The sequence below is a fragment of the Ferrimonas balearica DSM 9799 genome, assembly GCF_000148645.1.
Lineage (GTDB): Bacteria > Pseudomonadota > Gammaproteobacteria > Enterobacterales > Shewanellaceae > Ferrimonas > Ferrimonas balearica.
On record NC_014541.1, the window covers coordinates 3,661,417 to 3,719,087 of the forward strand.

At 57.6% G+C, this 57,671-nt stretch carries 49 protein-coding genes, 1 tRNA gene and 1 pseudogene (2 of these 51 only partly in view); 18 read left to right on the forward strand and 33 right to left on the reverse strand.

Annotation, left to right across the window (positions count from 1 at the left end; all coding sequences use genetic code 11):
* From dpdJ to queE, 9 genes are all read right to left on the reverse strand, one after another.
* Positions 1–2, reverse strand: a 2-nt sliver of a protein-coding gene (dpdJ, locus tag FBAL_RS16570) for a protein DpdJ (protein WP_013346744.1). 4,546 nt of this gene lie to the left of the window's left edge; only 2 of the gene's 4,548 nt are visible here; the start codon is cut by the window's left edge — 2 of its three bases fall inside, at positions 1–2; the stop codon falls past the left edge of the window.
* Positions 3–800, reverse strand: a complete 798-nt coding sequence (locus FBAL_RS19710) for a hypothetical protein (protein WP_013346745.1) — start codon at positions 798–800, stop codon at positions 3–5.
* The gene (gene dpdH / locus FBAL_RS16580; RefSeq protein ID WP_148226770.1) at positions 800–3,889 is read right to left on the reverse strand and encodes a protein DpdH; all 3,090 of its coding nucleotides are present in this window, start codon (positions 3,887–3,889) and stop codon (positions 800–802) included. The genes FBAL_RS19710 and dpdH overlap by 1 nt, the downstream gene beginning before the upstream one ends.
* Positions 3,886–4,779, reverse strand: coding sequence for a protein DpdG (gene dpdG / locus FBAL_RS16585; protein ID WP_013346747.1), 894 nt, complete (start codon positions 4,777–4,779; stop codon positions 3,886–3,888). Before dpdG ends, dpdH begins: the two co-directional genes overlap by 4 nt.
* A 362-nt stretch (positions 4,780–5,141) precedes the next feature.
* Complete coding sequence (gene dpdF, locus FBAL_RS16590; protein ID WP_083771240.1) at positions 5,142–7,763, reverse strand: protein DpdF; 2,622 nt, start codon at positions 7,761–7,763, stop codon at positions 5,142–5,144.
* Positions 7,744–10,923, reverse strand: a complete 3,180-nt coding sequence (gene dpdE, locus FBAL_RS16595; RefSeq protein ID WP_013346749.1) for a protein DpdE — start codon at positions 10,921–10,923, stop codon at positions 7,744–7,746. Before dpdE ends, dpdF begins: the two co-directional genes overlap by 20 nt.
* Before the next feature lie 607 nt (positions 10,924–11,530).
* Entirely contained in the window at positions 11,531–12,193 is a 663-nt protein-coding gene (gene queC, locus FBAL_RS16600) for a 7-cyano-7-deazaguanine synthase QueC (RefSeq protein WP_013346750.1), read from the reverse strand.
* A gap of 79 nt (positions 12,194–12,272) precedes the next feature.
* Positions 12,273–13,154 (reverse strand): 6-carboxytetrahydropterin synthase, encoded by an 882-nt coding sequence (locus FBAL_RS16605; protein WP_013346751.1) that lies wholly within the window; start codon positions 13,152–13,154, stop codon positions 12,273–12,275.
* Between the two features lie 6 nt (positions 13,155–13,160).
* Entirely contained in the window at positions 13,161–13,835 is a 675-nt protein-coding gene (gene queE, locus FBAL_RS16610) for a 7-carboxy-7-deazaguanine synthase QueE (protein ID WP_013346752.1), read from the reverse strand.
* A gap of 168 nt (positions 13,836–14,003) precedes the next feature.
* Here queE and FBAL_RS20015 point away from each other — a divergent pair.
* A pseudogene (locus tag FBAL_RS20015) lies at positions 14,004–15,146 on the forward strand (IS3 family transposase).
* Positions 15,143–15,490, forward strand: a complete 348-nt coding sequence (locus tag FBAL_RS16615) for a hypothetical protein (RefSeq protein ID WP_083771241.1) — start codon at positions 15,143–15,145, stop codon at positions 15,488–15,490. Before FBAL_RS20015 ends, FBAL_RS16615 begins: the two are co-directional and overlap by 4 nt.
* Positions 15,491–15,598: 108 nt before the next feature.
* Here the strand turns inward: FBAL_RS16615 and FBAL_RS16620 are convergent, their stop codons facing one another.
* A complete protein-coding gene (locus FBAL_RS16620; RefSeq protein ID WP_148226772.1) occupies positions 15,599–17,179 on the reverse strand; it encodes a hypothetical protein in 1,581 nt (526 codons plus the stop codon).
* A gap of 523 nt (positions 17,180–17,702) precedes the next feature.
* On the opposite strand from FBAL_RS16620, the gene FBAL_RS16630 reads away from it, so the two are divergent.
* Both FBAL_RS16630 and FBAL_RS16635 read left to right on the forward strand, forming a co-directional pair.
* Positions 17,703–17,942, forward strand: a complete 240-nt coding sequence (locus FBAL_RS16630) for a helix-turn-helix transcriptional regulator (protein WP_013346754.1) — start codon at positions 17,703–17,705, stop codon at positions 17,940–17,942.
* Positions 17,939–19,582, forward strand: coding sequence for a replication endonuclease (locus FBAL_RS16635; protein ID WP_013346755.1), 1,644 nt, complete (start codon positions 17,939–17,941; stop codon positions 19,580–19,582). The genes FBAL_RS16630 and FBAL_RS16635 overlap by 4 nt, the downstream gene beginning before the upstream one ends.
* A gap of 159 nt (positions 19,583–19,741) precedes the next feature.
* Here FBAL_RS16635 and FBAL_RS16640 read toward each other — a convergent pair whose 3' ends face one another.
* Together FBAL_RS16640 and FBAL_RS16645 are read right to left on the reverse strand one after the other, a co-directional pair.
* Complete coding sequence (locus FBAL_RS16640) at positions 19,742–21,178, reverse strand: hypothetical protein (RefSeq protein ID WP_013346756.1); 1,437 nt, start codon at positions 21,176–21,178, stop codon at positions 19,742–19,744.
* Between the two features lie 722 nt (positions 21,179–21,900).
* Positions 21,901–21,977: transfer RNA gene (locus FBAL_RS16645), tRNA-Ile, on the reverse strand.
* Between the two features lie 186 nt (positions 21,978–22,163).
* Here FBAL_RS16645 and FBAL_RS16650 point away from each other — a divergent pair.
* The 3 genes from FBAL_RS16650 (at position 22,164) to FBAL_RS16660 (ending at position 24,320) form a co-directional block, all read left to right on the forward strand.
* A complete protein-coding gene (locus tag FBAL_RS16650) occupies positions 22,164–22,790 on the forward strand; it encodes a peroxiredoxin-like family protein (RefSeq protein WP_013346757.1) in 627 nt (208 codons plus the stop codon).
* 40 nt (positions 22,791–22,830) lie between these two features.
* The gene (locus tag FBAL_RS16655; protein WP_013346758.1) at positions 22,831–23,256 is read left to right on the forward strand and encodes a VOC family protein; all 426 of its coding nucleotides are present in this window, start codon (positions 22,831–22,833) and stop codon (positions 23,254–23,256) included.
* Positions 23,257–23,357: 101 nt separating this feature from the next.
* Complete coding sequence (locus FBAL_RS16660) at positions 23,358–24,320, forward strand: nucleoside hydrolase (protein WP_013346759.1); 963 nt, start codon at positions 23,358–23,360, stop codon at positions 24,318–24,320.
* Positions 24,321–24,572: 252 nt separating this feature from the next.
* Here the strand turns inward: FBAL_RS16660 and FBAL_RS16665 are convergent, their stop codons facing one another.
* The 4 genes from FBAL_RS16665 to pepA form a co-directional block, all read right to left on the reverse strand.
* A complete protein-coding gene (locus FBAL_RS16665; protein ID WP_013346760.1) occupies positions 24,573–25,217 on the reverse strand; it encodes a hypothetical protein in 645 nt (214 codons plus the stop codon).
* A gap of 346 nt (positions 25,218–25,563) precedes the next feature.
* The gene (locus tag FBAL_RS16670) at positions 25,564–28,410 is read right to left on the reverse strand and encodes a valine--tRNA ligase (protein ID WP_013346761.1); all 2,847 of its coding nucleotides are present in this window, start codon (positions 28,408–28,410) and stop codon (positions 25,564–25,566) included.
* A gap of 23 nt (positions 28,411–28,433) precedes the next feature.
* Positions 28,434–28,895, reverse strand: coding sequence for a DNA polymerase III subunit chi (locus tag FBAL_RS16675; RefSeq protein WP_013346762.1), 462 nt, complete (start codon positions 28,893–28,895; stop codon positions 28,434–28,436).
* A 73-nt stretch (positions 28,896–28,968) separates the two neighbouring features.
* Positions 28,969–30,477 (reverse strand): leucyl aminopeptidase, encoded by a 1,509-nt coding sequence (pepA, locus tag FBAL_RS16680; protein ID WP_013346763.1) that lies wholly within the window; start codon positions 30,475–30,477, stop codon positions 28,969–28,971.
* Between the two features lie 234 nt (positions 30,478–30,711).
* On the opposite strand from pepA, the gene lptF reads away from it, so the two are divergent.
* Both lptF and lptG read left to right on the forward strand, forming a co-directional pair.
* Complete coding sequence (gene lptF / locus FBAL_RS16685; protein ID WP_013346764.1) at positions 30,712–31,830, forward strand: LPS export ABC transporter permease LptF; 1,119 nt, start codon at positions 30,712–30,714, stop codon at positions 31,828–31,830.
* The gene (gene lptG / locus FBAL_RS16690) at positions 31,830–32,891 is read left to right on the forward strand and encodes an LPS export ABC transporter permease LptG (RefSeq protein WP_041251852.1); all 1,062 of its coding nucleotides are present in this window, start codon (positions 31,830–31,832) and stop codon (positions 32,889–32,891) included. Before lptF ends, lptG begins: the two co-directional genes overlap by 1 nt.
* Positions 32,892–32,954: 63 nt before the next feature.
* Here the strand turns inward: lptG and FBAL_RS19715 are convergent, their stop codons facing one another.
* Both FBAL_RS19715 and FBAL_RS16700 read right to left on the reverse strand, forming a co-directional pair.
* Positions 32,955–33,767, reverse strand: a complete 813-nt coding sequence (locus FBAL_RS19715; protein WP_013346766.1) for a general secretion pathway protein GspB — start codon at positions 33,765–33,767, stop codon at positions 32,955–32,957.
* The gene (locus FBAL_RS16700) at positions 33,767–35,305 is read right to left on the reverse strand and encodes an ExeA family protein (RefSeq protein WP_013346767.1); all 1,539 of its coding nucleotides are present in this window, start codon (positions 35,303–35,305) and stop codon (positions 33,767–33,769) included. The genes FBAL_RS19715 and FBAL_RS16700 overlap by 1 nt, the downstream gene beginning before the upstream one ends.
* A 107-nt stretch (positions 35,306–35,412) precedes the next feature.
* Here FBAL_RS16700 and FBAL_RS16705 point away from each other — a divergent pair, with 107 nt between their 5' ends.
* Positions 35,413–36,636: a multifunctional CCA addition/repair protein gene (locus FBAL_RS16705; protein WP_013346768.1), complete on the forward strand. Its 1,224-nt coding sequence runs from the start codon at positions 35,413–35,415 to the stop codon at positions 36,634–36,636.
* A 60-nt stretch (positions 36,637–36,696) separates the two neighbouring features.
* On the opposite strand, the gene FBAL_RS16710 is transcribed toward FBAL_RS16705, so the two are convergent.
* Genes FBAL_RS16710 through folB form a run of 3 tightly spaced genes read right to left on the reverse strand, consistent with a single transcriptional unit; the run spans position 36,697 to position 38,369 of the window.
* Positions 36,697–37,491 (reverse strand): undecaprenyl-diphosphate phosphatase, encoded by a 795-nt coding sequence (locus tag FBAL_RS16710; protein ID WP_013346769.1) that lies wholly within the window; start codon positions 37,489–37,491, stop codon positions 36,697–36,699.
* A gap of 25 nt (positions 37,492–37,516) precedes the next feature.
* Complete coding sequence (gene folK / locus FBAL_RS16715; RefSeq protein WP_013346770.1) at positions 37,517–38,011, reverse strand: 2-amino-4-hydroxy-6-hydroxymethyldihydropteridine diphosphokinase; 495 nt, start codon at positions 38,009–38,011, stop codon at positions 37,517–37,519.
* A 1-nt stretch (position 38,012) separates the two neighbouring features.
* On the reverse strand, positions 38,013–38,369 hold the full coding sequence (gene folB / locus FBAL_RS16720; protein WP_013346771.1) for a dihydroneopterin aldolase: 357 nt from the start codon (positions 38,367–38,369) through the stop codon (positions 38,013–38,015).
* A 119-nt stretch (positions 38,370–38,488) separates the two neighbouring features.
* Between folB and plsY the strand changes: the two genes are divergently transcribed.
* The gene (gene plsY / locus FBAL_RS16725) at positions 38,489–39,091 is read left to right on the forward strand and encodes a glycerol-3-phosphate 1-O-acyltransferase PlsY (protein ID WP_013346772.1); all 603 of its coding nucleotides are present in this window, start codon (positions 38,489–38,491) and stop codon (positions 39,089–39,091) included.
* A 31-nt stretch (positions 39,092–39,122) separates the two neighbouring features.
* Here plsY and tsaD read toward each other — a convergent pair whose 3' ends face one another.
* Positions 39,123–40,139 (reverse strand): tRNA (adenosine(37)-N6)-threonylcarbamoyltransferase complex transferase subunit TsaD, encoded by a 1,017-nt coding sequence (gene tsaD, locus FBAL_RS16730; RefSeq protein ID WP_013346773.1) that lies wholly within the window; start codon positions 40,137–40,139, stop codon positions 39,123–39,125.
* 232 nt (positions 40,140–40,371) lie between these two features.
* Here tsaD and rpsU point away from each other — a divergent pair, with 232 nt between their 5' ends.
* From rpsU to rpoD, 4 genes are all read left to right on the forward strand, one after another.
* Positions 40,372–40,587, forward strand: coding sequence for a 30S ribosomal protein S21 (gene rpsU, locus FBAL_RS16735; protein ID WP_013346774.1), 216 nt, complete (start codon positions 40,372–40,374; stop codon positions 40,585–40,587).
* Positions 40,588–40,589: 2 nt separating this feature from the next.
* Positions 40,590–41,033 carry a GatB/YqeY domain-containing protein gene (locus FBAL_RS16740; protein ID WP_013346775.1) on the forward strand — a complete coding sequence of 148 codons (444 nt, stop codon included), beginning with the start codon at positions 40,590–40,592 and terminating at the stop codon, positions 41,031–41,033.
* A 99-nt stretch (positions 41,034–41,132) separates the two neighbouring features.
* Positions 41,133–42,920, forward strand: a complete 1,788-nt coding sequence (dnaG, locus tag FBAL_RS16745; RefSeq protein WP_013346776.1) for a DNA primase — start codon at positions 41,133–41,135, stop codon at positions 42,918–42,920.
* A 76-nt stretch (positions 42,921–42,996) separates the two neighbouring features.
* The gene (gene rpoD / locus FBAL_RS16750) at positions 42,997–44,829 is read left to right on the forward strand and encodes an RNA polymerase sigma factor RpoD (RefSeq protein ID WP_013346777.1); all 1,833 of its coding nucleotides are present in this window, start codon (positions 42,997–42,999) and stop codon (positions 44,827–44,829) included.
* Positions 44,830–44,881: 52 nt separating this feature from the next.
* On the opposite strand, the gene FBAL_RS16755 is transcribed toward rpoD, so the two are convergent.
* Positions 44,882–45,679: a crotonase/enoyl-CoA hydratase family protein gene (locus FBAL_RS16755; protein WP_013346778.1), complete on the reverse strand. Its 798-nt coding sequence runs from the start codon at positions 45,677–45,679 to the stop codon at positions 44,882–44,884.
* 116 nt (positions 45,680–45,795) lie between these two features.
* On the opposite strand from FBAL_RS16755, the gene FBAL_RS16760 reads away from it, so the two are divergent.
* Genes FBAL_RS16760 through FBAL_RS16770 form a run of 3 tightly spaced genes read left to right on the forward strand, consistent with a single transcriptional unit; the run spans position 45,796 to position 48,202 of the window.
* On the forward strand, positions 45,796–46,758 hold the full coding sequence (locus tag FBAL_RS16760) for a response regulator (RefSeq protein WP_013346779.1): 963 nt from the start codon (positions 45,796–45,798) through the stop codon (positions 46,756–46,758).
* Between the two features lie 2 nt (positions 46,759–46,760).
* Entirely contained in the window at positions 46,761–47,705 is a 945-nt protein-coding gene (locus FBAL_RS16765; RefSeq protein ID WP_013346780.1) for a sensor domain-containing diguanylate cyclase, read from the forward strand.
* Positions 47,705–48,202: a GNAT family N-acetyltransferase gene (locus FBAL_RS16770; RefSeq protein WP_013346781.1), complete on the forward strand. Its 498-nt coding sequence runs from the start codon at positions 47,705–47,707 to the stop codon at positions 48,200–48,202. Before FBAL_RS16765 ends, FBAL_RS16770 begins: the two co-directional genes overlap by 1 nt.
* Positions 48,203–48,433: 231 nt before the next feature.
* Here the strand turns inward: FBAL_RS16770 and rraB are convergent, their stop codons facing one another.
* The 10 genes from rraB to FBAL_RS16820 all read right to left on the reverse strand — a co-directional run.
* Positions 48,434–48,805, reverse strand: coding sequence for a ribonuclease E inhibitor RraB (gene rraB, locus FBAL_RS16775; RefSeq protein WP_013346782.1), 372 nt, complete (start codon positions 48,803–48,805; stop codon positions 48,434–48,436).
* Positions 48,806–48,836: 31 nt separating this feature from the next.
* Positions 48,837–49,571 carry a 1-acylglycerol-3-phosphate O-acyltransferase gene (locus tag FBAL_RS16780; protein ID WP_013346783.1) on the reverse strand — a complete coding sequence of 245 codons (735 nt, stop codon included), beginning with the start codon at positions 49,569–49,571 and terminating at the stop codon, positions 48,837–48,839.
* Positions 49,572–49,661: 90 nt separating this feature from the next.
* Complete coding sequence (locus FBAL_RS19720) at positions 49,662–50,309, reverse strand: CatA-like O-acetyltransferase (protein WP_013346784.1); 648 nt, start codon at positions 50,307–50,309, stop codon at positions 49,662–49,664.
* A 103-nt stretch (positions 50,310–50,412) separates the two neighbouring features.
* Positions 50,413–52,677 (reverse strand): DNA topoisomerase IV subunit A, encoded by a 2,265-nt coding sequence (parC, locus tag FBAL_RS16790; protein ID WP_013346785.1) that lies wholly within the window; start codon positions 52,675–52,677, stop codon positions 50,413–50,415.
* 5 nt (positions 52,678–52,682) lie between these two features.
* Positions 52,683–53,795: a PQQ-dependent sugar dehydrogenase gene (locus FBAL_RS16795; RefSeq protein ID WP_013346786.1), complete on the reverse strand. Its 1,113-nt coding sequence runs from the start codon at positions 53,793–53,795 to the stop codon at positions 52,683–52,685.
* A gap of 12 nt (positions 53,796–53,807) precedes the next feature.
* Positions 53,808–55,700 carry a DNA topoisomerase IV subunit B gene (gene parE, locus FBAL_RS16800; protein ID WP_013346787.1) on the reverse strand — a complete coding sequence of 631 codons (1,893 nt, stop codon included), beginning with the start codon at positions 55,698–55,700 and terminating at the stop codon, positions 53,808–53,810.
* Positions 55,701–55,755: 55 nt separating this feature from the next.
* Positions 55,756–56,352, reverse strand: coding sequence for a YqiA/YcfP family alpha/beta fold hydrolase (locus tag FBAL_RS16805; protein WP_013346788.1), 597 nt, complete (start codon positions 56,350–56,352; stop codon positions 55,756–55,758).
* A gap of 27 nt (positions 56,353–56,379) precedes the next feature.
* The gene (gene cpdA, locus FBAL_RS16810; protein WP_083771243.1) at positions 56,380–57,246 is read right to left on the reverse strand and encodes a 3',5'-cyclic-AMP phosphodiesterase; all 867 of its coding nucleotides are present in this window, start codon (positions 57,244–57,246) and stop codon (positions 56,380–56,382) included.
* Positions 57,204–57,659 carry a DUF1249 domain-containing protein gene (locus FBAL_RS16815; RefSeq protein WP_013346790.1) on the reverse strand — a complete coding sequence of 152 codons (456 nt, stop codon included), beginning with the start codon at positions 57,657–57,659 and terminating at the stop codon, positions 57,204–57,206. The genes cpdA and FBAL_RS16815 overlap by 43 nt, the downstream gene beginning before the upstream one ends.
* Positions 57,659–57,671, reverse strand: partial view of an NUDIX domain-containing protein gene (locus FBAL_RS16820; protein ID WP_013346791.1) — the 3' portion only. It continues 620 nt past the right edge of the window; the window shows 13 of its 633 coding nt (coding positions 621–633); its start codon lies beyond the right edge, outside the window; its stop codon occupies positions 57,659–57,661. The genes FBAL_RS16815 and FBAL_RS16820 overlap by 1 nt, the downstream gene beginning before the upstream one ends.

Here is a 57,671-nt window from a genome sequence, read left to right on the forward strand (position 1 = left end):
ATTCAGTTCCCTTGGTGTCGCGTGATCCGGTAGCGGGTAATGTCATCGTTTGTTTCTAACCAGGCCAAGACCTCTTCAGTTAGCAGATCCAATGACGCTCCACGACGGCCAGATGCCATCAGAAAGCGGTTTACCGCCGGCGGAACATCCAAATCCATTTTACTGCGCAAGGTTTCCAAGCGCTGCTGCAACTGGTGAACCGCATCCAGTTCGGCCTGCGACCCTGGGGCCTGGCGCACAGCGTCGATAAACCGAGCACGTTCCACCTGGTACGCATCGAAAACCTGCTTGCGTTCTTTGATCAACATCTGTCCGTGCAGCAGGCTCTCATCAACCTGCCAACCGCGACGCAGGTCTTCGATGTAAGAAGACCACACCGGTTCGATATGCTGCTGCAACTCCTTGGTAAGCGACGCCATGCCATCGAGTAGGTTCGGCCACTCCTGCTGTTCGGACTGAGGCACGTTTTCTTTTTGCTCGACAAAAGCCTGGCGAAACTGCCCAAGAAGTGAACGAACCCGGCTAACCGACTTACTGTCCATCGCATGCAAAATCGCGCCGTCTCCGTCTAGCCGTTGAATTTGCAACAGCAGCATATAGCTGGCCGTTTGCTGGTGCAGCCTTTCGCCGACTTTGCGCAGCTTGCTGGCTATATCAATGTAGGTATCGCGGATCAGCGTCTTACGCTGCAACTGGTCATAGCCCTCGAGCAGGTCTTTTAACGCCGTACAGCGTTTTGCCATCCCGCTATCAATCGGAGCCTGGGTCTCATCAGGTGAGGTGATTACGACGTCATTCATCAGTTCAACTCCTCCAGTTGCTGTAGTTGGCTACCAATTTCGTCCAACTGGGCAAACACGTCCTGCTGGGCCTGTTCAATTTCGCCGCCACCCTGCTGTTTAATCTTGTTTTTCAGGTGTAAAGAGGTGGCCGATTCAAAATTGCTAAACTGGAGCAGGAACTCCCTGATGACCTCGAATTGCGCTGCATCAACGGTGACCAGTTCCTGCATCAGGCGTACTGGGTTGTCTTCCGGCAGTTGTAACCGGCTCAACTGCTTGACAACTTCGACTCGCTCGTCGCTTTCCCAACGCCTGAGCGTACTCTTTAGCGTCTTCGTCATATCGAACGGCCGTACGACGTCGGCTTTCACCGCCAATGCAAGCACGTCTTTGATCTGCGCGCTGGCCTCGGCAATCGCTGTTCTATCACCGGCAAAAAGGTCATGCAACTCGCTGGCTACAGGCTGGAGTTCGTTCCTGATAGCGGGCAGTTCCTTCAGTACCTTGTCCATCACATCCGGCTCTGCCGCTGCTGGTTGCTTAAGGGCTTCGGCTACCAGAGTACCGTCAATGGCGTAAGGCTCAGCGCCTGTTTTTTTCGCTGCAGTAAGGCGTAGCAACTCACCGCGCAACGACTTACGTCGTTCAATCACCTGCTCCCAACGGCTATCAAGTTCGCCCAGTAACTCGTGCTCCGGTTTTTCCTGGGCCTCAAACAACAGCGCATTAAGCCGCTTTAAACGGATGCTGGAGTTAGCTCCTTCAGCGCCGAGGAACCCTGCCCCCTGCAACAGTTTTGACGCTACCGCTCCAAGTTCCTCACGCTCTAGGGCAATCAAATGGTCCACTACCTGCGGGGAAACACTGTCGAAGAAGTTGTGATAATACAGGTAGTCGTTAGCCCCCCCTGGAAAGTCCCAGCTTTTTCCATAGTGGTGGTATGTAGCCATGGCATAAAACGCGTTCACCCATTGCTCACCGTACTTTGCAAAAGCCCCAGAAACGGTCAAATCAAGTACGGGAGCCCCCGTATTACCGGTCTTAACTGGAAGGTGGATCCGGCCTGCCGGAAGTTTGCTACTCCCCAACGGCTTTGGACGGCAAAGGTGATGCCCCCAATCGATAACTGCGTTGAGACCATCACATATCCATTTGCGCAGTTGAGCAGCATCTTGCTGCTGCAAGCCTGCTGTTCCCTGATACCAGTTATCCAGCTTGGAACGCCAACTAATAAGCTCTACTGGAACTTCAGGAGCCTGCTCTTCATTGGTTACAGTCTCGATTTCGGTTTTAACCTTTTCCTTGGTTTCGGGATTGGGTTGTTCTTTGATTTCGGCTTGCCCTTTGCCCCCAGTTGTAACTGTTGGCTGTGGAGCATCACCCAAAACCTGGCACATCTCAGCCAGGCCAAACTCTTCACAGACGCCAAGCGACAACGCCTCTGTCAGCGCAGCCATTGAGCTGGGATTCCCTCCCCAGACCGCAGCTAGTTTCTTGGCACGTCCCTGCTCACTAAGTACATTCAACTGCGAAGCAATCGCTGGATTACAAATTGGGCCGTCCCATTTTTCCGGTGGGAACTGTCCATCCAGGTATGCGCCATATCCCTCTTTAAGTGGTGTACGTAGCAAGTAGTGCAAAATAGATCGCGGGTGAAAGATCAACTGGCCGTGGGCAACACAGTGCTGTCGCGCCAATTGCTCCAAGGCCAACCTATTAAAAGGGAACAGCGGATAGCGCTGACGACTGTAACCAAAAGCATCCAGGCGAGAGCGAAATTCGCTTTCCTGCACTTCACCGTCGTGCCAAATGGCCAGACCGCTATGCTCCATACCTGCACCACCAAAGTTACTCTCCAATTGCTGTGCACCGTGGCGCGCTGCGTTAAGGTAACGACCACAGAAATCGAAGATCCGCTCCAGGGTCTCGGACTCATTTTGACTGGCCGACTCGATCAGCCATTCATAGCCTGTACGGCCCAAGATACCGTCACGTACATGCAGGTAGCCGGCAAAACCCTCGGTCACAGCAATAACCGACTTTAGAGGGCACAGACGTTGTTCACCATGGTATTCCTCCTCTTCCAAAAGGCACTCGATAAATTCCTTCTGAATCGCCGAAGTTGTCGTGAAGTCTTCGATCAAGATCACCAAGGTGTTGTCTTTATCATCAGCCAGCAGTTGCTGTCGGATACTGCGTACCACCTGCTGTACGCTAGTCGGGCTGATCCTCAGCAGTTCCTCGATAGTCTTGCCGCACGCTTTATACAACACTTGGTTAATAGTCCAAGCGGCTTTTTCCCGCGCATCTGGTTCGGTCAGCAGTTGCTCATTCTGAATGTATGTCTGCGCATCATGTGCCGCTGCCGCCACTTCCATTTGGATCTCAAAATCGTGAGCGAACATCTGGTAGTCCTGCTCAAAGCCCTGATCATCCTTTACCCCCAGGTAAAGACGCTCGGCAATATTGTAAAGACAGGCACCAGGACGGGTGAAGTGCTTGGTCAAGTGGCTGTCTTGCAACAATGCCTGCAGCCCTTGAGCATGTTGATAAACACACTCGAAGCGATGCACATCTTCCGGTTTGACCTCTCTGCCAGATTCAATATCTGCACAAACCTGCTCGAACTCTTCTCCCAAGGCGAGGCGTAGCTTGAGTGCCAGGTGCTCGGCAATATGTTGTACATCGATGGTCTGGCTTATCCCGTCTATCGAACGGCGGATCTCGTCATAGACCTCGCCTTCGAGGCCTTCCGTAATCAACTCCAGCACACGGGCAATCGAAGAGCTCTTGGGTATGTAGATGGTCTTGAATTTATCGGCGTTGTGCAGGCGTTTTAACTTCGCCCCCAGCCAACGAATAATATGGGATTTGCCCACACCCGCCGCCCCCGTAATAGGAATCGGTCGGTTGTGTGCCATCAGAAACTCAAATAACGCTTGCTCGTCTGTCCGAGCCTCTTTGCCAGTGGTGTGTTGACGCTTGATCAAGCGCATCGGCTCATGCACGGCCATCAGCAAGCTACCCGAAAGCGACTCTGCCTCGGTCATGATGCAGGTATCGACCCGCTTATTGTCAGGCCAGTAACTGGTTAATGCTGTCATCATTGTTCTCCGCGTACCGTTACATGTGTCACTGCCATCAAGACTTCGCGGTTAGGGCCTATTAAGTTGCGCAGCCCGGCATCAGACAGTTTCTGCAATTGAAGTTGACCGCTATGATGCAGTCGCAGCAGTGCCCGGGAAAGCGACGTCGACAGATCCGTTTCTTTGGGCTGAGACCAGCTAGGGCCCTCGATACGCTGCTCTACCTGTTTGCGATAGTTGCCACCGTCAAGAACGGGCAGAAGCGTCGCCAACTGCTGAACAAAGTTGCCGATCGGAAGTTGCTCCCCAGGTTTGAACTTTGAAGGATGAGCGGAAATTTCTTCTTTGATAGCCGAGGTGGGGTCAATGCAATAGACCCCATTGCCAGTGCGCGTCATGAAACCGAGCCAATGCGCGTAAGATGGTACAATAGGCGTTTCGTTGGTGTTGATGCGGAAGTCTGTCAAATAACGATCGACGATATTAGCGAGGTTGTTGGATTGGACTGCTGGATAACGATAGACATCCAGTGCCAAGAGCATGCAAAGTAAGACTGTCAAATCAACGGCACGCTGATCCCTTGAACTGAGGTCTTTATTGTTTTCTGCGGCGAGCAGACAGCGCCGGGCACCGGTTGACAATTGCTGCTGAGGGTCAGTGAAATAGCACGGTCTGAGCCTGAAACCGCCACCTACTGTTTCTAGTAACCCCAGTTCGGTCCAGGCACTCAGTTCTTTACCCAATTTGCTACGCGCGCTCGTTTTGCCTTCAGCCAACAGGGCATCCGGGCGACACCAGGCAATCAACTCATTCTGCTCCATGGGATTGCCTTTATTCCCCTTGAGCACATTGTGAATAACAGTCAACACTTCAAACTGACTGCCCCCGTGGTCATTATTGATAATCGGCACTGTTAATCATCTCCTCTACGCAGCTAAAGTCCCTATCCAGTGCCGTTCGAGCATTAAATATGGCTCAGGGCAGACTGGATTAACTGGCGCACTACCGAGTCAGATTTCCTGCTCAGGTTGCTGGTATTAAAGAGATAAATGTTAATGCTTGCTCTGGCTGGGGGAAACAAGGCCAGTAACTATAAGGAGGGAGACTGACGCGGACTGCGCCGATTTGACACTATCGATATTACGCTCGGGAAGGCTGACATGCAACACAGAGTTTGCAAAAAGGGGAATCAATACATATTGAGTGCGCCACAAATAAACCGGGGCCCCTGACAACAACAGTAAGCCCCGCATCGAAGTTGTCGTTCCGAGCACTAGCGCTTCCCTAGCGCCTGCATAAGGGTATCGCGTCGCACCCAGTTGTTGTTATCCAGTTTAACGAACAGTTCACCGGCAACATGTTTCGGATCCACCATATCTTCCGGCACTAGGGCCAGTTGCAGAGGGCCGCCGAATAGCCTTAGTGGCCGCGGAATCACATAGCCACTTTTGTACTCGGCGTTCGAAGGAATCAACAACTCTGGCCAGGGTACGGCAGGCTTCTCCGTCGACTGTTCACTGAATCGGGTCAGCAGCTCTGGCTTGATACCGCCAGTTCGCTTAAAAACACTTTGCAGCATTGCGAAATCACTATCCGCCGAGATACGAACAGAGCTGATCACCCCAGCATGGGCCAAGGCTTTGATCAGTTGCACGGTGGACCTGGCCCATTCGCGCTGTGACTTGGTGCTGCCGTCAGGGCGCGGATACATGATAAAACACCGCGAGCCCTCCAGGCCGGTCAACGCGCGCCAGCGAGAATGCGAAGTTTGTACGGCAAATTCCCGGTTGAGTTTGGCCTCGGGCATCACATAGCTAAACAATGACGCCGAACGCTGACGGCATGCCGGACAGCCACCACACGCCTTGCTGGCATAGGCGTCGGACAGTGTATAAAGCGAGGTCAGAGTCTGGCACAACGGCAACTCAACTGGCGTTGCCAGCCAGCTTTTCAATGCTGCCAGATTTGAACTCGCTGACATAGCGATAACTTGGCGCACCGGTTCCAAGTGTGACTGCCAGAATGACAGTTGCGTATGGTCAGCCGCCAAGGGGCGTACCACCAGCGAGTCACGGTATTTTTTCATCGTGTCCTGGACGGCACGCTCATAATCCGCATCGGACTGCGTTGCCTGTTGCTGTGGTATCTGCTGCCTGACCGCATCCAACTGGATCACGCCAGCGCGCACCATCAGCAAAATAGTCCTGAGGTTCCAACTCTTGTTTTGTTTCGACAGACGGTGCAGTCTCGGCACCAGGTTGGCCAGGTTGATCCGGTAGTGTCCGTCAGACAAGGACTCAGCCCGTTGCCACATGCTGCACCAGCGCTCATAGCCAAGGTCGACACTGATAACGGTTTCCCCACCAATGCGCTCGGCGAACTTCATATCATCGTTGGTATAGATCAGTAGCGACGTCGCGGCCAGGCCGTCGCGACCTGCGCGGCCAACTTCCTGATAATAACGGTCCATGTTTTCCGGCACTGTGGCATGTATCACGCAGCGTACGTCGTTCTTGTCCATGCCGACACCGAACGCCGAGGTGGCCACCATGATATCCAGGTGGTTTTCACGCCACTGTTCCAGTAATTCGATGCGCCTTTCGGTCTTGGTCAAGCCGGTAAAGACCCCGAGGCGGCCATACCCGGACTCGAGCAGCAGGTGCTGCCATTGCCTCGCTTCTGCCGGGCGGGTGCAATAGAGGATCAGCGGCCTTGGCGCATGGGCCAGTGCTTCCATCACCCATTGCTGCTTCATAGCGTGGGTTTCTGCCCTGGCACACCAGTAAGCCGGCTCGGGCCGCAGGTGACAGGCATGAATCTCGGTCATTAGTGTGCCAAAGGTGTCGCGCAGTCCCTGGCGAGTATCCTCGGTCAGCGTGGCTGTCATCAAGACCGTGATACAGGGAGTAACACCCTGCTGTTTACTGGCCGTGCGCAGGCCTCGCACTAGCCCACCAAGTTGTTGGAACTCGGGGCGAAAGCCAGCCCCCCACTGGATCACCAGGTGTGCCTCATCGACAATCAGGTGGCGAAGGCCACCGTTTTCGGCGGCATCAAACAGCACCGGCGTTAATGAACTGCAGACGGCTTCAGGCGAGGTCACGACCAGGCGCTGGGTGCCCTGGCGGATCCGGCTGCGCACCTCACGCCGCTGTTCGACATCCAGACTGGCGTGCCAGGCAACGACGTCTTCGGCCTTACCGCCCTGCTTACAAATTTCCTCTCGGTAGCGCTCGGCCTGCTCCAGAGCCAGGGCGACGGTCGGTACGATGACCACGCTCAGGGCATTCTCACGGGGGGCTGCCATCGCCATCACCTGGCCAACCAAGGTCTTGCCGGTACCGGTTGGCAGATTTACCAGTAGGGTGCTGCCGGGCTCACTTAGCAGCGCCGCCCTGACTGCTTCGCGCTGGCCGGGCGCCTGGTATTGGTTATAACCTTTCCCCATCAGGTTGCTCACTCCAGCATCCATCGGCACCCGACTGAATTTGCGCCTTGGTTCCTGGGCCAGCGTCGCGCCAAACACCGGATGTTGCGCCCCCTGCAGCCAGTCAGGCTGCCAAGGCCTGCCGGCTTGGAGAAGGTAATGTTGCCCCAACTGCTGACATTGAAGACCTGCTTGTCGCCACTGGACGCTCGTCGGCCAGGATTCTGCAATCGGGACCCGGATCTCGAGCCTGGTATCGAACTGTGACTGCTGCATGAGCCAGTGGTAAACCGCACTGCGTCGATCCAGCGGCCTGGCCTGTGCTCCGAGGCACTGCCACAACCGGCTTTCTGAGCCAGTCATCTCCTGCGGTTGATCCAGTCCAGCATGACTGCCGTTAGCCAGCGCGTGTAATAGAACCTGTTGCATATATTGTTGTCTGCCTCGCCTAGATGTTCTTGATTGCATTGCAAACGTCTGGCGAAGCAAGGAACACCGCCCGCGAGGCCAGGCACTTGTAATTCGGGCGCTCGAACGCCTTCCTCAGACCTGCGCGATATGTTTCAGGTAACTGTGCACCGGAAGCCAGATAATTAGCCAGGTTATCCATGCCTTGCTGGTGAGTAGTCTGGTATTCAGCGGCCACCAAATGCTCAGCTTGCTCTCCAACACCTTGGCAAACATCTTTCCACTGTGCCTTGCTGAACAGCGCTTCGATAGCCGACCAGCGCTTGGCTAGATTAATATCGCTGCCACCTTTCTCATAACTTACATACTGGGGCTCGAGGATTTTCAGGATCGCAGGGTTGATGATTCTCTCGCCCTTCTGGTTAAGCCAGACCGTGCACTGCTTTGGCGGCATCAGGCGATCAGCCAATCGACGCAAGGCGCCGACATTTTCGGAGTTCTCGTCAATGCATGCCGAAACCAAGTAATCCAAGCGGAAAAACACGGGCATGTCATCGTTTCCGAGGACACTAATTTTGCGCACCATGGCACTGGCCATGCCGCGCAGTTCATAAGACAGCATTGAGGACATCGCATCATGGAATGGCTCGCCCAGTCGTGCCACACGTTGATGGCGGTTCTGAGCGGATGCGCGACGATAACTCATTTCATAAGTCACCGGGGCATCACAGTGGCCATGCTCGAAGTCAAAGCCGAGCAGGCAATGCCTGATCAGCATTTTCAGACTGACCATGGTGCCCCGGGCGGCACCACCATGATTAAACCGGTAACGGATCACGCCTGGGCTTTCTGCCTGGTTGACTACAAAGCCTAGTTGCTTGTTAATCCAACAGGACGCCGCCTGTTCGAACTCCAGTTCTAGCTCATCGATTTGTTGCAATTTGCGAACGAAATTTCCGGCTTCAATCACGTCTGCGTCAACCGACATCAAGGCCTCAAGATTGCGGATTCTATCCAGCTCTGTCTCGAGCACTTTCTGCTCACCAACCAGGCGCTCATTCAGGGCAAGCAACGCATCCAGCCCATCCAGGTACAAGCAGTTATCGACCTGCGACATCTGATCGTCGATGACAAACTGCAAGCCAGCAATAGAGCGGTCGAACACTTCGAACGAACGGTCAAGAATATTGATCCAGTGGTTGGCCAGCGACTGCTCATCGTTGGACAGGATGACGAAGTTGCGCACGGCCATCGCGTGGTGATCGGCAAAGTAGCGGTTCAAGCGCCCATTTCGCTGCTCCATGCGGTTGGGTGAAAACAGCACATCGTAATGGATAGCCACTCGATGGCTGCCGTGCAAGTTGATCCCCTCCTCCGCACGGCGGTCACAGATCAACACTCGGCATTTGGTGTCCTGGCCAAAGCGTAGCGTCTGGCTTGGGTTATGCCGCTGGATCTGTCCCGAGTAATTGAGGCCGATATCCGAAAACAACTGATCGGCAGACCACGGGTGGTCGCAGAAAATTACCACTCCAAGCGCCGACTCTCGCAGCAACTGCCCCAGCAAGCTATTCAGTTGCCGTTGATATCCAGACTGCTCATTTCGCGCGCGTTCGATCAACTCGCGAAGCCATTCGCCCTCACCTGGTACCAACGGGCCGCACAGATCCTGACATTGCTGCGGCGACAGGATAAAGCCGTCCGGATTCAAGCGACGTTGCTCAAGGCGAGCGCTCGCCAACTCGGCCAGCACCAGGGGGGCGCCCAGACTGGCTTCGACAAACAGGCGATACACCGATGCAAACCTGGTGCTGTGTGCGTCAGTCAGCATCATGTGATCACGCCAGGCGGACAGGCTTTCGCCAACGCCGGCACCTTGGTAATACCGGCGTTCTAGCCCGGCCAGGCCTGGCAGCAAATTGCCGACCTGTGGCATTGAGCGACGGTTTCGCAGTAAGCGATGGTGAACACCATGGCGATTGGCAATATGATGGCGAACCTGCTGGACCAGTTGATTAGCTTCTTCCGGGCGCTCTTTGCTAAACAGATTTGCCGCGAGATAGGGCAAGAGCGCTTTGCCCAGCACCTGTAGGTGGTCATCCATTGGGAACGTCTGCAGGAGCTTATTCAAACTGTTTCGCAATTGCAGGTTACCGTTGCTGGTGCGAAACGACTGTATGATACCGCCCAGTTGTTCACGAATTTCGATCCGCTGACGAAACTCAACCACGCCGTCTTCGGTCAATTGGTAGCTCTGCGGATCGAGCAGGTGCAACATAGCCAAGAAGTTTCGCTCATTTCCCACCAGCGGCGTTGCCGAAAGCAACAGCAACTTGTCGCTGGCATGAACCAACTCGGCAAGCGCCTGGTAGCGCGGGCTACTCCGTGTCGACCAGGCCCATTCACCTACCTGGTGGGCTTCGTCGATGACCACCAGGTTGGCCTGATCAAGCTCAATATCATCTGCGGCAAACTGCTCGAATGACCGGATCCGGATGCTGATATCCATAAGCTCGGCTAAGTGAAAACGCTCGGTGAGTTCAGCGTGCCACTGCGCCAGCAATACCTCCGGGACGAGGATCAGGACCTGGTGCTGCTGCGGGTTTTCCAGCACATGCTGGCGCAGGATCAAGCCAGCCTCAATGGTCTTACCCAGGCCCACTTCGTCCGCCAGTAGGTAGCGCTGAATGGGATCAGACAACACCCTGCGTACGACGGCCAACTGGTGCGGCTCCAGCGCAATCGACGAAGAGAGAGCAGCGGTAACCCCTGCACAGGCCTCACGCTGTTCGAGCATGTGGTTTTGAAACGCCATGCGCGAGTCTTGAAAAAACGGCGTGTAGGTTTGCTGGTTGGCCAACCACTCGACGGCATCCTGGATGGGTTTATCCCAGCGCACGTAGATCTCGGCCTGGGCTAGGTCACGCAGCACATCGTTTGGAAACTGGATCCGGTAATCCGCCGGCGCCGGCGCCGGGCCCACGACCCGCCCAACTTCCCACTGATTCGTTTCAGCATTGAAATAATGAACAAGTTCTTCTTGGTTCAGGTTTACCGCTTTGACGTCACTGAGGGCCATGGTTACGCGGTGGGCATCAGGAGACATCGGCGAATCAAAGTAACCGATAGTTACCGTACCTGCGTTAACATCTATAGCTTTTCCAATCCCTAGCCCATTATTCGAATAAACTAGGTCGTCAAGAGTTACGGTAACTTCCATTTACTTTAGTCCCCAAAACAAAGATCAAGTCAAATCCAGTAAAGTAAAATTAAAACTTATGACGGCTATTAGAGAACATCCAATCATTCATCCAGAATTTGCAGAGTAAATCACAAAATCAAAAAACAACCTTTTCAGCCATTATCCAGTCGCGATTAAGACAAGCATGTTATGTAGCAAAAGAACAAAACTATAAACAAAAAAATAAAGACAGGGTTAAAGTTAGCTCAAAAATATAATAACCCATGGACTTATTTCATTAACAATGCGCGCCACCACCTGCAATAATGTAAAAATACACAATGTCATTTCACAACTAAAGTCGAACCTCGCAAGCAACACGTTAGAGGAGATAAGTGATAGTAAATTCCATTTATGCTAGGAAACTTTACAGAAGCGCCCCTGGCCACAATTCCTCAACACACCTATATCTATTAAATATAGGCAGTACTGGTAGCATTCCTTTACGATCATCTCTGCTTCACTTTCCGGTGAAGTTCTAGCGTAGATTGACCTTGCGAGTGTGTAAGAGTCGAAATCCCCCACAGAATGTTCGACTACCTCTCTAATTATATTTTCATCTATACACTTGTTCACTGGTGTCACCTTACTCATATAAGAGAGGGTCGCTTACGCCATTCATCTCGAAAGATTCAAGTCGTTCTACACAACTACCGCACCTTCCACATGCTTTCTCTCTACCATTATAGCAAGTCCAGGTTTTGCCATAGTCTAGGCCCATCTCAAGCCCATCTTTCAAGATTTCTATTTTGCTTTGATATAGATAGGGACTAACTACTTCAATAGGCTCATAGTTAGCAATCATTGTCGCTGCATTGATTTTCTCTACGAATTCAGGACGACAATCAGGGTAAATAGCGTGGTCACCTGAGTGAGCTCCATAGAAGACTTTGCCAGCACCTATTGAAGCAGCATATCCAGTTGCCAATGAAATCAGAATCATATTGCGGTTTGGCACAACAGTGGACTTCATGTTGTCTTCGGCGTAGTGGCCTTCTGGAATATCTGATTCACTATCTCTTGTAAGTGATGATCCTGAGATCAACTGATTGATTGCTGTAATATCAATGATCTTGTGGTTAATTCCTAACTCGGAGCAAACCACTTTGGCGTACTCAACCTCCTTGTCATGACGTTGGCCATAATCAAAAGTAATTGCATAAGGTGTATAACCCTCAGTAATCACCTTGTGTAGTACGGTAAAGGAGTCCATTCCACCGGAATAAATGACAACAGCTTTCTTTTCCATAACAACCTCTTGTCGGTAGCCTTCCACATTGGGTGACTCTGAGTCTGCCTATAGAGCCAATCTAACATCGACTCTACCATCAAACTATCAGAATTTGCTCAGCGATAGCTCCCTTTCCAACACCTTCAAACGCATGAACTTCAATCTTGTGGTTAGGTCGCAGTTCGGCAAGCCGAGTGGCGATGTACTCGGCGATACACTCAACAGTAGAGTCCGCTACCATTACCTCGACACGCTCCACTGGAAGTAAGATCTCGAAGTAGCCCTGAGGGCTCACATAGCTCGCCCCTATCGCGTTTTCCAATCGTATGTCCTGAGCATGCATCGACATTGCTTCCACTTCAGCAATGTCGTCCTCCGTGATCAGATATATGTCTTCCCAGCGTTTGGCCCATAAGGTCTGCAACTCTCTATCAAGCTGGCCATCATTGAATACTCTGACTCTGGAGCGGTGCCCATGCGCGATTCGCTGACAATTGCCGCTATGCTTTTTCAAGCCATGACTGTAGTGGTAGTAAGGCTCATCGATCTGCTCACTACGTAGTGTCAGTTTTAGCCCTTGAACGTTGCTAGGCAGTTGGGGAAGGATCGACTCCTCAAGGAATAGAGAAACGCTCTGCTCATCAATGGAGTCAGCATCAATAAAGCAGAAAGCCTGCTCGGGTCCCTGTACATAGAAGGTAGCATGACGGCTATGGTTGTTTTTCACCCAAGTACGCTCGGGTTCTTGGCAAAACTCCAATGATGACGCGCTAGCAGGCACAAGAAGGCAGTGATCGACCAACTCATCGATCAAAGACTTAATCTGCTTTTTGACGATCCCAAAATCCAGGACCATGGATTCGTTGTTCAAATCCCCACTCAGTTGCAGATCAACGATCCAGCTTTCTCCAACTATCCCACGCTCTACATGAACAACGGAGGAATCTATGACCGTTAAGTCGTTTACAAACAGTTTCATAGGGCCTCACTCAATTCCTAAGTATTTATGGGTTTGCACAGAAAGGCGCCAATTACGCTTGATGCAGGTCCGGATGGCTAACTCCGTTGCTTTTGGCTTTTGACTGATTGGTTGCAATGCCACCTTCGCATCAGCCCCAGCGGAACCAGTCAGCAGTTCATCCAATTGCTCAATATCCTTTACCGTTGCCACGGGATGTTTGATCTCATCAGCCCTATCGATAGCAGAAGCAAGAACCGATAGACCACCACGCATTTTAATTTTTGGCGAGACTGTTACCCAAGCCGAATCGCTGACCATAACCGGATACGTCCCACTGGTCTCAACCTGAATGCTATAGCCCTCAGCTTCAAACACCTCGCATAGTGGCTGTAAGTCGTACATACAGGGCTCACCACCGGTGATCACCAAGTGCGTAGCCGTATAACGACTCATGCAAAGATCTAAAATCTCTCTCGGTCCAACTGAGCACCACATAACTGACTCTTCAGTCTTAACCAAGACGTCACTAAGCATGACCTTACGGTTTTCTTGGAGATCCCATGTATGTTTCGTGTCACACCAGGAACACCCAACTGGGCATCCTTGTAAACGCAAAAAAATTGCAGGAACCCCAGTGTGCACACCCTCTCCTTGGATGGTTTCAAACAATTCGTTAACTGGGTATGAAGCATTATTCATGATGTAGCCATCTCAATTTGAGTAATCATCAAAGAGTCTACCTACACAAAACCTCTGCTCAAGTACAAAAACACCTTCAGTGAACTCACTAGCGGTTTCGTGTGGTGGTCTAATGATCCCGGACACCGCTTTAGGTGGTAAAGTAGCCACCGCAACAAAAGGTGTTCAATGACAAGAAAGCGTCGCCCATTCACTGCGGAGTTCAAGCTGGAAGCCGCATGCCTGGTTCTCGATTAGGACTACTCGATTGCTAAAGCCAGCCGCTCATTAGACGTCGGGGAGACGGTACTTCGCCGTTGGGTCAGCCAACTACAAGCTGAGCGACCTGGAAGCACACCGAGCAGCAAAGCGCTGACGCCGGAGCAACAGAAAATCCAAGAACTCGAAGCCCGCATCAACCGGCTTGGACGTGAAAAAGCGGTTCTAAAAAAGGCCACAGCTCTCTTAATGGCGGACGAACTCGAACGTATGCTCTGATAGACCGGTTGAGAGAGCATGAAACCACTGAACTGGTCTGCACCGCCTTCGATATCCCTACATCCTGTTTCTACGAGTACAAGGCCAGACCACGCCATGTTGACCCTGAACGCCTCAAGCTTCGAAGCGAGCTACGGCGACTTTTCAAGGAAAGCCGTGGTTCTGTAGGCAGCCGAGCCTTGATATCTATGATGCAGGAGTTGGGCCACAAGATTGGTCGCTTCAAAGTTCGTAGTCTGATGAAGGAAGCCGGGCTGACATCCAAGCAGCCTGGCTCTCATGCATACAAGACGGCACTGGCAGAACGGCCGGATATTAATTCGATGTGGCTGAGACCAACCAGGTTTGGTGCGGCGACATCACCTATATCTGGGCCGGTGGTCGTTGGCATTACTTGGCTGCGGTGATCGACCTTCATGCGCGTCGAACAGTGGGCTGGGCTATGTCAGAAAAGCCTGATGCTGACTTGGCGGTTAAAGCTCTGGATATGGCCTATCAACAGCGAGGTTGCCCAACAGGAGTGATGTCCACTCAGACCAGGGCAGCCAATATTCCAGTAGAAAGTTCAGGCAGCGTCTCTGGCGCTACAGAATGACACAGAGCATGAGCCGACGAGGCAACTGCTGGGACAATGCCCCCATGGAGAGGTTGTTCCGGAGCTTAAAAGCAGAATAGATCCCATCAACTGGATATATGAGCGCTCGTAAAGCCAAACGGGACATCGCCGCATACCTGATGGATTACTACAACTGGCAACGTCCCCATCAACATAATGACGAGGTGCCGCCTTCAGATGCCGAGAATCGGTCTAAACAGGTGTCCGGATTTAGTTGACCACTACACAAGCCATCAAGGCTTGGAAAGATGACGCAGTGCCAACGCCCAAGCCTGGGAGCGCCACTCGATCAATCACCACCCACCCCATCAAGCTGGTCATTATCCGATTACTCGAAAGCCAACCAGAAGCCCGAGCCGATGCCTTGTGGCAACTGCTGCGCAAAGAGGTTAATGCAGAGGCCGAGCGGTTATTTGATCTCGACCATGTTGTCGATGAAATGAGCAGTAATAGTATCCACTGGTTCGGAAAAGGGCTCGAAGCAGAACGAGCCACCAGTTATAAGACGTTCCGTAACTGGGTGTCTGAAGTGCGTAAACTGAAACAAGCGACGCGGCTGTAAGCTAGGAACCGTTGACGATAAGCCGGTTGAGGCCGCTTGATTGAGCAGCATATCTCTACCGGCGACACTGGAAACTGCCTTTCACCGCCCCTAAACGACGTCGCCTTGTTAGACAACTGGATAACTGGCCATTTTAAGGAAGGTATAGGCTAACTCGATCGCTTTATCATGGTCGTCTTCCCCCCGATACCAACGGATTTTTACCCCGTTATGGTTAGCCCATCTGATGACCTGACTAAACTCATTACGTTTGTCATTCTTAGCGCAGGACTCGGCGTACTGGTTGATCAGTAAGTAAGTATCCTCGCCGATACTGTGCTTGGCCAAATCGAACGCTTTGCGATAATGCGGGTAAGCAGCGCGATGCTCATTCCGTCGGTAAAAATACGTGGCGTACATCCACTCCACCAACCAAGAAAGTGTTCCGGATTGGCCAGCGGCATCAATCCTCTTCTTATACGCCTCGATGCGGTCAACTGACAGGTCAGGCAGTTTCCTTAACTTTACTCCCTCAAGGAAAAACTCCGCGAAAGCCTTGTCCTTATCTGCCAGCTTATGTCGCAACATCCTCATTAACGCCGCGAGGATATGCGAGGGGAGCATACCGCGGGCTTGTTTAAGCTCTGCCAGTGACAGCGGTTCGCCTTCCTTTCTGCTCAATAACTCCTGGAACGCACGCAACCCGGGCGTCATTAAATGATTAAACCATGCCCAGCGGCCGTGCACCGCCTCCTTCCAGAATGCATAGTACTCTCTGCCTGCGAGCGGCCCAATGCAGGTCAACTCTAGCTCAATCTCCGCCTTCCACTGAGCATGCATTTGCGCCAGACGACGGTTTTGGGCTTTCATGTCCCGACAAAGTTGCCGGATAAATTCCCTACCGAAAGCTTTATCGATAGCCTTGAGCACGTCGGTTGCCATGCGCGCAAAGAAAAGATGAACCCTGAAGCTTTTCACCTCTGACTCCGTCAGGGTTCTTTTGTACTTAGGGTCAGGACATGCAGCTAACAGTGCTAACGAGGACTCAAGGTTAGTAACGAGTTCTCCCCATTGAGGGAGCCGATTCCGGTTAAACCATCGCTCAACATTTTCCAGATTTTGCTGCGCCCTGCCGGGTTCCCCGTTTGGATTATGAAAACGGCTTTGACTTGTGTCTGCCGTTTCATAAATCCAACACCACACTTTCTCAAGCGGCCAAACCACCTTGTCTTCGGCAAACTCGGGAAGCCACCAGTTTGGCGCAACCGGAGAGGAAAGCTCACTAACGGCCAGCCCATACATCAGGGAGTACTTCTGCGCCGATTTGACCACCACATCCGCTAGCCCGCATTCGAACAACCACCTGACAGTATTTTCCTTGTCGAGGTAAGTCGCCCATTCCCGTTTGGCATTTCGGAAGGAATGGTACAGATCTTCGACCGAAGCCATAAAGGCGTTAGCGACACGAATGTCCCTTGTCGCTTCCGTCACCAGCCCCAAAAGGTAAACGGCGACATCTTGGAAGCTCTTTTCAACGTCTCCTTCTTCGTTCGCCAGCCTGCGCAACTTGGTTTGGAAGGTTTTCTTCGCCTTTTCATCTTTGAGAATTTCCGACGGGTTGTTTTTCTGAGCCAGTAAGCCCGTACTGTTTAACAACGCCTGAGCCGCTTCCCCAAGGGTCGGAAAAACGTAGTCAGTCATCATCATCATCCTCGAAGTCAACCTGCCGCTCGCACGATTCACAGAGCTCTCCGGTGATACCCCAAGGGCCATCTTCTCCGGTGAAATAAAGCGTGCACAAACATTCCGCACACTGGATTTGATTATCGCTCATGCCATGATCCCCTCTGCCACTACTTAGCTTTACCCTTGGCGTTTCCACGGTTGCCACCGGACTTATTGCCCGTGGTGGCCGGCCAGTTCCCGCCCGGACCAGGATGGGTTGACGGGCCACGACCACCAGCTTTGCCTTTACCTTTTGCCATGAGTGCATTCCTCTTTCATTGGTTCAACGATGTCTTACTGTCCGCCCTTTTTATTCAGGGCCGCCGACTCCGAAAGAGTAACTATGCCGCTTCAGCATAACACCGGGCATTTTGGCGACGCGCTTTTTGTCCTATAAAAACAGTAACTAACACCAAGAATACTCAACGTCCCCGCTAGCATCCTCGCTAACGTCCCGGGACGTTTGAGCTTTTTAACGTGACCCCTGGTGAACATCAGGAGACACGTTATGGCACTGCACAGCGAAACCAAGCGCGCCTTTACCGAGCAAGAAACCGCCCACTACATCGGCATGAGCCGCTCCTTTCTGCGTCAATCGCGCATGGAGGGCAACCGTAAACACCGCACCCCGGCACCGCCTTTCATCAAAGTGGGCCGCGCCGTCCGTTACCTCAAAGAAGATCTCGATAGCTGGCTGGACAGCCAAACCAAATTAACTCACCTGCCCTGCGGCGAGGTGGCGTTATGAGTCTGCAAACCTCTCCTGTCCCGTTAACGACTCACAACCCCGTTAACGGCGCACAGTGCTTACCCAGCCCATCGGACTCAAGCGCCTCCGTTAACGTGGAATGGGACGACAAAGCCTTTGTTCTTGAACATCTGCGAAAATTTCCCGGTGATATTCAGCGCCTGATGATGCGGGGCTACTATCAACGCAACGGCCAGCGGGAAAGAAACCAGTACCTGCTCAAGTTAGTGCAACAGATAGAAGCCAATTTGGGCTGCACCGCTGACCTGAGCCTGTTCGAGTTCAATGAGGAACAGCTAAAGCGCCAAGCCGGTCAGCACAGTCTGTTCTGTTACGAAATGGCTCTGCGGATGGCTGAGGGCAATCGTAAGTGCCTGGTGCGTGAGATCATCCGTTACGGCAAGTCGCATGGGCTTCGTCTGTGCACAAGAGGGGATGAAGTGGGGTTTGTGGTTCGCGCTTGTGACCCTGAGTTATGGCGACGCAAACTCAAACAGGCGATCCGACAGAACCGAGAGTACCTCTATCGCATTCTCAACCAGGTACACCGCTACCAGGGGATCTATTGCAGTGACTGGCAAGCCAAAAACCATCGCCAGCGCCGCAAGAAGCAACAAGAGTTCCTCGATAACACCTTTATGATGAATGAGCTGGAGCAAGAGTTCAGCTTGGCTGAATTGGCCCAAACCAGCACCGCCAACCCGGCCAACCGTAAGGTTGAACTGATGGTACGTGCCCGAGGCTTTGAGGAACTGGCTGATGAAAGCGGCCACGTGGGCTATTTCATCACCCTCACCTGCCCCAGCCGTTTTCATCGCGCCTACGCCAAAACGGGCAAGCCCAACCCGAAATGGGACGGCTCAGACGTTCGCGATGCCCAGGCTCATCTCAATCATGTCTGGGTAAAGACCCGATCAGCCTATGGCAAGAAGGGGATCCAGCCCTACGGCTTTCGGGTCGTCGAGCCGCAACACGATGGTACGCCGCACTGGCACCTGTTGCTCTTTATGCCCAAAGAGCAGGCGCGCCAGTTTATCCAGATTTTCCGTCACTACGCCTTAGAGGTAGATGGTGACGAAAAAGGCGCGGCTAAACGACGACTCGATGTAAAGCTCATCGACAAAGAGAAAGGTACGGCAACGGGCTACATCGCCAAGTACATATCCAAGAACATCGACGGCTCCGATCTTGACCAGGGCGTCTACGGTGAAAACCCTATCGAGGCCGCCGAGCGTGTTCAGGCATGGGCCTCAACCTATCGGATCCGTCAGTTTCAGCCCATTGGTGGCGCATCCGTCACGGTATGGCGGGAGTTGCGACGACTGAAGCAAGCCCTGTTGCCCAAAGACTCGCAGTTGCAACGCATCTGGGAAGCTGCCAATAACGGCGACTGGAAAGGTTTTATTGGTGGTATGGGGGGAATCCATCTGCCCCGAAACGAACGTCCAGTATCCCCGCTCTACCTCACTCCTATCGACGAGGTAAGCGGCTCCCCTAAACTCAATCGCTTTGAGGAACTCGCCAGCAGGGCTCTCAAGGGGATTCAATGGTGCGGCCAACGGTTTATCAGCCGCATCCATCAGTGGCAGCGGATCGCCGCGCCGACTGCTCTTGGCTCTGACTTGGAGTTCTGTGAATAACTGTACCGAGCGTTCTTATCGAGCAAGGTTTAACGCCGCATTAAGGTGTGAGCAACGCTACCACGAAACTTACCATGCCACCGTAAACATAAAACCCAACGATTAGCACTGAAAAAGCCAAGCGTTGGGAATCACTCTTAAATGCTTTGTTAGCACACATTAACTGAAGTTTATGTGGCTAGATGCCAATGTTTTAAACTCAGTTGTTTTCAACGTTTTTTCTAAAGTCTGCCCATTGGAAATCAAATGATCTAAGATCTGCTTAAGCTTGTCACTAACAACATTAGTTCTCAGATTGATTAAAATCTGTACTGCATGATTTCTACAGTTTGAGTTAGACAACAGAGAGTAAATATCTTGTCTGTAGAGAGCTATCAGAACTTGCACTATATTGTCGTCGCCTAACATATTTAAGATTGAGTCATACACAACCTTACCCGATGGAGAAACACCTGTATTATAGGAAACACCGTTACCAATACGACAAGACAAGATAATACGAATTAATTTTTCTTTACGCTCATTGGGAATATCTGCTTCATTAGAGATATAGCTTAATATTTTCCTAGCGTGAGGAACTTCATTATAAAAGTTATCCCAACCACTATGAGCGGAGCTTAAGTCGTCTAAGTGTTCATCTAAAAGAATAACTCTTGCTTCAAGTGTTTTAAATTTGTTTCCAGAGCAAAACTCAAAGAATTCGTTACCAGCAGCAAACTTATCGTTGTGCAAATTTGTACGATAGCCATCTAATGTTACACCCAATTTATATTTGAGATTATTATCGGCGTGCTGCCAAACCGTTGGTGCAATAAGGGAGATATTTTTCTTTAAGATATTGTTAGCGCCAGCACCAACGTACATACCAAAGATCGTCTGAAGAACATTATCACAATTTTTTGTGTGCAATTGCTTAAGACCATTTTGCATATGCTGCAAACTTGAGCTATCTATAACTTCTGTTTGATTACGCAAGTTTTCAACAAAAGCCTTAACTTGTAATGCAGCCTCAGAAGGAGTGTCATTAATAACTTCTTGTACACACGTTTGTAGCCAGCCCATCAACTCAAAAGCATTGATATTCGCATCATTAGGATGGCTAGCGCCAATGTCATTGCGCATAATCAGGATATGGGTTAGCTTTTTATAAATTGAATCAGAGATCAGTTCTAGCTTGGCGCAATTATCAAGGAGAACTTTATCCTTAATACCACTTAAGTCATTTTCGGTACTAAATAAATCTCGGTGTTTTCCTCCAACCGCAGCATCATAAAACAGCTCCAAGCCATAAATAACAGTTTTTTTACGCAAATTTAAAACAACTTCGTTCCATACGTAGTTCAACGCAGCGTCAAACAAACCTATAGCACTTGCTGCTGCAAATTTAGATAGATAGCGAGACTCGCGCTTAACCTCATCTGGCAATGTCATTACAAACTGAGGAAAGTTTGTCTGAACAACCTGACGCTCAGCGGTTGTAGCTAGAATATTTTCCTTTGGTAATCCAAGAGAATCCAAAAACTGTTCAAATCGATTGAAATCGGTAGAGACAAGTTGCCCTTGTGTTTGCGCACTAACTACTTCATTCGTACTCATATATAACCTAACCTTTTATTTTTCCATATAACTCAAAGTGTTCGTTGTGTGCTAACGTTTTAATTACTCACGTTCTGTTTCTACCACAACACCGAATGAGTCAGTTAACCAAAAAATATAACTAAATCATTCCATTAGGTCGAGTTGTTTCTGACAGAGGTCGGTGAAAGCGAGGGGGCCCCCATATCTCGGGATAATGAGGGGTCCCATAATCTCCGAAAAGCACCACCAAAACACTGACTTGATTCAGGTTTTTTCACTTTCCGTTTTATCCACTATGGATTTTCCGTCTTTTCCGCTCATTTTCTGTCGAGCAACCAAAATACACTGTACCTATATACAATTTTGTGATCATTGTGATCTATGCCCTCAAATGATCATCGACTATCGAGGTGCACGGTCAATGTGGCAACTGGAAAAGGCCCCTGTAGCTTAAAGTGGTAGCTAAAGCACAGCCATTACCAATTAGGTGCAATCACCCCAAGAGCGACCGCACTCCTAACGCCGTAGCACACCCTGCAAGCGCAGAGTTACCACACTCGGTCACAGGACTTATTCATCTAAGTGAAAGGCTGGAAGCCGAAAAAATTCGCACCGCGAAAGGGTGCGCATTCTGAGACTGAAGCAGCCTATACAGCCGAAATCTGCTACATATGTGCTACATAGGGAAGTTGGAAACAAAAAAGGTTAGCAACCACTATGGCGCTAACCCTTGAAAAATTTGGTGGCCCCTGGGGGACTTGAACCCACGACCAAGCGATTATGAGTCGCCTGCTCTAACCAACTGAGCTAAGGGGCCATTGTTTGATGGTGCGACGAGCGTCGGCACCGATATGGCATGGGAGTATACTCAAGCGCCTGTGGGCTGTCATCCATCCGGATGGCCCTGCGTTTCCCATTTGCTCAATTTGTCGGCGAATGGGGTGAAAGCGCTTATGGCGCACCTCGGTCTGGTTGTTCTCTGTCACCTTTGAGGATTTCCAAAATGACCGCACGGATGTGGCTGGCCGCCATCACCACCCTGTTTTTCAGCCTGTTACCTCTTACCTCCCATGCCCGGATTGCCCCGGCGCCGGAACAGGTTTCCCCACTGCTTAACGGCATGATGCTGCCCGATGCCACGGTGCAGGACAGCGCGGGTCGTTCTCTCTCCCTCGCCGGACTCGCGGCCGATAAACCCACCCTGGTGCTGTTCTACCGGGGCGGCTGGTGCCCTTACTGCAATGCGCAATTGGCGGGGCTGCAGGAGGTTGAGAAAGAACTGGCTGAGCTGGGCGTGCAGGTGCTGGCGCTGTCGCCGGAACCCGCAGACCGCCTGAAAGAGGGCGAGGGTAAGGGGCGCTACCAGCTGCTGTCGGACCGCAACCTGGAGGCGATGCAGGCCTTTGGGGTGGCCTACGCGCTGGATGAACAAACCGCCGGGCGCTACAAGGGCAAGATGGGGGCCCGGCTGAAGCTGGATGGCGAAGAGCGGGTGATTCTGCCGGTACCGGCGGCCTATCTGCTGGACGCGGAGGGGCGGGTGCAGTTCTCCTACGTGAACCCCAACTTCCGGGTGCGGGTGCATCCCCAGCTTATCCTGACCGCCGCTCGCTTGATGCTGGCCCGGTAAGGGTCTATCCCTTGGGGTACATCCGTTTTGGGGTACCCCTATGACTCAGTTCAAACCGGAAGATGTGCCCACGCTGATGCCCTACCTGATGGTGAAGAACGTCAGCCAGGCCATGGATTTCTACCAAACCGCCTTTGGCTTTGAACGTGCGGGTGAGCCGCTGGTCGAGGATGGCGTGGTACTGCACGGCGAGATGACATTCGGCGACGCCCGCATCATGCTGGGCCGCGAGGGCGCCTTTGGCTCTGAAGCCAAAAGCCCCGCCAGCAGCGGTCATGATCAGGGCATGGGGCTCTACCTCTACTGCCCCGATGTGGACGCCCACTTTGAACAAGCTCAGGAGGCGGGCGCCGCGATTATGCAGCCGCTGAATGATATGTTCTGGGGTGACCGCATCTACACCGCGCTCGACCTCGACGGCTACCGCTGGAGCTTCGCCACCCACACGGCTACGCAAGAAAGTTAATCCGCGACATGGGCTTGGGTCATCTGACTGAGAGTTGTCTCATGGATACCCCCTGCCCGTCCTGCCATACTGAGGGGTCATTTCAATAACGAGAGAGTAAGATGGCCGAGACCATCATTTTCGACACCGACCCCGGTATCGACGACGCTATGGCCCTGCTGCTGGCCCATGCCCACCCAGCAATCCACCTCAAGGCCATTACCACGGTGTACGGCAACGGCACCATCGAAGACTGCACCCGCAACGCCTGCTACCTGAACCAGAAGTTTGGTATGGGTGCCGAGGTGGTTCGCGGTGCCGCTGGCCCGCTGCGCCGCCCCCCTAATGGCCCCACCGTGGTGGTACACGGTGAGCACGCCATGGGCGATGTGGTGGCTCCGGCTGACACCCCCATCGAGATCGACGAGCGCCCGGCTTACCAATACCTTTGCGATGCGGTAAACGCCCAGCCCGGCGAAATCACCCTGGTGGCGGTCGGCCCGCTGACCAACCTGGCGCTGGCGCTGCAACACGACCCGAGCATTGCCGACAAGGTGAAGCAGGTGGTGGTGATGGGTGGTGCCTTCGGTACCCGTGGCCACCACGGCAACGTGGCGCCCTTTGCCGAAGCCAATATCCACGATGACCCGGACGCCGCTGACCAGGTGTTTACCGCCCGCTGGTCGGTGACCATTGTCGGCCTTGATGCCACCCACGAAGCCTTCTTCAGCGGCGCCTACCTGGACGCCCTGAAAGCCGATGGTGGCGAAGCCGGTGACTTTATCCACGCCGTCAGCCGCTACTATCTGGCGTTCTACTCCGACAAGCTGGGCCTGGATGGCTGCCACGTGCATGACCCGTCTGCCGTGGCCTACGTCATCGACCCGACCCTGTTCACCACCCGTCCGGGCCCGGTGCGCGTGGTGTGCGACGGCCCCGCCATCGGCATGACCCTGCAAAAAGCCGACGGCAAGCGCTACGCCGATGACGAGTTCAGTGATTTCCGCGATCAGGACGTCTGCATCAACGTCGATGAAGCCCGCCTGCTGACCCTCTACCGCGACGCCATCCTGTCGCTGGCCTGAGACCGTCAGGCACAGAAAAGCCGCCCAAGGGCGGCTTTTTTATTGAGGGTTGCGCTGTAAGGGGGTCATCCTGCCCGGATTCCGGGCTCCCTTCTGTTGTAGCGTGCCGCCTGTGGCGCACGGTTCAGAGGTTGCCACTGCCTTGGTTTCCGTGGGCCACGGGCCCACGCTACGGTTAGCTCACCGAGGCTGGGGTAGCGTGGGTTTACAGCCCACGGGCCACACTCAATTCGCCCCTCTCTGACCGAGGATTCACCACAGAATGTCCGCATCGGCCAAAGTGGTACCCGGAGGGTTGTGATAGAGGGTTTCCAGCGCCTTCCACTCGGAGGGACGCGGCGAACGCATGGTGTGCAGGCGAACAAATCCGGCAGCGACCATGGCGGCCCTTACCGGCACATTGTAGCGGTCACCACACTCCCGCTGGTTGAGATGCACGTAGATGGGCCCTTTGAGCATGCCAGCACTCTCCACCGGCGGCGTTTCAAAGTGGCGGGAGGTGTCTCGCCCGCCGTTCACCTGCAATGAACACTCCTTGCTTCGCCTGAGCATCACCACCTGGGCGTTGGATTCGTTATCAACCCACTCAAACAGCGGGAAACCCAAGCGTTTTTCCACCATTTCGACACCCTCAAGGGCCGCCCCGGCCACCCGCTCCTCTGCCCAGATCCGCACCGGACCCTGCTCCACCGGCCAACGCCGCAATATTTCCCGGGCATCGCTGCCCCAGGGCTCTTGATGGGTTCCGGCGTTGTTGGCGCGCAGTGCATTGATGACGCTTTGCTTGGTGGGTTGGGCCTCACTTTGACGGTTTTCAGTCAGTTCATACAGGCAACCGGCTAACAGGGCCGAGCCCAGTAACAGTAAGGCGATAAAACGTTGTGGGGTGATTCGCATCCTAACCTCCGCATCCTTGCTGGTGGAGCGCTCAGCTCACCACGTTGGGGAGGGTGGGAACAGCCGGTATCGGCAGCAGCAGACAAAGGGGTTACAGCAGGCTGGCAAGAAGGCGCGTGGATTCCGAACCCAGGTTACGGGAAGTGGGTCCTGGCGTGCCGCCTGTGGCGCACGATTCGGAGGTTGATACTGCCCTGATTTCCGTGGGCTGAAAGCCCACGCTACGAAGCACATTGAGGTCGGGGGTAGCGTGGGCTTAGAGCCCACGGCTCGCACGAATTTTGCTTTAACGGTTCCAAAAAAAACGCCGCCCCATTGGGACGGCGTTGTTGTTCAGAGTCGGAGATTACAGCGCTTTAAGCTGAGTCTTCTGCTCTTCCAGCTTGGCGATGTCGCGCTTGGCTTCATCCAACTTGGCTTGCTCCTTGGCCACCACCGCTTCCGGGGCCTTGGCCAGGAAACCCTGGTTGGACAGCTTCTTCTCAACGCGGTCAGCGTCCTGAGCCAGCTTGGCGATCTGCTTGTCGATACGGGCCAGTTCGGCGTCAACGTCGATCAGGCCAGCCATCGGGATCAGCAGCTCCATCTCACCGATGATCTGGGTGGTAGACATCGGCGCATCGCCTTCCAGCACCTCGATGGACTCCAGGTTGGCCAGGCGGGTCAGCATGATGCGGTTGGCATCGATGCGGGCCAGCTCCTGCTCACCGGCGTTCTTCAGCAGCACGTTCAGCGGCTTGGACGGGCCAACGTTCAGCTCGCCACGTACGTTACGTACGGCAACGATGAACTGCTTGATCCACTCCAGCTCGGCCTTGGCGGATTCGTTCACCAGGCTGTCGTCGAACTCCGGGTACGGCATCAGCATGATGGTGTCGCCACCTTTGCCGATCATCGGCGCTACGGTCTGCCAGATCTCTTCGGTGATGTAAGGCATCAGCGGGTGCATCAGGCGCAGCAGGCCTTCCAGTACGGTCAGCAGGGTGTGGCGGGTGCCACGCTGCTGGGCTTCACTGCCGTTCTGCAGAACCGGCTTGGTCAGTTCCAGGTACCAGTCACAGAACTGGTTCCAGGTGAACTCGTACGCGATGTTGGCGGCGATGTCGAAACGGTAGCCGTTCATGGCGTCGCGCAGCTGCTTCACGGTGTCGTTGAAGCGGGCCAGAATCCAGCGATCCGCGAGGCTCAGCTCCATCTCGCCGCCGTCTTTGCCACAATCCTGCTCTTCGGTGTTCATCAGCACGTAGCGGCTGGCGTTCCACAGTTTGTTGGCGAAGTTGCGGTAACCTTCCAGGCGGTTCATGTCCCAGTTGATGTCACGACCGGTGGAGGCCATCGCCGCCAGGGTGAAGCGCAGGGCATCAGTACCGTGGGCGGAGATGCCGTCCGGGAACTGCTTGCGGGTGCTCTTCTCGATCTTGGCCGCCAGCTGAGGCTGCATCATGTTGCCGGTGCGCTTCTCAACCAGGGTTTCCAGATCGATGCCGTCGATCATGTCGAGCGGGTCCAGCACGTTGCCCTTGGACTTGGACATCTTCTGGCCCTGCTCATCGCGGATCAGGCCGGTGACGTACACGGTCTTGAACGGCACCTGAGACTTACCGTCTTCATCTTTGATGAAGTACATGGTCATCATGATCATCCGGGCAACCCAGAAGAAGATGATGTCGAAGCCGGTCACCAGCACGTCAGTGGGGTGGAAGGTTTTCAGCTCCGGAGTCTGCTCCGGCCAACCCAGGGTGGAGAAGGTCCACAGGGCGGAGGAGAACCAGGTGTCCAGTACGTCGTCGTCCTGGCGCAGAACCACGTCCTCGGCCAGGCCGTTGGCGGCACGCACTTCCGCTTCGTCGCGGCCAACGTACACTTTGCCGGATTCGTCGTACCAGGCCGGGATACGGTGACCCCACCACAGCTGACGGGAGATACACCAGTCCTGAATGTCACGCATCCAGGCAAAGTACATGTTCTCGTACTGCTTCGGCACAAACTGGATGTCGCCGTTCTCAACCGCTTCGATGGCCGGCTTGGCCAGCGGGGCCACACGCACGTACCACTGGTCGGTCAGCATCGGCTCGATAACCACGCCACCACGGTCGCCGTACGGGACGGTCAGGTCGTGGTCTTTGATTTCGTCCAGCAGACCCAGCTCGTCGAACTCGGCCACGATCGCTTTACGGGCAGCGAAACGCTCCATGCCACGGTACTTCTCCGGCAGTTCAGCGGAGTAGACGTCGGTGGCTTCGCCGTTGGTGTCCAGCACCTCGGCTTCGTCGCGGATGTCGGCGTTGAAGGTCAACACGTTGATCATCGGCAGAGCGTGACGCTTACCGACTTCATAGTCGTTGAAGTCGTGGGCCGGGGTGATCTTCACGCAGCCGGTGCCCTTCTCCATGTCGGCGTGCTCGTCACCCACGATCGGGATGCGACGGCCAACGATGGGCAGGATCAGGTGCTTGCCGATCAGGTCTTTGTAGCGCGGGTCTTCCGGGTTTACCGCCACACCGGTGTCGCCCAGCATGGTTTCCGGACGGGTGGTGGCGACCACGATGTAGTCTTTGCCATCGGCGGTCTTCACGCCGTCCGCCAGCGGGTAGCGGAAGTGCCACATGTGGCCCTTGGTTTCCTTGTTCTCCACTTCCAGATCGGAGATCGCGGTGTGCAGTTTCGGATCCCAGTTCACCAGGCGCTTGCCGCGGTAGATCAGGTCATCTTCGTACAGGCGGACAAACACTTCCTGAACCGCTTTGGACAGGCCCGGATCCATGGTGAAGCGCTCACGCTCCCAGTCCACGGAGGCGCCCATGCGACGCAGCTGCTGGGTGATGGTGCCACCGGATTCCTCTTTCCACTCCCACACCTTGTCGATGAAGGTTTCGCGGCCGAGGTCCTGGCGGGTGATGTTCTGGGCGGCCAGCTTACGCTCAACCACCATCTGGGTGGCGATACCGGCGTGGTCGGTACCCACCTGCCACAGGGTGTTTTTGCCCTGCATCCGCTGGTAGCGGATCAGGGTGTCCATGATGGTGTCCTGGAAAGCGTGCCCCATGTGCAGGCTGCCGGTGACGTTCGGCGGCGGGATCATGATGCAGTAAGGATCTTTGCTGGTGTCACCGTGGGGCTTGAAGTAGCCCGCCTCTTCCCAGCGCTGGTAGTGGCGCTGTTCAATCGACTGGGGGTTGTACGTCTTATCCATGGGGCCTATGACTCGTAAAAAACTTAAAACGGCTGACGTGCGAGATCCTGGGTGGTGAGGTTCACCCCCAGTTGGCGGTAATGGGCGAATCGTTTTCGCGCCTGCGCCTTGGCCTGCTCGTCAGCCGGGACAAAATCGATAATGTGGGCGAATTGTACCGCAAATTTCGGCACCTCGGGGGCGAGGTTGATCAACAACGCGCGATTTACCGGCAGCGCGGCATTGGGCATGGCCCAGCCAATCTCCACCGGTGCGCCCCCTTGTGGGCCTTCCCCCACCAGGTTGTGGGGAATAAAGCTGTCTGGCTCGAACTGCCACAGCTGTTCATCCAGCGCCTCGGCATCGGCCTGGCTGGCGCAATGAACAAACACCCGTTGGCCTTTTCGGTAGGCCCGGGCGGCAGCCTGACAGGCGATGTCTGCCGGGCGGGTTACCCTAGCGGAGTCGCTGCCGCCGGGCAAGAGATAGAAGGTGGCGTTGGCCATGCTGTTCCCCACAAAAACCAAAGGCGGAGCTCACGCTCCGCCTTGCATTGTACCGATGGCGGTGCGCCTGTCGTTACTCTTGTTCCATCACACCAGCGCGGTTGATCAGGAATTGGGTCAGGCTCGGCACCGGACGACCGGTGGAACCCTTGTCCTTGCCGCTGTTCCAAGCGGTACCGGCCACATCGAGGTGGGCCCAGTGGTACTTCTTGGCAAAGCGGGACAGGAACGCGGCCGCGGTGATGGTGCCCGCCGGGCGACCACCGATGTTGGCCATATCGGCGAACGGGCTTTCGATCTGCTCCTGGTACTCGTCCCACAGCGGCAGGCGCCAGCAGCGGTCACCGGAGGATTCACCGGCGTTGAGCAGCTCGTGGGCCAGCGCGTTGTGGTTGGACAGCAGGCCGGAGGCGTGCTTGCCCAGCGCGATAACGCAGGCGCCGGTCAGGGTGGCGGTGTCGATCACCAGCTCCGGATCGAAGCGTTCGACGTAGGTCAGCACGTCACACAGCACCAGACGGCCTTCGGCGTCGGTGTTGAGCACTTCGATGGTCTGGCCGGACATGGAGGTGAGGATGTCACCCGGGCGATAGGCCTTACCGTCCGGCATGTTTTCACAGCCGGCCAGGATGGCAATCACGTTGATGGGCAGATCCAGTTCGCACAGGGCTTTCATGGTGCCGATAACACCGGCCGCACCACCCATGTCGTACTTCATCTCGTCCATGCCTTCACCCGGCTTGAGGCTGATGCCGCCGGAATCGAAGGTCAGGCCCTTACCAATCAGCACCAGCGGCTTCTGCTCGGAATCCGGCGCGCCCTGGTACTTCATGATGGTCATCATGGATTCGTTTTCGGAGCCACGGCCTACCGCCAGGTAGGAGTTCATGCCCAGATCGGCCATCTCCTCCTCGCCCACGATCTGCACGGTCAGCTTTTTGTACTGTTCCGCCATCTGGCGGCCCTGGCTGGCCAGGTAAGCGGGGTTACAGATGTTCGGCGGCATGTTGGCCACGTCGCGGCACAGCTTGGTGCCGGCGGCCACGCCAAGGCCGTGATGGATGGCTTGCTCACCTACGGTCAGGTCACGACGGGTGGGCACGTTGAACACCATCTTGCGCAGAGGACGACGGGTCTCGTCCTTTTTGCTCTTCATCACGTCGAAGGTGTAGAGGCTGGACTGGGTGGTTTCCACCGCCTGGCGAACTTTCCAGTAGGTGTCGCGGCCCTTCACGTGCAGCTCGGTCAGGAAGCAGACCGCTTCCATGGAACCGGTTTCGTTCAGGGTGCTGATGGTTTTGGCGATGATCTGCTTGTACTGGCGCTCGTCCAGTTCACGCTCTTTGCCACAGCCGACCAGCAGGACGCGCTCAGACAGGACATTGGGAACATGGTGCAGCAACAGCACCTGGCCCGGCTTACCTTCCAGATCGCCACGGCGCAGCAAGTTGCTGATATAACCGTCACTGATCTTATCCAGTTGCTCCCCTACCGCTGACAGGCGGCGCGGCTCAAACACTCCGACTACAATGCAGGCACTGCGTTGCTTTTCTGGACTGCCGCTTTTTACACTGAACTCCATGGCGTCTCCCGGTTCTTAAAGACATTGCCTTTTTATTGTTGGATAATGATCCCTTTGTTGACGCTTGGGCTGCCGAAATCGGTGGCCTTTGAACTCTCAGGATAGTCCGTCAGGACTACGTTTCTCGGCTCTCAAGGGCCCTGGGATTGTTCAAAAAGTATCAAAAGTAACTAGTTTACTTAAAAAACAAGCTGTTTCCAGAGAAATTACAAGTTTACTAAGCGGACACCGGCCTTGATCATCTTTAGGTACCTGCTGAAAGAAGCCCTCCGAGCGCAAATCGCGGTCCTGGCTGTACTGGTGACCATCTTCATCAGTCAGCAATTTGTCAGAATTCTGGCCGACGCGGCCGAAGGCCAGTTTCCCGGAAAACTGGTCGCCACGCTGCTGGCACTTAACATGCCGGAGCTGCTCTCCCTGATCCTCCCCCTTTCGCTGTTTCTGGGCGTTATGATGGCCCATGGGCGAATGTACGCCGACAGCGAGATGACGGTGCTGCACGCCGTCGGTGTGTCGGAGTGGTACGTCACCCGGGTAACCCTGGTTCTGGCCTTTATCATGGCTCTGATCTCCGGCATCACCGCCATCTACGTCGCCCCCTGGGCCAAGGAAACCGAGTACCAGGTGCTGGAGAAAGCCGAGTCCGAAGCGGGCCTGGCGGCACTGGTGCAGGGCCGTTTCCAGCGCGCCGCCAACGGCAAAGCGGTGATCTACGTTGAGGGCCTGTCCAAGGGCAAACTGGACACCGTTTTTGTGGCGCAGTTGCCGGAGAAGGATGACCCGGAAGGGGAAACCGCTCTGGTACTGGCAGAAGGCGGCCGCATTGTGGAAGGCTCCGACGGTTCCCAGCGCCTGCAGTTGCTGGACGGCAACCGCTTCAGCGGGGTGCTGAACCAGAAGGAGTACAACCTGGTGCAGTTTGGCGAGTATGAGATGGAGATTAAGTCTCAGGAAGCCGCGCACAAGCGCCGAAAACTGTCGGCCTACTCCATGTCGCAACTGTTTGAAGAGGGCAGCCCCCACGCCTGGGCCGAAATCCACTGGCGTCTGGCGGTGCCGATTGCGCTGCCGCTGCTGACCCTGATTGCCGTGCCCATGTCCCGAGTGAATGTGCGCCAGGGCAAGTTCGCCAAGATGCTGCCCGCGATCCTGATCTACCTCGGTTACTTCGGCCTGCTGATGGCGGGTCGTAAGGCGATTGAGAACGGCGCCATCCCGCCGCAGTTGGGACTGTGGTGGATCCACCTGGCGGCGTTGGTGATCGGCATTGTGTTGATTGGACGGGGTCGCCCGGCCTGGCGTAAATGGGTGCACGCCCTGCGCTGGAACCGCAACAAGGAGGCGGCCGCATGATCCGCATCCTCGACCTCTACATCGCCCGCACCATCATCAACACCTCGGCGCTGTGTCTGCTGGTGCTGACCGGCCTGTCCGGCCTGATTAAGTTCGTTGACCAGCTTCGCCTGGTGGGCCGCGGTGATTTCACCACCTGGGACGTGGCGCTGTACGTGCTGTTCCTGGTGCCCCGCGACATCGAGATGTTCTTCCCCATCGCCGCCATGCTGGGGGCGCTGATCGGCATGGGCATGCTGGCCTCCAGCTCTGAGCTGGTGGTGATGCAGGCCGCCGGCCTCTCCCGTCTCAATATTGCGGCGTCGGTGATGAAAACCGCGGTGCCACTGATGATCATCGCCATGCTGATTGGCGAGTATGTGGCCCCGGTATCGGAGCAGACTGCCCGTGAGATGCGCGCCCAGAAGACCTCCGGGGGCAGCCTGATCAGCTCCAGTACCGGCACCTGGGCCAAGGACGGCGAGCTGTTCGTCAACATCACTGAGGTGCAGGATGCCAGGACGCTCAAGGGCGTCACCATCTACCGCTTTGATGGCGACAACCTGCTGCGCGAGATCACCTTCGCCGAACAGGGGCTGTATGACGGCAAAGCCTGGCGCCTGCTGGACGTAACCGAAACCGATCTGACCGATGAGCAGGTCTCCACTCTGGACCGCGATGAACTGCGCTGGCCTTCCAGCCTGACGCCGGAGAAGCTGCAGGTGGTGACGGTGAAACCGGAGGGCCTCTCCATCGAGGGCCTGATCGATTACGTCGACTACCTGAAGGCCAACCGACAGGACACCACCCGCTATGAGCTGGCGTTGTGGCGAAAGGTGGCCCAGCCCATCACCGTTGGGGTGATGATGATGCTGGCGCTCTCCTTTATCTTCGGTCCGCTGCGCACGGTGACCATGGGCGCACGGGTGCTGTTGGGGGTGATCACCGGTTTCAGCTTCTACATCGCCAACGAGATCTTTGGCCCGATGAGCCTGGTGATGGGGCTTCCCACCTTCCTGGGGGCGATGCTGCCCAGTATCCTGTTTGCCATCGCCGCGTTTGCCCTGCTGCAGAGGCGATAGCCCCGGATTCAGGCACAAAAAAAGCCCCCGCATGTCGGGGGCTTTTTGCATTCAGAGCGCCGCTTACAGGCTGCCCAGCGCCGGTACCCGGAAGCGTTCGCCGTCCATCTCCAGCACCACCTCGTTGGGGAGGATCTCGGCCACGGTCAGGCCCGCTGCCGCCTCATCGCCCTCCTGCAGTTCGCGGCCATTGGCACGCAACCAGCGGTTGGCCGGGTCGGTGGCGTAGACGTGGGCGGTGATCTCCACATCCGGCAGGCGCTTCTGGAACGCCCAGGGCATCTGCCCCAGCTTGGGCAGGTCTTCGCTGCGCACCTGGGCAGGTGGCTGGGCTGGCGCTTCCACCACCAGTGTATCCCGCTCGTCCACCACCGGGGTGGGCCGATTGGGCTCAATCAGGGTGTCCTCGCCCATATCCGCCAGCGCCTGCTCCAGCGCCGCCAGCAGGGCCGGATTGGTGGCTTCAGCGGTGGGTTCCTGTGCCGGTTCAGCTGAGGCGGAAACCCCGGCATCGCGGGTCACTTCGACGGGCCGATCCAGCCCCTCAATCGTCAGCTCAGTCACCTGGGCCAGGGTCGGCTTAGGCGCCGGTTGGCTGCGCACCGGCTCAGCCACCTGCAGCGGCGTTGGCACCGGCAGAGAAACGGTGTCGGCCAGCGTCAGCTGCGGCGGCTGAGCCGCCGCCACCGGCGCACTGTCCGGCTGGCCGGGCAGGGTCAGATAACCCAGCGCCGCTCCCACTGCGAGGGTCACCACCGGCAGGCCCCAGTGCCACGGCAGCGCGCGCTTGCGCCGGCCCGGCATCACCGGCGCCAGGGCCGGGTCCTGGGATTCCAGCTGGCGGGAACGACGTACCGCATCCAGTAACATCGACATCAGTTGCCCTCCTTCAGACGGGGGCCATCCACCGCCGCCAGCAGGCTTAAACGTTCCAGGGTCTGGCGTCCGGCCAGGCCATCAATGTCCAGCCCCTGCTGACGCTGGAACCCACGCAGGTCCGCTTCCAGTTGACGGTCGAAGCCACTGAGCAACCGGGCCGGGCGCTGCTGCACCTGAGCCAGCCGGTTCTCCAGCCACTGCACCTGGGCACTGGCGCTGTCCGGGCCAATCAGCCCCGGCAGGCCGGAAGGCGGTGCCCACAGTACGGTGTAACGCCCCCGGTAGTGCTGGTTCAGCCAGTCGGCGGAAGCCCAGAACTGCTGTTCGCCCAGCGCCATTCGGTACTGGTCACCGTCCTGCTCCAGCAGGGCGGCGTAAAACACCCGGTTGTTGTCGTCCGCCAGGTTCACCACCGCCGGGCGGTCCAGCGCCAGAAGCTGTTGCAGGTCACCCCGGGCGGCTTCGCAGGCCAGCCCTTGTTGTTCGGCAAAGCGACAGGGCATCTCCGCCGGGACCGGTTCACCCCAATGGTGAAACAGGGCCTGGAAGGCGATCAGCTCGCGCCCCTGGGTCGGGATCCATTGGCTCAGGTCCAGTTCGGGGGTCACCGCCACCGGGGCGGCCACCTGGGCTTCCGCCACCGGCGTCAGCGCACGTACCAGGCCAAAACCCAATGCCGCGGTCAGCACCGACACCGAGGCCACCGCCAGCCAGGGGCGCCCCTTGGGCTTGGCGTCCAGCACCTCCACCGCCGCGTTGGCCACATCGTCGCCATCAATCATCGGTTTCTGGGCGCCGAAGCCCCCCATCAGAGCCCGCTCCGCCAGCAGGTTAATCAAGCGGGGGACTCCACCGCTGTAGCGATGCAGCGCCTTGATGGCGGAGGACTTAAACAGCGGCTGACTGCGCCCGGCCACGTGCAGACGGTGGGCCACGTACGAGGCGACCTCATCGGGCACCAGCGGCAGCAGGTGGTAACGGGCGGTAATGCGCTGGGCCAGCTGGCGCAGTTCCTGCCGTTTCAGCAGCGCCTGCAGCTCCGGCTGGCCAATCAGGATCACCTGCAAAAGCTTGCGGGTGTCGGTTTCCAGATTGGTCAGCAAGCGCAGCTGCTCCAGCACTTCCGGTTTCAGGTGCTGGGCCTCGTCAATCACCATCACGGTGCGACGGCCTTTTTCGTGGTTGGCCATCAGGAAGGCACTGATGCAGTCGGTCAGTTGCTTCAGCGTCGGTGACTCGGGATAGGCAATCTTCAGCTCGTCACAGAGGGTGGCGAGCAGCTCCGCCTCGGTCAGCGCCGGGTTGAGAATAAAGGCCAGATCGGTGTCGTCCGGCAGTTGCGCCAGCAAGCTGCGGGAGACGGTGGTTTTGCCGGTGCCAACCTCGCCGGTCAGCAGCACAAAACCGCCGTTTTCACCCAGTCCATAGGTCAGGTGGGCCAACGCTTCGCGGTGGCGGTCACTCAGAAACAGGAACGCAGGGTTGGGTGCGATGGAGAAGGGGCTCTGCGTGAACCCATAAAACCCTTTATACATGGCGGTCCAAAGCATTATCAGGGAACGGCCTCAAGGTACGGACTCCGCCATGGCTTGTCAAAAGCCGACCGGCCTATAATGGCGGTTCTGAGAGATAAGGAGTCCCTGTGCAGATCTACCTGGTTGGCGGCGCTGTCCGCGATGAACTTTTGGGCCTGAAGGTCAAAGACCGCGACCACCTGGTGGTGGGCGCCAGCGCCGAGCAGATGAGTGCACTGGGCTATCGCCAGGTGGGCAAGAGCTTCCCGGTGTTCCTGCACCCCAAAAGCGGTGAGGAGTACGCCCTCGCCCGCACCGAAAAGAAGGTGGGCCACGGCTATGGCGGCTTTGACTTCGATGCAGCGCCAACGGTGACGCTGGAGGAGGATCTGATCCGCCGCGACCTGACCATCAACGCCATGGCCCGGGATGAGCAGGGGGTGATCCACGACCCCTACAACGGCCGGGCGGACCTCGATGCCCGCCTGCTGCGCCACGTCTCCGATGCGTTTGTGGAAGACCCGCTGCGGGTGCTGCGGGTCGCGCGCTTTGCCGCCCGTTTCCATGGCCTGGGCTTTACCGTGGCAGACGAGACGCTGGCACTGATGCAGCAACTCAGTGACAGCGGTGAGTTGGATTACCTGAGCGCCGAGCGGGTCTGGCAGGAGACCGAGCGCGCCCTGGGCGAACCGCACCCGGAGGTCTACTTTGAGGTGCTGCAGCGCTGCCACGCCCTGCCCCGCCTGTTCCCGGAACTGGCGGCACTGAGCGGTGTGCCGCAGCCTCCCCAATGGCACGGCGGCCTCGACGCCTGGCAGCACACCCTGATGGCTCTGCAGCAAGCGGTCGCCCTCGGTGCCAGCGGTGCCGAACGCTTTGCCGTGCTGGTGCATGACCTGGGCAAGGGGCTGACTCCAGCGGAACAGTGGCCACGCCACATCGGCCATGAACACGCCAGCATCAAGCCGGTTCAGGCCCTGTGTCAGCGTCTTCGGGTGCCCAACGAGTGGCGCGAGCTGGCGCTGCTGGTGGCGGAGCTGCACCTGAAAGTGCACCGCGCTGAAGAGCTGAAACCCGCCACCCTGGTGCGGCTGTTTGATCAGCTCGACGGCTGGCGCAAGCCGGAGCGTTTCGCCCAGGTGCTGCGCTGCTGCCAGTGTGACGCCCAGGGTCGGCCGGGCCAGACCGAAGCCCCCTACCCGGCCGCCGACTACCTGCAGGCGGCGCTGGCCGAAGCCAATCAGGTGGCAGTAAAAGCGGTGGTGGCCGATGGCTTTACCGGCGCCGCCATCCGCGATGAACTGAGCCGCCGACGCATCGACGCGCTGGCCCAGTGGAAAGCGGCCCGTTAACGGCCGCCCGGATGCAAAAAAGGGACGCCAATGGCGTCCCTTTTTGATTGCCGCTGTGCCTTACACAAAGAAGGCGAACAGCACCGCGGCGAGGCCGAGGCGGTAGATCACAAACGGCTTCATGCCCATCCGGCCAATGGCCTTCAGGAACAGGTGGATACAGGCGTAAGCGGAGACAAACGCCAGGCCGGCACCCAGCAGCAGCGGGAACCAGTCCACCGGCTGCGGCTCTTTCACCAGGGTCAGGGTCTCGTAGCCCACGGCGGCCGCAGTGATCGGAATCGACAGCAGGAAGGAGAAGCGGGCTGCGGCCATGCGGGTGAAGCCCAGCAGCAGCGCGGCGGTGATGGTGGCACCGGAACGCGAGGTACCGGGGATCAGCGCCAGCATCTGGGCCAGGCCCACCAGCAGCGCCAGTTGCCAGGTGACGTCCGCCACTTCCCGTCGCTCACTGGCGGTGGCATCGGCGTACCACAGCAGCAGACCGAAGATCAGCGTGGTGGTGGCGATCACCGTGGTAGAGCGCAGGGAGGTGGAGATGATGTCGTTAAACAGCAGCCCTGCCAGACCGGCCGGAATGGTAGCCAGAATGATGTACCAGGCCAGCCTGCTGGTGTCGCTGTGTTCTCCGGTCAGCGACACCAGCCAGTGGCGCAGCAGGTTGGAGATGTCTTGGCGGAAATAGATCATCACCGCCAGCAGGGTGCCGGCATGGGTGGCCACATCAAACGGCAGACCCTGATCTTCCCACCCCAACATCTGCGCAGGCAGGATCAGGTGGGCGGAGCTGGAGATGGGCAGAAATTCAGTCAGGCCCTGGATAATGGCGAGGATCGCCGCCTGGATCGGATCCACGAGACTAGCTCCTTGTTAAAACGGATTAAGAACGCGGCCAGGCAAAAGGCACCGGCCAAAGTTGTTGCTGGGTTTTATCGTAAGCCTGCCACAGTGCCCCAAGGGTGTGGGGCTGGCCCGGTGGCACCAGGTCCGGCGCCAGCTCGGCCAGGGGCCAGAGCACGAAGGCGTTATGGTAGATCTCCGGACGCGGCAACTCCACCGGCGATTGGCACTGCACTTCATCATAGAGAAGCAGATCAAGATCCAGTGTGCGGGGGGCAAATTTTTTCGCGCCCCGTTGCCGGCCATGGGCCTGCTCAATCGCCTTAAAGGTGGCCACCACCTCGCCGATGGGCTGGTCGGTTTCCGCCCGCGCCACCAGATTGAGGAAGTTGTCCCCCTCAAAGCCGACCGCTTCGGACTCGAACACGCTCGAAATAATGAGGTTGTGGTACTGCCGCGCCAGGTCATCCAGGCCGCGGCGGATGTGGGTGTCAGCCTCGATATTGCTGCCCAGGCTGATGTAGATGGTGGCCATATCAGAAGGTTCCGCGCTGGATCTGCACACCCACGGTACGGGCATTGGCCACCGCACCGGGCTTACTCACGCGAACCCGCACTCCGGCTACCTGGAACCGGGTCAGGATAAGGTCTGCCACTTTCTCTGCCACGGTTTCCACCAGCTCATGGGGGTGGTCCTGCACCAGGGCGGTCACCGCCTTGGACACGGTGTCGTAGCACAGCGCTTTGCTGTAATCGTCGGCGGCGGCGGCGGCGCGGTTGTCCCAGGCCATCTCCAGATCCAGCAACAGGGTCTGGCGGATCTGTTTTTCCCACTCAAATACGCCGATCACGGCCTGACATTCGAGCCCCTGGATAAATACCTGGTCGGTCATGTTGTTACTGGCGCTCCCGCTGAGGGTCGGATACCCTAGTTCGTCTGGACGGACGGGGCTTCATTCCCCGTTCGGGCGTCGGATGATAGCGTAACTGACTGGGGGAAAAAAGCGCAGAAATGGCGATGCTTATTGGGGCATTAACCCTGTTTGCCTACCTGCTGGGATCGGTTTCCAGCGCGGTATTGGTGTGCCGTATCTGGGGCTTACCGGACCCACGCCAGCATGGCTCCCACAACCCCGGCGCCACCAATGTACTTCGCCTTGGCGGCAAACTGCCGGCGGTACTGGTGCTGCTGTTCGACATCCTCAAAGGCACCATCCCGGTATGGGGCGGCTATTTTCTGGGCCTCGATCCACTGGCTCTGGCTCTGGTGGGTGCGGCCGCCTGCCTGGGCCACATCTACCCTCTGTTCTTTGGCTTTAAAGGTGGCAAGGGCGTGGCTACCGCCTTTGGCGCCATGGCCCCCATCGGCTGGGACATGACCGGTGCCCTGATTGTCACCTGGCTCGGTGTCGCCCTGCTGACCCGATACTCCTCCCTCGGCGCCATCGTCACCTGCCTGGTGGCGCCGGTGTACACCTACCTGTTCAAATCTCAGTACACCGCTTCGGTTGCCCTAGTGTGCGTGCTAATCCTGTGGCGCCACCGCGCCAACATCCTGCGCCTGTGGCGCGGCACCGAACCGAAACTGGGCCAAAAAAAACGCCCCGCCGAATAAACCGGCGAGGCGTTCATCATCTCAGGTTAAATCAGGCGGCGCCCGGCGCAGACAAGCTGTCCAGCGGCCAACGCGGCTGACCCTTCACCACCAAAGGCTGGGTTTCACCGGCTTTCAGGCGCTGCAGACCGGCGTAGGCGATCATGGCGCCGTTATCGGTACAGAACTCCGGACGCGGGTAGAACACCTCACCACCCCGGCTCTCCATCAGCTCCGCCAGTTGCGCCCGCAGGTGCACGTTGGCACTCACACCACCAGCCACCACCAGCCGCTTCAGACCGGTCTGCTCCAGTGCGCGACGACACTTGATGGCCAGGGTATCCACCACCGCATCTTCAAACGCGCGGGCGATGTCCGGCAGCGCCTCTTCACCGTGCGCCGCAATGGTGTTGGCGGCAAAGGTTTTCAGGCCGGAGAAGCTGAAGTCCAGGCCGGGACGGTCGGTCATCGGCCGTGGGAACTTAAAGCGACCGGGCGTGCCCTGTGCGGCCAGCTTAGCCAGCAGCGGACCACCGGGGTAATCCAGCCCCATCAGTTTGGCGGTCTTATCAAACGCCTCACCGGCAGCATCGTCAGTGGATTCGCCCAGCACCTGGTACTGGCCAATACCGTCCACCTGCACCAGCAGGGTATGGCCGCCTGACACCAGCAGCGCCACAAAGGGGAACTCCGGCGGGGTCTCTTCCAGCATCGGCGCCAGCAGATGCCCTTCCATATGGTGTACCGCCACCGCCGGGATGCCCCAGGCGTAGGCCAGTGAACGACCGGCGCAGGCGCCGACCAACAGCGCACCAATCAAACCCGGGCCCGCCGTGTACGCCACACCGTCCAGGCTGGACGGTTCAATATTGGCGTCCGCCAGGGCCTGGCGCACCAAAGGCACCAGTTTGCGAACGTGGTCACGGGACGCCAGCTCAGGCACCACACCACCGTAATCAGCGTGCAATTTCACCTGACTGTACAACGCGTGAGAGAGCAAACCCTGCTCATCATCGTAGATGGCGATCCCTGTCTCATCACAGGAGGTTTCTATCCCCAATACCCGCATGCTAAACTCTCGTGCTCTGGCCAAAGTGGCGCAATTCTAGCGCCGCTATCAGTACGACGCCAGTCACGCAAAGTAGCACCGTTCTGGTGTTGCTATCATCCTTAAGCCAGACAGGTACGTCACAGGCTTTACAAGGAGGCGAAGTTCAGAGTAGAATTTCGCACCATTTTGAATTGCGACTGCTCAAAGAATGACCAGTCGCCAACCGAAATTTTTTCGAGGTGAAAGGCAGATGCCGGTAATCAAAGTTCGTGAAAATGAGCCCTTCGACGTAGCCCTGCGTCGTTTCAAGCGTTCCTGTGAGAAAGCAGGCGTACTGTCTGAAGTACGTCGTCGTGAGCACTACGAGAAGCCCACCACTGCTCGCAAGCGCGCTAAAGCTGCCGCTTCCAAGCGTCAAGCTAAGAAGCTGGCTCGCGAAAACGCCCGTCGTACTCGTCTGTACTGATCATGTCTCTGATCGAGCAGCTTAAAGACGCCCAGAAGGCGGCCATGCGTGCCAAAGAAAAGGCACGCCTGGGCACCATCCGTCTGGCTATGGCCGCCATCAAACAGGTGGAAGTGGATACTCAAACCACCCTCGGCGAAGATGAGATCACTGCGGTGCTGACCAAAATGGTTAAGCAACGTCGCGACTCCATCAAGCAATACGAGGAGGCCGGTCGTCAGGATTTGGCCGATGTGGAAGCAGCCGAAGTGCTGGTTCTGCAGGAGTTTCTGCCCCAGCCGCTGAGCGAAGCTGAGCTGGACGCCCTGATTGAGAAAGCCATGGCTGACGCCGGCGCAAGCTCGATGCAGGACATGGGCAAAGTGATGGGCCTGCTGAAATCGCAGGTTCAGGGCCGCGCCGATATGGCCGTGGTGAGCAAAAAGATCAAGGCTCGCCTGGGTTAATCCCCCGCCCGTGATCACAGCAACAAGCCGTGCCTACTGCACGGCTTGCTTGTTTTGTGGTAAAGAATTGCGACATTTCCCCAGGAGGCACAACGACACGTGGCCGGTCGAATTCCAAGAGACTTTATCGATCAACTTCTTTCACGTCTCGACATCGTCGAGCTGATTGATGGCCGGGTGAAGCTGAAAAAAGCGGGTAAGAACTACCACGCTTGTTGCCCCTTCCATAACGAAAAAACCCCCTCTTTTACCGTCAGTCAGGATAAGCAGTTCTATCACTGCTTCGGCTGTGGCGCGCACGGCAACGCCATCGACTTCGTGATGGAGTACGATCGGCTAGAGTTTGTCGACGCGATTGAAGAACTGGCGGGACAGCTCGGCATCGAAGTGCCGAGAGAATCCAGCGGCACAGGCCGCACGGGTCGCGGCCCTTCGGGCGGCACCAGCAAACCCACTCCCAGCGTTAAGCTTGACGACCATTTTGCCCTGATGAACTGGGCCGCTCGCTATTATCAGCAGCAACTGCGTCAGCACCCTGAGCGGGAGCGGGTGATCGAATACCTCAAGCAACGTGGCCTTGACGGCGAGACCGTGCAACGGTTTGGCATCGGCTTTGCGCCCCCGGGTTGGGACAGCCTGCTGTCACAGCAGCGCAGCAACAACCAGGCGCAGAAGCTGCTGGCCGAGTGCGGCATGTTGATTGAGAAAGAGGGTGGCAAGCGCTACGACCGCTTCCGCGATCGCCTGATGTTCCCCATCCAGGATCGCCGCGGCCGGGTGATCGCCTTCGGTGGCCGGGTACTGGGCGACGACACGCCGAAATACCTGAACTCACCGGAAACCCCCATCTTCCATAAAGGGCGCGAGCTGTACGGCTTGTACCCGCTGCGCCAGGCCAGCCGCAACCCGGAGCGGGTTTTGGTGGTCGAAGGCTATATGGATGTGGTGGCCCTGGCGCAACACGGCATCGACTACGCCGTGGCGTCATTGGGCACCTCCACCACAGCCGATCACATTCAGGTGTTGATGCGTACAGCATCGAAAGAGGTGGTGTGTTGTTACGACGGTGACCGCGCCGGCCGGGAGGCCGCTTGGCGCGCACTGGAGACCGCCCTGCCGATGCTGAAAAGCGGCAAGGCGTTGAAATTTATGTTCCTTCCTGATGGCGAAGACCCGGATACCCTGGTGCGTCAGGAGGGCAAAGAGGCCTTTGAAGCCCGCATCGAGAAAGCGATGCCGCTGTCGGATTACCTGTTCAGTCACCTGAGCCAGGACGCCAATATGAGCAGCGATGAGGGCAAGGCCAGCTTTATCAATACCATCCGTCCCCTGATCGACCAGATCGGCGACGAGGTACTGAGAGAGACCCTGATCCAGCGGTTGGAAAAGACCCTGGGTTGGGGCGCACGGCAACATTTTCAGGCCCCCCGGGCCGTTGCCAAACCGCAGCAGAAAGCCCAACAGGGCCGCGGCACTCCGATTCGTCGGGCCATTGCGCTGCTGCTGCAGAACCCAAGACTGGGTTACCAGCTCGACCCTCAAGTGGCGGTGTTGCACCTGCCGTTGGGGGGCATCGCCCTACTCAAAGGGATGCTCGAAGCGTGTCGGCCAGCGCCGCTAACGACAGCACAGCTTCTGGAGCGTTACCGGGACAGCGATGATTACGGCACGCTTCGTAAGTTATTGAGCTGGAATATGGAGGTGGAGGAGCACCTCGACAAAGAGTTTTTTGACTGCCTGCAATGGTTAAACCAGCGCTTTTTAGAGCATCTGTCTGAAACTCTGCAGCAGAAAGCCCGCGACGGCTCCATCACCGTCGAGGAAACGAGGAAGTTGTCCGACGTGCTGACAATACTCAAGCGGTCGCCGAAGGCTAGCGGCCACTAGACAACGCCGTTATAATAGGCTATTTGCGCATCAACAGCTGCCAATCCAAGTTCCTAACCTTAAGTGGATGATATCAATGGATCAAACTCCGCAGTCGCAACTTAAGCTCCTGGTTGCCAAGGGCAAAGAGCAAGGCTATTTGACGTACGCCGAGGTGAATGATCACCTGCCGGCGGATATGGTCGACTCTGACCAGATCGAAGATATTATCCAGATGATCAACGACATGGGCATCCAGGTCTTTGAGTCCGCACCGGACCAAGACGAGCTCATGATGTCTGAGGACGCCACCGACGAAGACGCCGCAGAAGCGGCGGCTCAGGCCCTGGCCAGCGTTGAAGGCGAACTCGGCCGCACCACCGACCCGGTTCGCATGTACATGCGTGAAATGGGCACCGTGGAGCTGCTGACCCGCGAAGGCGAGATCCTGATCGCCAAGCGCATCGAAGACGGTATCAACCAGGTACAGTGCTCCATCGCCGAGTACCCGGAAGCGATCAGCTTCCTGCTGGATCAGTGGGACCGTTTCGAAGCAGAAGAGATTCGTCTGGCTGAGATCATCTCCGGCTTCGTGACCGAAGAGGAAGAAGCCCCGACCGCCACCCACGTGGGTTCCGAGCTGCCGAAAGAGGAGCTGGACGACGAGGATGAGGACGAGGAAGAGGACGACGACGACAGCGACGACGATACCTCCAACGGCCCGGATCCGGAACAAGCCCGCGAGAAGTTCACCTCCCTGCGTGAGCACTACGAACTGGTGCAGAAGGCGTTTGCCGAGCACGGTCGTGACTCTCTCGAAGCGGCGATGCTGATCACTCGTCTGTCTGAGCTGTTCAAAGAGTTCCGTCTGGTACCCAAGCAGTTCGACGTACTGGTCAACAACATGCGTTCCATGATGGACCGCGTTCGGGTGCAAGAGCGCCTGATCATGAAGATGTGTGTTGAGCAGGCCAAGATGCCGAAGAAGAACTTCCTCAAGCTCTTCGCTGGCCACGAGTCTGAAACTGCCTGGCTGCAAGCCGAAATCGATGCCGGTAAGTCTTACAGTGCCGCCCTGGGCGAGCACCAGGAAGAGCTGCACCGCTGCATCCAGAAGCTGGCCCAGATCCAGGAAGAGACCGGTCTCTCCATCGCCAAGATCAAAGACATCAACCGTCGTATGTCCATCGGTGAAGCCAAGGCTCGCCGAGCGAAGAAAGAGATGGTTGAAGCCAACTTGCGTCTGGTGATCTCCATTGCCAAGAAGTACACCAACCGTGGCCTGCAGTTCCTCGACCTGATCCAGGAAGGCAACATCGGTCTGATGAAGGCGGTGGACAAGTTCGAATACCGTCGTGGCTACAAGTTCTCCACTTACGCCACCTGGTGGATCCGTCAGGCCATCACCCGCTCCATTGCGGACCAGGCCCGCACCATCCGTATTCCGGTGCACATGATCGAGACCATCAACAAGCTCAACCGCATCTCTCGTCAGATGCTGCAGGAGATGGGCCGTGAGCCGACTCCGGAAGAGCTGGCTGAGCGCATGATGATGCCGGAAGACAAGATCCGTAAGGTGCTGAAGATCGCCAAAGAGCCGATCTCCATGGAGACGCCGATCGGTGACGATGAAGATTCCCATCTGGGCGACTTCATCGAAGATACCACTCTGGCCCAGCCGGTGGATTCCGCCACCGCTGAGAGCCTGAAGGCCGCCACCGCTGAAGTACTGGCTGGCCTGACCGCTCGTGAAGCCAAGGTACTGCGTATGCGCTTCGGTATCGAGATGAACACCGACCACACCCTGGAAGAGGTGGGCAAACAGTTTGACGTGACCCGTGAGCGTATCCGTCAGATTGAAGCCAAGGCACTGCGTAAGCTGCGCCACCCGTCCCGCTCTGAAATCCTGAAGAGCTTCCTGGACGAGTAACCGACTCCGGTGACACAAAAACGCCCCGCAATGCGGGGCGTTTTTTTATGCCTTACCAGCCGCGCCTCGGCTCGTAATCCCGCTCTTTGCCCAGTGCCCGCGCGGTGGCGATGCGTTGGTTTCGCCCCATCAACACCTTGCACTGACGCCAGGTTTCCGCCGCCAGCAAACGACCACTGCCCGGCAGGTTGTGACGACGGAACAGCCCTTTGACCGCCGCCAACGCATCCGGCGAGCAGTCCATCAGGGTGTCCGCCATGGTCCGGGCCCGGGCCATGGGGTCATCACACACTTCGGTCACCAGGCCCAGCTCAGCGGCCTTCTCCGCCCCCAGGCGTTCTGCCGTCATCGCCAGCCACAATGCGTGGTCTGCGGCCATAAGCTCCCGCAGGGCCAGGCTGCCGCCCATGTCCGGGATAAGGCCCCACTTGCCCTCCATGATCGACAGGTCCGTGTCCCTGGCGGCAATGCGGAAGTCCGCCCCAAGCGCAATCTGCAGGCCACCGCCCCAGGTACGGCCATGCAATACGGCAATCACCGGTACCGGCAAGGCCCGCCAGCCGGTGCTGACCCGCTGGGCCAGGTTTGCCCGCCCCGGCCACCACTTGGCCAGCAGCCCCAGGGCCTGCTTGGGCTTGCCCATCACCGACTTCACATCCAGGCCGGAACAGAAATCCTCACCGGCCCCGGACAGGATCACCACCCGCACCCGCTTATCCTTAGCGATCGCTTTCTGTACCGCCACGATGGCCTTAAAGCTGTGCCAATCCAGCGCGTTACGTTTGTCCGCACGGTTCAGTACCACCTGAGCCACGCCATCGTTTACCCGGTAATCAATTCGCTCATCCATAGCGCACCTCCATCAGCTCCGACCAGTAACGTATCAGCTTTGTTAAAAGCATGACAACTATTAGGTTTTTCAATAAACTGGCCGGGTTTTTTTGGCATTCCTCAGGAGATGGGCCGTTGGCCAAACAGGTATTAATCTGTGACGATTCCGCCATGGCGCGGAAGCAGCTGGCTCGCAGTCTGCCTGCCGATTGGGATGCAGAGGTGCATTTTGCGGTCGATGGCCGGGACGCCCTGGCTCAGCTGGACCGTGGCCACTTTGACCTGCTGTTCCTCGACCTCAATATGCCCAACCTGGACGGTTACGGTGTACTGGCCGAGCTGAAAAGCTGGGCCCGGGCACCGGATGTACTGGTGGTGTCCGCAGACATTCAGCCCCTGGCCTACCGCAAGGTGATGGACCTGGGTGCCCTCAACTTTCTGAAAAAGCCCATCGCCGCCGACACCCTTAAGGCTGAGCTGGTGCAGTTTGACCTGTACCAGTGCGGTGAGCTGCAGCGTCAACGCGGCAGTGCCGTGCAGATGGACGACGCCCTGCGCGAGATCTGCAATATCGCCATGGGCCAGGCCGCCGACAACATGGCCAAGGTGCTGGGCGCCTTTATCGAGCTGCCCGTCCCCAAACTGCGTCGACTGAAAGCCAGTGAGATGGAGATGCTGCTGGCTGAATCCTTCCACGACGACAGTCTGAAAGTGATCTCTCAGGGCTTTATCGGCAGCGGCATTGCGGGCGAAGCCCTGCTGCTGTTTGAGCAAAGCTGTTACCAGAGCATGGGACGGCTGATGGGGATCAGTCAGGTGGACAGCGACGAAGCCCGGCTGGAGGTGCAGATGGACACCGCCAACCTGCTGTTCGCCTCCTTTCTGAATGGCCTGTCCCAGCAGCTGCACATCCCGTTTTGCCAAAGCCATCCGGTGGTGCTGAGCAGCGTACCTGCCTGCCAGTTGCGCGGCGAAACGCTGGCAGTGGAGATCAGCTACCGTCTGACCGAGCAGCAGATCCTCTGCGATCTGCTGCTGTTCTTCCCCCAGGACAGCCTGAGCCGACTGGAACACAATCTGCAGTACCTGCTGGAGTAGCCGTGAACGAGCACGAAATTGAACACCTGCACCGCCTGACCCAACTGCTGCAAGGCATTGAGGTGGGATTGGTGGTGATCAACCGCGATTATCAGGTGCAGCTGTGGAATGGCTTTATGGAGAACCACTCCGGCCTCAGCGCCAAGCAGGTGCGCGACCAGTCGCTGTTTGACCTGTTTCCGGACCTCCCCAAAGAGTGGCTGATCAGCAAACTGGAAGCGGCGTTTTTGCTCAACAGCCGCTCCTTTACCGTGTGGGAGCAGCGCCCCTTTGTCTTTCCGTTCAGGTACTCCCGCCCCATCACCGGCGGCAATCAAATGATGTGCCAGAACATGACCGTGCAGCCTTTGCAGGACCTGCGTGGTGAGGTCAGCCATGCAGCGCTGATCCTCTATGACGTCAGTGTTCAGGCCGCCGACCGACGCCAGCTGACCGACGCCAATGAGAAGCTGGAGCGACTGAGCCAGATCGACCCGCTGACCGGACTGGCCAACCGCCGCCAATGGGAGCAGGCGCTGGAACAGGAGTTTCAGCGCTGTCGCCGTTACCAGCCACCCAGCTGTCTGCTGGTGGTGGATGTGGACCACTTTAAGCAGGTCAATGACCAGCATGGTCACGCCGTCGGCGATCAGGTGCTCAATGAACTGGGAAACCTGCTGGCCCGCTCCCTGCGCAAGACCGATCTGGTGGCCCGTTACGGGGGCGAGGAGTTCGTCATCCTGCTGACCGAAACCCGACCCGAGCAGGGCCGCATTCTGGCCGAGCGCCTGCGTGAAGCGGTGGAGGAGATGGTGATGAAGGTGCCGCAGTCACTCAATATCACGGTCAGCCTCGGGCTCTGCCCTTACCAGCACAGCCTGGCCAGTGCCCAGGCCTGGTTTGAGGAAGCGGACCGGGCCCTTTATCAGGCCAAACAGAACGGCCGCAACCGGGTGGAAGTGGCCTGATGATTCGTCCCTACCAGCCCGGTGACATCCCCGCCATCACCGCCATCTACAACCACTACGTCGAGCATGAGATCGCCACCTTCGAGGAGGTGGCACTGAGTGATGCACAGATGACGGAGCGCCTGACCGCCATCGCGGCCACCTATCCGGTGCTGGTGCTGGAGGAGCAGGGCCGCTGCGTCGGCTACGCCTATGGCAACCATTTCAAACCCCGCAGCGCCTACCGCTACTGCGCCGAGACCACCGTGTACCTGGCGCCGGACTGCATTGGCGGTGGCCGGGGCAGCCGCCTTTACCGGGCATTGCTCGATGCCCTCGCCGCTCAAGGGATCCGTGAGGTATTAGGCGTGCTGACCCAGCCCAACCCGGCCAGCGCGGCGCTGCACCAGAAACTGGGCTACCGCCACCAAGGCACCCTGACGGCGGTGGGATTTAAGTTTGGTCGTTGGCTGGATGTGGCGTTCTGGCAGAAAAGCCTTACAGAGCGTAAGTCCTGAGCCGGTCCTCTTTGCGTCGTCCTGGTCCCGTGCGACGCTCTCCCTTGAGCGGTTCCCAGCGCAATGCGGCGCGCCGGTCCGGTTGCTGACGGCGCTGAACGTGCCGCCGATCTTCTCCCACAAACTCCTTCATCGACTGCCTCTTTGAGTCCGGGCTAAAGTTCAACTATAGCCAAGTCAAACGGCCAGCAGGGCAAAACAAAAGGCAGCCCGTAGGCTGCCTTGTTGTGATTACTCTGCCGCGTCTTCCGACTCGACAAAGTAGGTTCCCCACCCGTCGTAAAGCACTTCGTGCTTCTCGGCCAGGCGGATAAGGGCTTCGCAATCCTTATCCAGACGCTCGATGTCCAGCTCGTGCTCGGTCACGGCATCGAAGCAGTACACGATGGCACCGTCGTCCAGCTCCACCTCTTCGGCGTCTTCCACCGCAAAGCCGGCTTTAAAGGCGTCCACCGCCACCTTCTCCAGCGCTTCAAAGTCGGCGCTGGCGAAGTGGTGCTCGATGGTGTACTGGGCGTCCTTTACGGAACCGTCTTCCAGCAGGGCCTCAACGATTTCGCGGGTCTCTTCCTGCTGTTCGGCAATCAATTGTTCAATGGCCATGGGTGTCTATCTCCTCACGCAATGGTGGGCATTATACCGCGGCGCTCTGGCCGAGTCTGCGTGCCTCGGCACTCAACTCGTCAAAGCGTTTCTGCATCGCATCGTGAACACGCTGAGCCAGTTCACGCACATCTTCACGGCCCAGACCAGCAGTGCAGATCGGCTCCATCGCCTCAACAATTACCACACCATTTTTGCGACGACCCAGATGGATGTCGTTCTGGCAGGAGGAGATCACCGGCACAATCGGCACACCCGCCTGAATGGCGGTGTGAAACGCGCCACTCTTGAACGGCAGCAGGCCACGGCCACGGGAGCGGGTGCCTTCCGGGAAGATCCACACCGACAGGGCGGAATCACGGATCTTGCGGGTCGCGTTCTCAATGGTGGCAATCGCCTTGGAGCGGTTGGCGCGGTCGATCAGGATATTGCCGCTCAGCCAGTACAGCTGACCAAACAGCGGGATCCACACCAGACTCTTCTTACCGATGCTCACGGTCCCCTTGGGCACCATGCTGCTCTGGATAAACAGATCGTAGTTGTTCTGGTGGTTGCCCACGAACACCACAGCCTGGTCTTTCGGCAGGTACTCCTGACCACGGCGGATCACTTTCACACCCAGCAGCGGAGAGACCTTACCAAAGTAGCGGGCGATCCGGTGTACGTTGTCCCGGTGGAACGGCTGGAACAGCGCGTAAATCAGGGAAAGCAGGAACACCAGCACCAGCAAAACCGCTAACAGCAATGAACGGATTAGCAACAGCACGCACACAACTCCGGAAACAAAAGGCCGCCCAGTATAGGGATTGGTCGCCCCTCAGGCAACGATTTCGGTTAACGCTTGTGCGCTGAGTATTCAGACCGTCAGCCAGCGCTCGGGAGCGTCCAGGTAGGATTGCAGCACCTGGAAGAACTGGGCCAGGTGCAAACCGTCCGCCAGCCCATGATGGGCCTGAATAATCAACGGCATCAGGGTGCGCTCCGGCTGAACATCGTATTTGCCCCACATAATGCGCGGCACGGAACAGGCGGGGTTCATCGGCATCGGCTGCACCATCTGGGTAAAGCGCAACCACGGCACACAGGAGTGGTACACCAGATTGTCGGTGCCCTCCGGGCTGCCATTGTAAAGCTGATCAGAGCCACTGGCCTGCGCCAGTACCGCTTCGGCGGCGGCATTAAAGCTGGCCCAGTCCGGCTGCCAGGGGATGCTGGTAAAGCGCACTTGCTGGTCTTCCCCCATGGCGGTGACGGCGCAGTCGAGCTGCTGGTGCTCCACCACTCCACCGTCGCGGATGCGCCAGCGCATCCAGGTCAGCTCCTCGGTCACCCGGGTGCAGGCAAACAGGATGGCCCGGTAGGCGGACAGCTGATGTTGACGGCAGTAGGCCAGCAGATGGTGCACGTCCAGATCGGCGCAGATGCCGACATAGGGCAGTGCGGTGTCCTGATAGTGTTCAAACTGTTGCTGGCGCGGAAAGTTGGGGGGAAAACGGGGGTGCATCTCGGTCCCTGAGTCATTTTTTTCGGCCCACTATAGGGCCTGTTTAACGACAGGACCAGCCCCAAAAAAGCACCGGGGCCACATTGGGCCCCGGTGAAAAACCTTACTCGGTTTCGGTGTCGCTGACGTCGACCTTATCGACCCGCTGCAAGCCACGTGGCAGCTTGTTACCACGGCGGCCACGTTCACCCAGGTAGTGCTCCAGATCGCTGCTTTTCAGAGTCAGCTTGCGCTTACCGGCCCACAGGGTGATCTGCGCGCCCTGGGGCAGTACCACCAGGTGTTTGACGTACTCTTCGCGGCTCTTGGCGCGCTCCGACGGGATGCCGATGATCTTGTTGCCTTTGCCCTTGGCCAGTACCGGCAGTTGGGACAGCGGGAACAGCAACATGCGGCCTTCGGTGCTGATCGCCAGCAGGCGATCATTGGCCTGATCGCGGATGCGCTGCGGCGGCAGGATCTCGGCCCCGGTGGGCACCGTCAACAACGCCTTACCGGCCTTATTGCGGCTGACCATCTCCTTAAACTGGCCGACAAAGCCGTAGCCGGCGTCGGTGGCCATCAGGTAGTGGTCGTCATCCTGGCCCATCACCACGTGCTCAAGACGGGCCCCGGCCACCAGGTTAAAGCGGCCGGACAGTGGCTCTCCCTGGCTGCGGGCCGACGGCAGCGAGTGCGGCTCAGTGGTGTAGGCGCGGCCGGAACTCTCCAGGAACACCACCGGCTGGTTACTGCGGCCACGGGCGTGGGCGAGGTATCCGTCACCGGCGCGGTAGGAGAGGGATTCCGGTTCCACATCGTGGCCCTTGGCACAGCGGCCCCAGGCCTTCTGGCTCATCACCACGGTGACCGGTTCCGCCGGGGTCAGCTCCTGCTCGGTCAGGGCGCGGGCTTCACCACGCTCCACCAGCGGGCTGCGACGGTCATCGCCATAGGTTTCAGCGTCCGCCAGCAGCTCTTTCTTCACCAGCGTCTTCAGGCGACGCTCGGAGCCAAGAATGGTTTGCAGCTTGTCGCGCTCGGCGGCCAGCTCCTCCTGCTCGGCGCGGATCTTGATCTCTTCCAGCTTGGCCAACTGGCGCAGCTTGATCTCGAGGATCGCTTCCGCTTGCTTCTCGGACAGGCCAAAGCGGCTCATCAGGGCGGCTTTGGGTTCATCCTCACTGCGGATGATCTCGATCACTTCGTCGATATTGAGGAAGGCGATCAGCAGGCCATCGAGGATATGCAGACGGGCCAGCACTTTGTCGAGTCGGTACTGCAGACGGCGACGGACGGTGTCGGTACGGAACACCAGCCACTCGCTCAGGATCGATTTCAGGTCACGCACGCCGGGGCGGTTATCCAGGCCCAGCATGTTGAGGTTCACCCGGTAGCTCTTCTCCAGATCGGTGGTGGCAAACAGGTGCGCCATCACCTGGTCCAGATCGATGCGGTTGGAGCGCGGCACGATCACCAGGCGCACCGGGTTCTCATGGTCGGACTCGTCCCGCAGGTCAGTCACCATCGGCAACTTCTTGGCCTGCATCTGGCTGGCGATCTGCTCAATCAGCTTGCTGCCGGACACCTGATGCGGCAGTGCGGTGATGACGATCTCGCCGTCGATCACCTGGTACACCGCGCGCATCTTCACCGAACCACGGCCGGTCTGGTAGATCTTGGCGATCTCGGTTCTGGGGGTGATGATCTCAGCGGCGGTCGGGTAGTCCGGCCCCTGGACAAAGCCCATCAGCTCTTCCAGTTCCGCCTTGGGGTTTTCCAGCAGGTGGGCACAGGCGGCCGCCACTTCCCGGGCGTTATGGGGCGGGATGTCGGTGGCCATGCCCACGGCGATGCCGGTCACGCCATTGAGCAGGATGTGCGGCAGGCGGGAGGGCAGCAGCTTGGGCTCTTTCAGGGTGCCGTCAAAGTTGGGGCCCCACTCCACGGTGCCCTGCCCCAGCTCGGACAGCAGCACTTCGGAGAAGCGTGACAGGCGCGATTCGGTATAACGCATCGCGGCGAAGGATTTCGGGTCATCCGGGGCACCCCAGTTACCCTGACCGTCCACCAGCGGGTAGCGATAGGTGAAGGGCTGTGCCATCAGCACCATCGCTTCGTAACAGGCGCTGTCGCCGTGCGGGTGGTATTTACCCAGCACGTCACCCACGGTACGGGCGGATTTCTTGTACTTGGCGGTGGCAGACAGGCCCAGCTCGCTCATGGCGTAGATGATGCGCCGCTGCACCGGTTTCAGGCCGTCCCCGATGTGCGGCAGGGCCCGGTCCATGATCACGTACATGGCGTAATTCAGGTAGGCCTGCTCGGTGAACTGACGCAGAGGCTGTTGCTCTACGCCCTCCAGACTCATCGCATTGTGGTCGGTCATGGTTCTCACTTTCCGGCGTCGCCGGGGTTGTAACTGAGCCGGTAAATCCGGCCTTTGTAATCGTCTGATATCAACAGCGAGCCGTCCGGGTGGGGCAAAAAGGCCACCGGACGGACCAGCGGAGTCTGGCCATCCAGCCAACCGTCCACCACCACTTCGTAGCCGCCGTTATCGCCGTCACCGGGGATCAGCGCACTGATCAGGTAACCCACCTTGCTGCTGCGGTTCCAGCTGCCGTGCTCGGCAATAAACAAGGCGTTACGGTAGCGGGCGGGAAACTGCTCGCCCTGGTAAAAATGCACACCCAGCGGAGCCACATGGGCCTGCAGGCGCGCCACCGGGTCGACAAAGCGGGTCTTCATCGCCTCGGGTGCAACGTATTCCGGGTCGGCCACTTCGCCGCCATGCCAATAGGGATAGCCGAAGTGATCGCCCACTTTCTCCAGCCGGTTAATCTCATCCGGCGGAAGGTCATCGCCCATATGGTCGCGACCGTTATCGGAAAACCAGAGCTGGCCGGTCTGCGGGTGGAAGTCGAACCCCACCGAGTTGCGCACGCCACGAGCCAGTACCTCACGCCGTCCCTTATCCAAATCGATGGCCAGGATGGTGGCGTAGGGCTCCTCCGGATTGCAGATGTTGCAGGGGGCGCCCACCGGCACCACCAGCCGCCCATCCGGGGCAAAGTCCAGGTACTTCCAACCGTGGTGGGCGTCACTGGGCAGGTCATCCACCAACACTTCGGGCTCACCGGGGTTGGTCAGGCGCGATTCCACATCGCGGTAGACCAGCACCTGACTGACCGCCGCCACGTACAGGTCGCCGTCCCGAAAGGCGATGCCGGAGGGCAAAAACAGCCCTTCCGCCAGCACCCGAACCTGGTCCGGTTCACCGTCACCGTTGCTGTCGGTCACCGCGTGCACCTTGCCCGCCTTGCGGGAGCCAACAAACAGCGTGCCCTCGTCGCCCCAGGCCATCTGTCGGGCGTTTTCCACGCCATCAAGATACAGCTCCAGTTTGAAGCCTTCGGGCAGGCGGGCCTGAGTTAGCGCCGGGTCAGCAAAGACCGCTGGCGCCAGCATCGCCAGCGAGATGATCAGGATCCGTCCCAGAGTCATCCTTGGTTTCCTTTAGTTGTCGAGGTCAGCCAGGTCGCCGTTGCGTTCCAGCCACTCTTTGCGGTCGCCGGAGCGCTTCTTGGCCAACAGCATGTCCATCAGTGCCATGGTGGCTTCCGCGTCATCCACGGTCAGCTGCACCAGGCGGCGGGTGTTCGGGTCCATGGTGGTTTCCCGCAACTGCACCGGGTTCATCTCACCCAGACCCTTAAATCGGGTCACCTGCACCTTACCGCGCTTGTTCTCGGCCTTGATGCGGTCGAGGATGCCCTGTTTCTCCCCCTCATCGAGGGCGTAGAACACCTCTTTGCCCACATCGACCCGGAACAGCGGCGGCATCGCCACGTAGACGTGGCCACGCTCTACCAGGGTGCGGAAGTGCTGCATAAACAGCGCACACAACAGGGTGGCAATGTGCAGTCCGTCGGAGTCCGCATCGGCGAGGATGCAGATTTTGCCGTAACGCAGACCGCTGATGTCGTCGGAATCCGGGTCGCAGCCGATGGCCACGGAGATGTCATGCACCTCCTGCGACGCCAGCACCTGGGCCGCGTCCACTTCCCAGGTGTTCAGGATCTTACCGCGCAGCGGCATGATGGCCTGGAACTCTTTGTCCCGAGCTTGTTTGGCGCTGCCGCCCGCAGAGTCCCCCTCCACCAGGAACAGTTCGCCACGGCTGGCGTCCTGGCCGGAACAGTCGGTCAGCTTACCCGGCAGGGCCGGGCCGGACGTGACCTTCTTACGCGCCACCTTCTTGGCTTTGCGCAGACGGCTTTGGGCGTTGTTGATGCACAGCTCCGCCAGCAGTTCAGCCTGGTCGGTGTGCTCGTTCAGCCACAGGCTGAAGGCATCCCGCACCACGCCGGACACAAAGGCGGAGGATTGGCGTGACGAGAGGCGTTCTTTGGTCTGGCCGGCAAACTGGGGGTCCTGCATCTTGGTGGACAGGATGTAGCTGGCCTTGTCCCAGATGTCTTCCGGACCGAGCTTGATGCCGCGGGGCAGCAGGTTGCGGAATTCACAGAACTCCCGCATCGCTTCCAGCAGGCCCTGACGGAAACCATTGACGTGGGTACCGCCCTGGGCGGTGGGGATGAGGTTGACGTAGGACTCGCTTACGCTGTCGCCCCCTTCCGGCAGCCAGAGTACCGCCCAGTCCACCGCTTCATTGTTGGCGGAGAAGCTGCCCACAAAGGGCTCTTCCGGCAGTTTCGGCCACTCTTTGACGGCATCCACCAGGTAATCGCGCAGACCGTCTTCGAAGTACCACTCGTGGCGCTCCCCTTTGATCTTGTCGTCAAAGCGGATCTTGAGGCCGGGGCAGAGTACCGCCTTGGCGCGCAGCAGGTGGATCAACCGCGAGGACGAGAACTTCTCAGAGTCGAAGTATTTGGGGTCCGGCCAGAAGTGCACCCGGGTGCCGGTGTTGCGGCGACCGCAGGTACCGGTGACGGTCAAATCCTGCACCTTGGCGCCATGTTCAAAGGCGATCTCGTACACCTGGGCATCGCGACGAACGGTCACCTCCACCCGGCGGGACAGGGCGTTCACCACCGAGATCCCCACCCCGTGCAGACCACCGGAGAACTGGTAGTTCTTGTTGGAGAACTTACCCCCGGCGTGCAGGCGACAGAGGATCAGCTCGACCCCGGGCACCCCCTCTTCCGGGTGGATATCCACCGGCATGCCGCGACCATCGTCGATCACTTCCAACGAGTGGTCCGGGTGCAGAATCACCTGGATCTCACTGGCATGACCGGCCAAAGCTTCATCGACACTGTTGTCGATCACTTCCTGGCCGAGGTGGTTCGGGCGGGTGGTATCGGTGTACATGCCGGGGCGCTTCTGCACCGGCTCCAATCCACTGAGTACCTCAATGGCATCAGAGGTGTATTGGTTGCTCATCGGGTGTTCCAATTAGGCGTTATCGGGCCATCATAGCCATGGCCCCGGCGTTGGTTCAAGCCAGCCCCAAAAAGGCCATCGCCTCAGGGAGGCGCTGCTCAAACCCTTGAAAACTGTGGTCACCGCCCTGCTCAATGTGCAATTGGCTGCGACCGTACTTGGTTTCGGCCTGGCGATAATCCAGTACCTCATCCCCGGTTTGCAACAGAACCATATAGCGCTCGGGTTGCAGCAGTGAGGGGGTATCCAGCGACTGCAGATGGCCCATGTGTTCAGGCTCAACGCGATAGCGCTCGCCGGTATAGGGGTTCTCCTGCTCACCGATATACTCTGCCAGCAGTTCGTAAGGGCGAACCGCCGGATTCACCAGCACCGCGCGCAACTGCTCTGGCCCGGTATCCGCCACCAGCGTTTCCAGCAGGTAGCTGGCCAGGTAGCCGCCCAGAGAGCTGCCCATCAAGCGCAGGGGTTCGCCACTGTTAAGGGCGCTGTGTGCCAGCGGCAGGATCTGCTCGCGCACCGCCAACGGCGCGGTCGCCAAACGGGGAAAAGCCACCGCTTCACCAGGGTGATGGGTGGCCATATACCGGGCCACCTGGGTGGCCTTGGTCGAACTGGGGGCGCTGTTAAAGCCGTGCAGATAGAGGAGCATGGGATCCTTTCCTTGTCCTCCGCCGGATCAATACCCCGTGGCGCTGTGGTCCGGCAGAAACGCCGAGCCGGCTACGCGCTTGACCTCGGTGGTCAGGGTGCCGTCCGGGTGGAGGTTCAGCATTCGATAACCCGGCTGCGCCAAATCAAGGGCGAAACCGTCGTTTTTCGGCAGAAACTGGATGCTGGTAGAGGGCACCGCCAGCAGGCGGATGTGCTCATGCCAGAGGTCCATCTCCTGATGAACGTGTCCCCAAAGCACCGCTTTCACTTGGGGAAAGCGACTGAGCAGGGACAAAAATTCGACACCATTGTCCAAACCGTGTTGATCCAGCCAGGCGCAGCCGGTGGGCTTGGGGTGGTGATGCAAGGCAACCAGGGTCGGGCAGGATTCGGTGCTGTTCAACACCCCGTGCAACCAACGCAGCTCGTCCAGCGCCAGGTGGCCTGCCGGTAAACCCAGTACGGTGGAGTCCAGCAACAGGATCTGCCAACCGCCTGCCAGGATACGACGACCGTACTGCACTGAGGTATCCCGCAGCGTTTCACTCATCAGTTTGGGGGCGTCATGGTTGCCCGGCAAGGCATAGGTAGGCAGCGCCAACGGCGCAACGGCGTCGGCGAAATGCAGGTAGGCGGTGGCACTGTGATCCTGGCTGATGTCGCCGGTGACCAACAGCAGGTCAAGCGGGGCTTCCTCGGCCAGTTGTTCAACGACCGCGCTCAGGCTTTGCCAGGGATTGATACCAAGAAACCCTGCTGCCTTGTTGGCGAACAGGTGGGGGTCACTGATCTGGGCCAGGCGGATCACCCCATTCTCATCCTTGGGGGTGAGGGTATCCACACAGATTGTCACGTTTTCCGACTCTCCTCGCTCCGGTTGACGGTCAGCCATTCTCGCTGGTTGAACTGAGCCAACAACTCGGCAAGAAACATGTTCACCTGAAATTTCTCGTTGGGCTGCAGCATATGATCATTCGGATACTCATACACTGGTAACAGCCGCGAAATCTGCTGGCTTGTTAACACTTCTGCCAATCGGGCGTCATGATACAGCCGGATGCTCATTTTTGGCACCGTTACGTGGGGGATGGGATCAGAAATTCGCTCTAGCTCCAATAATTCGGTGTAGGGTGTGCGCTCCAGCACACAGATCCGCAATTCCACTTGCTGATGCTGATGGCGCCAGTAATAGGGGCCATCTCCCTGGTGTCGCTGGGCCCGCGCCAGGAGTCGTTGCAGAGATTGGTAGTTACGACCGCAGATCCCCAGAAAGCGCCTGAGGTCGGGCACATAGCGCCGTGCCATTACCCTTCAGAC

Excerpts from the sequence above, each read along its gene's own strand:
- FBAL_RS19710 (WP_013346745.1), bottom strand. The coding sequence starts at position 800 with ATGAATGACGTCGTAATCACCTCACCTGATGAGACCCAGGCTCCGATT.
- dpdH (WP_148226770.1), bottom strand. The coding sequence starts at position 3,889 with ATGATGACAGCATTAACCAGTTACTGGCCTGACAATAAGCGGGTCGAT.
- dpdF (WP_083771240.1), bottom strand. The coding sequence starts at position 7,763 with ATGCAATCAAGAACATCTAGGCGAGGCAGACAACAATATATGCAACAG.
- dpdE (WP_013346749.1), bottom strand. The coding sequence starts at position 10,923 with ATGGAAGTTACCGTAACTCTTGACGACCTAGTTTATTCGAATAATGGG.
- queC (WP_013346750.1), bottom strand. The coding sequence starts at position 12,193 with ATGGAAAAGAAAGCTGTTGTCATTTATTCCGGTGGAATGGACTCCTTT.
- FBAL_RS16605 (WP_013346751.1), bottom strand. The coding sequence starts at position 13,154 with ATGAAACTGTTTGTAAACGACTTAACGGTCATAGATTCCTCCGTTGTT.
- queE (WP_013346752.1), bottom strand. The coding sequence starts at position 13,835 with ATGAATAATGCTTCATACCCAGTTAACGAATTGTTTGAAACCATCCAA.
- FBAL_RS16620 (WP_148226772.1), bottom strand. The coding sequence starts at position 17,179 with ATGATGATGATGACTGACTACGTTTTTCCGACCCTTGGGGAAGCGGCT.
- FBAL_RS16630 (WP_013346754.1), top strand. The coding sequence starts at position 17,703 with ATGGCACTGCACAGCGAAACCAAGCGCGCCTTTACCGAGCAAGAAACC.
- FBAL_RS16635 (WP_013346755.1), top strand. The coding sequence starts at position 17,939 with ATGAGTCTGCAAACCTCTCCTGTCCCGTTAACGACTCACAACCCCGTT.
- FBAL_RS16640 (WP_013346756.1), bottom strand. The coding sequence starts at position 21,178 with ATGAGTACGAATGAAGTAGTTAGTGCGCAAACACAAGGGCAACTTGTC.
- FBAL_RS16650 (WP_013346757.1), top strand. The coding sequence starts at position 22,164 with ATGACCGCACGGATGTGGCTGGCCGCCATCACCACCCTGTTTTTCAGC.
- FBAL_RS16655 (WP_013346758.1), top strand. The coding sequence starts at position 22,831 with ATGACTCAGTTCAAACCGGAAGATGTGCCCACGCTGATGCCCTACCTG.
- FBAL_RS16660 (WP_013346759.1), top strand. The coding sequence starts at position 23,358 with ATGGCCGAGACCATCATTTTCGACACCGACCCCGGTATCGACGACGCT.
- FBAL_RS16665 (WP_013346760.1), bottom strand. The coding sequence starts at position 25,217 with ATGCGAATCACCCCACAACGTTTTATCGCCTTACTGTTACTGGGCTCG.
- FBAL_RS16670 (WP_013346761.1), bottom strand. The coding sequence starts at position 28,410 with ATGGATAAGACGTACAACCCCCAGTCGATTGAACAGCGCCACTACCAG.
- FBAL_RS16675 (WP_013346762.1), bottom strand. The coding sequence starts at position 28,895 with ATGGCCAACGCCACCTTCTATCTCTTGCCCGGCGGCAGCGACTCCGCT.
- pepA (WP_013346763.1), bottom strand. The coding sequence starts at position 30,477 with ATGGAGTTCAGTGTAAAAAGCGGCAGTCCAGAAAAGCAACGCAGTGCC.
- FBAL_RS19715 (WP_013346766.1), bottom strand. The coding sequence starts at position 33,767 with ATGTCGATGTTACTGGATGCGGTACGTCGTTCCCGCCAGCTGGAATCC.
- FBAL_RS16700 (WP_013346767.1), bottom strand. The coding sequence starts at position 35,305 with ATGTATAAAGGGTTTTATGGGTTCACGCAGAGCCCCTTCTCCATCGCA.
- folK (WP_013346770.1), bottom strand. The coding sequence starts at position 38,011 with ATGGCCACCATCTACATCAGCCTGGGCAGCAATATCGAGGCTGACACC.
- folB (WP_013346771.1), bottom strand. The coding sequence starts at position 38,369 with ATGACCGACCAGGTATTTATCCAGGGGCTCGAATGTCAGGCCGTGATC.
- plsY (WP_013346772.1), top strand. The coding sequence starts at position 38,489 with ATGGCGATGCTTATTGGGGCATTAACCCTGTTTGCCTACCTGCTGGGA.
- tsaD (WP_013346773.1), bottom strand. The coding sequence starts at position 40,139 with ATGCGGGTATTGGGGATAGAAACCTCCTGTGATGAGACAGGGATCGCC.
- rpsU (WP_013346774.1), top strand. The coding sequence starts at position 40,372 with ATGCCGGTAATCAAAGTTCGTGAAAATGAGCCCTTCGACGTAGCCCTG.
- FBAL_RS16740 (WP_013346775.1), top strand. The coding sequence starts at position 40,590 with ATGTCTCTGATCGAGCAGCTTAAAGACGCCCAGAAGGCGGCCATGCGT.
- rpoD (WP_013346777.1), top strand. The coding sequence starts at position 42,997 with ATGGATCAAACTCCGCAGTCGCAACTTAAGCTCCTGGTTGCCAAGGGC.
- FBAL_RS16755 (WP_013346778.1), bottom strand. The coding sequence starts at position 45,679 with ATGGATGAGCGAATTGATTACCGGGTAAACGATGGCGTGGCTCAGGTG.
- FBAL_RS16770 (WP_013346781.1), top strand. The coding sequence starts at position 47,705 with ATGATTCGTCCCTACCAGCCCGGTGACATCCCCGCCATCACCGCCATC.
- rraB (WP_013346782.1), bottom strand. The coding sequence starts at position 48,805 with ATGGCCATTGAACAATTGATTGCCGAACAGCAGGAAGAGACCCGCGAA.
- FBAL_RS19720 (WP_013346784.1), bottom strand. The coding sequence starts at position 50,309 with ATGCACCCCCGTTTTCCCCCCAACTTTCCGCGCCAGCAACAGTTTGAA.
- parC (WP_013346785.1), bottom strand. The coding sequence starts at position 52,677 with ATGACCGACCACAATGCGATGAGTCTGGAGGGCGTAGAGCAACAGCCT.
- FBAL_RS16795 (WP_013346786.1), bottom strand. The coding sequence starts at position 53,795 with ATGACTCTGGGACGGATCCTGATCATCTCGCTGGCGATGCTGGCGCCA.
- parE (WP_013346787.1), bottom strand. The coding sequence starts at position 55,700 with ATGAGCAACCAATACACCTCTGATGCCATTGAGGTACTCAGTGGATTG.
- FBAL_RS16805 (WP_013346788.1), bottom strand. The coding sequence starts at position 56,352 with ATGCTCCTCTATCTGCACGGCTTTAACAGCGCCCCCAGTTCGACCAAG.
- cpdA (WP_083771243.1), bottom strand. The coding sequence starts at position 57,246 with ATGGCTGACCGTCAACCGGAGCGAGGAGAGTCGGAAAACGTGACAATC.
- FBAL_RS16815 (WP_013346790.1), bottom strand. The coding sequence starts at position 57,659 with ATGGCACGGCGCTATGTGCCCGACCTCAGGCGCTTTCTGGGGATCTGC.